The organism is Aquabacterium sp. (assembly GCF_016234775.1).
GTDB lineage: Bacteria > Pseudomonadota > Gammaproteobacteria > Burkholderiales > Burkholderiaceae_C > Aquabacterium.
In genome coordinates this window covers 115344-156760 of record NZ_JACRAH010000003.1, presented here as the reverse complement: position 1 = coordinate 156760, position 41417 = coordinate 115344, and the positions used below count along the sequence as shown (strand labels likewise).

General features: G+C 64.0%; 36 protein-coding genes and 2 pseudogenes (1 of these 38 only partly in view). 23 read left to right on the top strand and 15 right to left on the bottom strand.

Annotation, left to right across the window (positions count from 1 at the left end):
• Both HY836_RS02195 and HY836_RS02190 read left to right on the top strand, forming a co-directional pair.
• Window positions 1–514 (top strand): annotated as a pseudogene (locus HY836_RS02195) (F0F1 ATP synthase subunit beta); the annotation flags it as partial.
• Between the two features lie 146 nt (window positions 515–660).
• Window positions 661–1077, top strand: a complete 417-nt coding sequence (locus tag HY836_RS02190) for a F0F1 ATP synthase subunit epsilon (protein WP_290673131.1) — start codon at window positions 661–663, stop codon at window positions 1075–1077.
• A gap of 85 nt (window positions 1078–1162) precedes the next feature.
• Here the strand turns inward: HY836_RS02190 and HY836_RS02185 are convergent, their stop codons facing one another.
• Entirely contained in the window at window positions 1163–2251 is a 1089-nt protein-coding gene (locus HY836_RS02185; RefSeq protein WP_290673129.1) for an AraC family transcriptional regulator ligand-binding domain-containing protein, read from the bottom strand.
• A gap of 114 nt (window positions 2252–2365) precedes the next feature.
• Between HY836_RS02185 and HY836_RS02180 the strand changes: the two genes are divergently transcribed.
• Window positions 2366–3646, top strand: coding sequence for an oxygenase MpaB family protein (locus tag HY836_RS02180; protein ID WP_290673127.1), 1281 nt, complete (start codon window positions 2366–2368; stop codon window positions 3644–3646).
• Between the two features lie 44 nt (window positions 3647–3690).
• Window positions 3691–5286, top strand: coding sequence for a threonine ammonia-lyase, biosynthetic (gene ilvA, locus HY836_RS02175; RefSeq protein ID WP_290673125.1), 1596 nt, complete (start codon window positions 3691–3693; stop codon window positions 5284–5286).
• Between the two features lie 85 nt (window positions 5287–5371).
• Here the strand turns inward: ilvA and HY836_RS02170 are convergent, their stop codons facing one another.
• Window positions 5372–5986, bottom strand: a complete 615-nt coding sequence (locus HY836_RS02170) for a hypothetical protein (RefSeq protein ID WP_290673123.1) — start codon at window positions 5984–5986, stop codon at window positions 5372–5374.
• Window positions 5987–6165: 179 nt separating this feature from the next.
• Here HY836_RS02170 and gspG point away from each other — a divergent pair, with 179 nt between their 5' ends.
• From gspG to HY836_RS02095, 15 genes are all read left to right on the top strand, one after another.
• Window positions 6166–6624 (top strand): type II secretion system major pseudopilin GspG, encoded by a 459-nt coding sequence (gspG, locus tag HY836_RS02165; RefSeq protein WP_290673121.1) that lies wholly within the window; start codon window positions 6166–6168, stop codon window positions 6622–6624.
• Window positions 6599–7114 (top strand): prepilin-type N-terminal cleavage/methylation domain-containing protein, encoded by a 516-nt coding sequence (locus tag HY836_RS02160; RefSeq protein WP_290673119.1) that lies wholly within the window; start codon window positions 6599–6601, stop codon window positions 7112–7114. Before gspG ends, HY836_RS02160 begins: the two co-directional genes overlap by 26 nt.
• Window positions 7098–7490, top strand: a complete 393-nt coding sequence (gene gspI, locus HY836_RS02155) for a type II secretion system minor pseudopilin GspI (RefSeq protein ID WP_290673117.1) — start codon at window positions 7098–7100, stop codon at window positions 7488–7490. Before HY836_RS02160 ends, gspI begins: the two co-directional genes overlap by 17 nt.
• A gap of 8 nt (window positions 7491–7498) precedes the next feature.
• On the top strand, window positions 7499–8197 hold the full coding sequence (locus tag HY836_RS02150; protein WP_290673115.1) for a type II secretion system protein J: 699 nt from the start codon (window positions 7499–7501) through the stop codon (window positions 8195–8197).
• Window positions 8198–8206: 9 nt separating this feature from the next.
• Window positions 8207–9259, top strand: coding sequence for a type II secretion system minor pseudopilin GspK (gspK, locus tag HY836_RS02145; RefSeq protein WP_290673113.1), 1053 nt, complete (start codon window positions 8207–8209; stop codon window positions 9257–9259).
• A 123-nt stretch (window positions 9260–9382) separates the two neighbouring features.
• Window positions 9383–10645, top strand: coding sequence for a type II secretion system protein GspL (gspL, locus tag HY836_RS02140; protein WP_290673111.1), 1263 nt, complete (start codon window positions 9383–9385; stop codon window positions 10643–10645).
• Window positions 10646–10667: 22 nt separating this feature from the next.
• A complete protein-coding gene (gene gspM, locus HY836_RS02135) occupies window positions 10668–11180 on the top strand; it encodes a type II secretion system protein GspM (protein WP_290673109.1) in 513 nt (170 codons plus the stop codon).
• 16 nt (window positions 11181–11196) lie between these two features.
• Window positions 11197–12129, top strand: coding sequence for a type II secretion system protein N (gene gspN / locus HY836_RS02130; protein WP_290673107.1), 933 nt, complete (start codon window positions 11197–11199; stop codon window positions 12127–12129).
• Between the two features lie 3 nt (window positions 12130–12132).
• Window positions 12133–14379: a type II secretion system secretin GspD gene (gene gspD / locus HY836_RS02125; RefSeq protein WP_290673105.1), complete on the top strand. Its 2247-nt coding sequence runs from the start codon at window positions 12133–12135 to the stop codon at window positions 14377–14379.
• 11 nt (window positions 14380–14390) lie between these two features.
• Window positions 14391–15815: a type II secretion system ATPase GspE gene (gene gspE, locus HY836_RS02120; RefSeq protein WP_290673103.1), complete on the top strand. Its 1425-nt coding sequence runs from the start codon at window positions 14391–14393 to the stop codon at window positions 15813–15815.
• A 15-nt stretch (window positions 15816–15830) separates the two neighbouring features.
• Complete coding sequence (gene gspF / locus HY836_RS02115) at window positions 15831–17057, top strand: type II secretion system inner membrane protein GspF (RefSeq protein ID WP_290673102.1); 1227 nt, start codon at window positions 15831–15833, stop codon at window positions 17055–17057.
• A 185-nt stretch (window positions 17058–17242) separates the two neighbouring features.
• Complete coding sequence (locus HY836_RS02110) at window positions 17243–18250, top strand: AAA family ATPase (RefSeq protein ID WP_290673100.1); 1008 nt, start codon at window positions 17243–17245, stop codon at window positions 18248–18250.
• Between the two features lie 236 nt (window positions 18251–18486).
• A complete protein-coding gene (locus HY836_RS02105) occupies window positions 18487–20544 on the top strand; it encodes a S8 family serine peptidase (RefSeq protein ID WP_290673098.1) in 2058 nt (685 codons plus the stop codon).
• Window positions 20545–20593: 49 nt separating this feature from the next.
• On the top strand, window positions 20594–21514 hold the full coding sequence (locus HY836_RS02100; protein WP_290673097.1) for a 5'-nucleotidase: 921 nt from the start codon (window positions 20594–20596) through the stop codon (window positions 21512–21514).
• Window positions 21511–21837 (top strand): hypothetical protein, encoded by a 327-nt coding sequence (locus HY836_RS02095; RefSeq protein WP_290673096.1) that lies wholly within the window; start codon window positions 21511–21513, stop codon window positions 21835–21837. Before HY836_RS02100 ends, HY836_RS02095 begins: the two co-directional genes overlap by 4 nt.
• On the opposite strand, the gene HY836_RS02090 is transcribed toward HY836_RS02095, so the two are convergent.
• The 6 genes from HY836_RS02090 to HY836_RS02065 are packed head-to-tail and all read right to left on the bottom strand — an operon-like array spanning window position 21838 to window position 26238.
• Window positions 21838–22227: an SRPBCC family protein gene (locus HY836_RS02090; protein WP_290673095.1), complete on the bottom strand. Its 390-nt coding sequence runs from the start codon at window positions 22225–22227 to the stop codon at window positions 21838–21840. It abuts the gene before it with no gap.
• Between the two features lies 1 nt (window position 22228).
• Window positions 22229–22861: a glutathione S-transferase family protein gene (locus HY836_RS02085; protein WP_290673094.1), complete on the bottom strand. Its 633-nt coding sequence runs from the start codon at window positions 22859–22861 to the stop codon at window positions 22229–22231.
• 23 nt (window positions 22862–22884) lie between these two features.
• Window positions 22885–23493, bottom strand: coding sequence for an MOSC domain-containing protein (locus HY836_RS02080; protein ID WP_290673093.1), 609 nt, complete (start codon window positions 23491–23493; stop codon window positions 22885–22887).
• Window positions 23494–23544: 51 nt separating this feature from the next.
• Window positions 23545–24702 (bottom strand): molybdenum ABC transporter ATP-binding protein, encoded by a 1158-nt coding sequence (locus HY836_RS02075; protein WP_290673092.1) that lies wholly within the window; start codon window positions 24700–24702, stop codon window positions 23545–23547.
• Window positions 24699–25430, bottom strand: a complete 732-nt coding sequence (locus tag HY836_RS02070) for a molybdenum ABC transporter permease (protein WP_290673091.1) — start codon at window positions 25428–25430, stop codon at window positions 24699–24701. Before HY836_RS02070 ends, HY836_RS02075 begins: the two co-directional genes overlap by 4 nt.
• A 7-nt stretch (window positions 25431–25437) precedes the next feature.
• Window positions 25438–26238 carry a hypothetical protein gene (locus HY836_RS02065; RefSeq protein ID WP_290673090.1) on the bottom strand — a complete coding sequence of 267 codons (801 nt, stop codon included), beginning with the start codon at window positions 26236–26238 and terminating at the stop codon, window positions 25438–25440.
• Window positions 26239–26602: 364 nt separating this feature from the next.
• Here HY836_RS02065 and HY836_RS02060 point away from each other — a divergent pair, with 364 nt between their 5' ends.
• Window positions 26603–28462 carry a phosphoenolpyruvate carboxykinase (GTP) gene (locus HY836_RS02060; RefSeq protein ID WP_290673088.1) on the top strand — a complete coding sequence of 620 codons (1860 nt, stop codon included), beginning with the start codon at window positions 26603–26605 and terminating at the stop codon, window positions 28460–28462.
• A gap of 254 nt (window positions 28463–28716) precedes the next feature.
• On the opposite strand, the gene HY836_RS02055 is transcribed toward HY836_RS02060, so the two are convergent.
• The 3 genes from HY836_RS02055 to gstA all read right to left on the bottom strand — a co-directional run bounded on the left by HY836_RS02055 (window position 28717) and on the right by gstA (window position 31904).
• Entirely contained in the window at window positions 28717–29994 is a 1278-nt protein-coding gene (locus HY836_RS02055) for a pectin acetylesterase-family hydrolase (protein WP_290673085.1), read from the bottom strand.
• Window positions 29995–30203: 209 nt separating this feature from the next.
• A complete protein-coding gene (locus HY836_RS02050; RefSeq protein WP_290673083.1) occupies window positions 30204–31274 on the bottom strand; it encodes a nitronate monooxygenase in 1071 nt (356 codons plus the stop codon).
• Between the two features lie 21 nt (window positions 31275–31295).
• Complete coding sequence (gene gstA, locus HY836_RS02045; protein WP_290673081.1) at window positions 31296–31904, bottom strand: glutathione transferase GstA; 609 nt, start codon at window positions 31902–31904, stop codon at window positions 31296–31298.
• A gap of 155 nt (window positions 31905–32059) precedes the next feature.
• Between gstA and HY836_RS02040 the strand changes: the two genes are divergently transcribed.
• Together HY836_RS02040 and HY836_RS02035 are read left to right on the top strand one after the other, a co-directional pair.
• Complete coding sequence (locus tag HY836_RS02040) at window positions 32060–32989, top strand: LysR family transcriptional regulator (RefSeq protein WP_290673079.1); 930 nt, start codon at window positions 32060–32062, stop codon at window positions 32987–32989.
• A gap of 101 nt (window positions 32990–33090) precedes the next feature.
• Entirely contained in the window at window positions 33091–33642 is a 552-nt protein-coding gene (locus tag HY836_RS02035) for a PEP-CTERM sorting domain-containing protein (protein ID WP_290673077.1), read from the top strand.
• Between the two features lie 42 nt (window positions 33643–33684).
• Here the strand turns inward: HY836_RS02035 and HY836_RS02030 are convergent, their stop codons facing one another.
• The 3 genes and pseudogenes from HY836_RS02030 to HY836_RS02020 all read right to left on the bottom strand — a co-directional run bounded on the left by HY836_RS02030 (window position 33685) and on the right by HY836_RS02020 (window position 38984).
• On the bottom strand, window positions 33685–36501 hold the full coding sequence (locus HY836_RS02030; RefSeq protein WP_290673075.1) for an ATP-binding protein: 2817 nt from the start codon (window positions 36499–36501) through the stop codon (window positions 33685–33687).
• Window positions 36502–36750: 249 nt separating this feature from the next.
• A pseudogene (locus tag HY836_RS02025) lies at window positions 36751–37383 on the bottom strand (hypothetical protein); the annotation flags it as partial.
• On the bottom strand, window positions 37380–38984 hold the full coding sequence (locus HY836_RS02020; protein WP_290673073.1) for a hypothetical protein: 1605 nt from the start codon (window positions 38982–38984) through the stop codon (window positions 37380–37382). The pseudogene HY836_RS02025 and the gene HY836_RS02020, both read right to left, overlap by 4 nt.
• Before the next feature lie 108 nt (window positions 38985–39092).
• Between HY836_RS02020 and HY836_RS02015 the strand changes: the two genes are divergently transcribed.
• On the top strand, window positions 39093–39461 hold the full coding sequence (locus HY836_RS02015; protein WP_290673071.1) for a hypothetical protein: 369 nt from the start codon (window positions 39093–39095) through the stop codon (window positions 39459–39461).
• A gap of 3 nt (window positions 39462–39464) precedes the next feature.
• On the opposite strand, the gene HY836_RS02010 is transcribed toward HY836_RS02015, so the two are convergent.
• Window positions 39465–41417: the 3' portion of a diguanylate cyclase gene (locus HY836_RS02010; protein ID WP_290673069.1), read on the bottom strand. 621 nt of this gene lie beyond the right edge of the window; only the last 1953 of its 2574 coding nucleotides appear in the window; its start codon lies beyond the right edge, outside the window — the gene reads right to left on this strand; the stop codon is at window positions 39465–39467.

The following is a 41417-nucleotide window of genomic DNA, read 5'->3' as shown; positions in this document are numbered from 1 at the left end:
GATCACCTCCATCCAGGCCGTTTACGTCCCTGCGGATGACTTGACCGACCCGTCGCCTGCCACGACTTTCGCTCACTTGGACTCCACCGTCGTGCTGTCTCGTGACATCGCTTCGCTGGGTATCTACCCCGCCGTGGACCCACTTGACTCGACCTCGCGTCAGCTGGACCCGAACGTGGTGGGCGAAGAGCACTACCAAGTGGCCCGTGGCGTGCAAAACACGCTGCAGCGCTACAAGGAACTGCGCGACATCATCGCGATTCTGGGTATGGACGAGCTGGCTCCTGAGGACAAGCTCCTGGTTGCCCGCGCTCGTAAGATCCAGCGTTTCCTGTCGCAGCCTTTCCACGTGGCCGAAGTGTTCACGGGCTCGCCTGGCAAGTACGTGCCTCTGAAGGAAACCATCCGTGGTTTCAAGATGATTGTGAACGGCGAGTGCGATGCACTGCCTGAGCAAGCGTTCTACATGGTTGGCACAATCGACGAAGCCTTCGAAAAAGCCAAAAAGGCGTGATCACCGGCGTAATCGGGCGGCAGGCGGCGTTGCCGTGCTCTACGTAGCTTCCGCTACGTCTGTGCGCGGCGCCTTGCCTGACACCCGATTACTTGGTGCTCACATCCTTTTTACGCGCTTGAGTAGAGCGTTTAAGGAAACAAAGCATGTCCACCATTCACGTTGATGTTGTCTCCGCCGAAGAGTCGATCTTTTCGGGTGAAGCGACGTTGGTGTCCCTGCCCGGTGAAGTGGGTGAGCTCGGCATTCTGCCGAAGCACGCACCGCTGATCACCCGGATCAAGCCGGGCGCCGTGCGCATCCAGCGCGCCGACAACAAGGAAGAAGAGTTTGTCTTCGTGGCCGGCGGCATTCTGGAAGTGCAACCTGGTTGCGTGACCGTTCTGGCCGACACCGCCATCCGCGGCAAGGATCTGGACGAGGCCAAGGCCAATGAAGCCATTCGCCTGGCTCAGGAAGCCGTTCAGAACGCCAAGGGCGAGCTGGATCTGGCCAAGGCTCAAAGCGAGCTGGCCACCATGGTGGCTCAACTGGCTGCCATCGCCCGTCTGCGCAAGAAGTGATCTGATTCGACGCGCAACTGCTCGGCGTTCGCCGCGGCAGTCTGCAAGTCAACCCGAAGCCCGCTGGCCTTGCCGCGGGCTTTTTTCATGGCTGATCGGTGCCGTGGGTGGCCAGTGCTTGCTGGCGAACCTGCAGTGGCGTCAAGCCGGTCCAACGCCTGACAGCGCGGTGAAAGGGGCTCACTTCTGTGTAACCGCAGTCCTGCGCAACCTCACCAATCGAGCAGGCCGTGTCCCGCAGCAGCCGCAAGGCGCGCTCTCGGCGCACTTCTTCAACCAGCTCCTTGAAGCTCAGGCCTTGTTCCGCCAGGCGCTTTTGCAACTGCCTTGGGGTCACGCTGGCCCATTCGGTGTCGCTGGCCGCTACCGCTTGCGTGACGCCTTCCAGATGCAATTCGATGCCCTGGCGCATGTGTTCGGCCAGCACCAGTCGAGCCCGCATCAACATGGTGTCGCCTGAGGGGCGCTGTGCAAGTTGCTGCGCCGTGCGGGTCGCCATCAGTTGGTGCATGGCGGGGTCGGCATTGGGGTTGAGCCAGGCCAGCCAGTCGGCGGGCATCAGCTCACGGCAGTCGGGCGTGTCATAGCGCACGGCAATGCCCACGAAACGATCGAAGATGTCGGCTTGTGCAGGGCGCGGGCAAGGCAGGTCAATGCGAACGGGCACGAGATCACGCCTGCCGTACACCCAGCGCGCAAAGCTCAGTCGGGCACCGACCAGGAACCACCAGAACGCGACGTGACGAGGCAGGGGAATGTCGATGGGCTCGTGCCGTATCTCGATCAGGCCTTTGACGACCCGGTGCTGCGCCAGGAACTCGTCGCACAACAAGGTCTGAAACCGCTCGAACATCCTCAAGCCATCCTCGCCCACCGCGCTGCTCATCAAGGCGTAGCCCAGGCTGCCCAGGTGCAAGGGGCGCACGGCTTGCGCGGCATGCAGGGCTATTTGCAGCTCGCCTGTCAGCTCGCACGCGATCTCCAGGGCCTGACTCAGCGCTGCCGCAGGTATGCGCGCGCCGTCCGAGATGTGTTCGGGCCGAAGGCCCAGTGCGGCCCAGACCGGGTCAGCGGACAGGCCTCGTGCGCTCACGGTGTCGGGCAGCACGCGCACAAAGCTGGCCTGGAAGCCCCGGGTGGCTTTGTCTGTGGGCTGGCGAATGGCGATGGTCATGGTTACCCAGGGGTTCTGCGGTCAAGCGGCGTGCATGGTCGGTCAATGATCTGGCGGGCCTGGTGCCTCAGCATGGTGAGCATCACCCCTCATCCAGTTCAGTAGCACCACATCATGATGACAGTTCAACAAACCAAGGCCAATGATACGGGCGCTCATCCAGCCGGGCTGAACAAGCCTTTGCCCTCCCGACATGGCGCAGACATGCTTGAGGCCCGCCAGATGGCCAGCCGATTGCGCTTGCTGATCACGGGCAACCCGGAGCCGGATGAGGCAAGCTGGCAAGCCATGGGCGAGGCCTTGTGGCGCGGTGACAAGCTGGCCGACGACCTGGTCGCCTGGATGCACGAACTGGGCATGGCACGCGCCTGGGGCTTGTTCGAACGTGCGATGCAATCCGCATCGGCGCTGCCTCCGGAGACGCCAGCCCCCTTGCGGCGCTTCATCGGGGCCACGCACGGTTGGCCTGATTGGGTGAATGCCGAGGAACTGACGCTGGGCGCGCGCGTGCTCCAGTCAACCGGCTTGCACGGCATGATGGTGTTGCGTGACGCGGGCCTGATGGCCGGTTATCAGGCCTCCGCCATCAACCAGACCCTCATCATGACGGGCTCCTTGCACAAGGGCGCGCAACGCCGTGTGGCCGAAACCACAACCTGGTGGCTGGCATGTACGGAAGATGGCGGCATGGAGCCGGGCGCGCCAGGCTTCACGATGACGCTGCGTGTGCGCGTCATGCACGCCCTGGTGCGCCATCAATTGCAGCATGGCGGCAAGTGGGATGAAAGCAAGCTGGGCTTGCCCGTCAATCAGCTGGACATGCAGGCGACCTATCTGGCCTTCAGCGTGGTGCAACTCCTGGCTTTGAAAACCACGGGTGTGTGGCTGACAGGCAAGGAGTCACAGGCTGTCATGCACTTGTGGCGCTACATCGGCTGGCTGATGGGGGTCGAGCCAGGCCTGTTGAGTGACGAGGAGCAACAAGGCCGTGTGGCGCTTTATCAGAACGTGCTGAGTCAGGCTGGCGCCGATGAGAGCAGCGTGATGCTGGGCCGTGCGCTCATGGACGAGCCCCTGCAGCGCCACTATGCCAATCTGCCAGGCTTGCGCGGGCGGCTGAACAAGGCTCGCCACCTGAGCCTGGTGAGCTGGTTCGTGGGCACGTCGGGCATGCGCGCCCTGGGTTTGCCGGCCACCGTGCCCTGGTACCCCTTGCTGATGATGGTGCCGCTGGCCTTGCGCACGACCTTGATCCACCTGCTCCCGGGTGGCGTGTCAGCCTGGGCGAAACGAGGGCGCGACGTGCAAAGGCGCTATTTGCCCGTGCTGCTGGGTGAACGACCGCCACAACATCTGACCGGCGGCACGTCGCATCATGAGAAGCAGGCACGATAGACTGTAGGGCTCCAACCACAGACTTCGATCACGGAGCCCGATTCATGTCCACCGCGCGCAAGGCTGCCAGCAAGGCCCCGGCCAAAAAGGCTGCCGCCAAACCCAAGACCAGGCCTTTGACCATTCAGGACTATCTGCAAAAGATCCTGACCAGCCGGGTCTACGACGTGGCCATTGAAAGCCCGCTGGACGAAGCCCGCAGCCTGTCGCGTCGCCTGGGCCATCAGGTCTTCCTCAAGCGGGAAGACAAGCAGCCCGTGTTCAGCTTCAAGCTGCGTGGGGCCTACAACAAGATGGCGCAACTCAGCCGGGCGCATCTCGAAAAGGGCGTGATCTGTGCGTCGGCTGGCAACCACGCACAAGGCGTGGCCATGGGGGCGCGCCGCCTGGGCTGCCAGGCCACCATCGTGATGCCCACCACCACGCCCCAGCTCAAGATCGATGCCGTGCGCGCCTTCGGTGGCGACAATGTGCAGATCGTGCTGCACGGTGAAAGCTATTCGGATGCGGCCCTGCACGCCAAGGAGCTGGAGCGCAAGCGGGGCATGACCTTCGTGCACCCCTTTGATGATCCGGACGTGATCGCGGGCCAGGGCACCGTGGCCATGGAAATCCTGCGCCAGCACAGTGGCCCCATTGATGCCGTGTTCGTGGCCATTGGTGGTGGCGGCCTGATCAGCGGTGTGGCCGCCTACATCAAGGCCGTGCGCCCGGAGATCAAGGTGATCGGCGTTCAGATGAGCGATTCCGACGCCATGGTGCGCTCGGTCAAGGCCGGCAAGCGCGTCACCTTGCAGGACGTCGGCCTGTTCTCGGATGGCACGGCCGTGAAGCTGGTGGGCGAAGAAACGATGCGCCTGACCAAGGCGCTGGTTGATGATTTCGTGATCGTCAGCACCGACGAGGTCTGTGCTGCCATCAAGGACATTTACCAGGACACCCGCTCCATCGTGGAGCCGGCCGGTGCGCAGGGCGTGGCCGCCGTCAAGCAGTACGCCGAGCGTCATGGCGGCCAGGGCAAGACCTACATCGCCATCAACTGTGGCGCCAACATGAACTTCGACCGGCTGCGCTTCGTGGCCGAGCGCGCCGAGGTGGGCGAGCAGCGCGAAGCCCTGATGGCGGTGACCATCCCCGAGGAGCGCGGTTCATTCAAGCGTTTTTGCGAAACCATCGGCCCGCGCAGCGTGACCGAGTTCAACTATCGCATCTCCGACGAGAAGCAGGCGCACGTGTTCGTGGGTCTGACGACGAGCGAGAAGGGTGAGTCCAAAAAGGTGGTGCGGCAATTCGAGTCGCAAGGCTTCAAGACCGTGGACCTGACGCACGATGAACTGGCCAAGACCCACATTCGCCACATGGTGGGTGGGCGCTCTTCGCTGGCTGAAGGCGAGCGCCTGTACAGCTTCATCTTCCCGGAGCGCCCCGGCGCCTTGATGACCTTCCTGACCAGCCTGCCCCCGGGCTGGAACATCAGCCTGTTCCATTACCGCAACCAGGGTGCGGACTATGGTCGCATCCTGGTGGGCCTGCAGGTGCCCAAGGCCGAGACGAAAGCCATCACGCCCTTCCTGGACAAGCTGGGCTACATCTACGTGGACGAGACGCGCAACCCGGTTTACCGCCTCTTCTTGCGCTGAACCGAGGCCTGCTGCGCCTACAAAAAAGCCCTGAACATCCATTCAGGGCTTTTGACTTTTTGGGGCAGGCGCAAGGCCTGTCAGATCAGTTTGGGCGACCGGGGCGCCCCATGTGACCAGGCAAGCCCGGCGGGGCCCCGCCTTCTGGTGCGCTCAGTGAGCCGGTGGCGCTAACCATGCCATTTGGTGGCGGCGGTGGGGGCGAGCCTGCGCCCTCATTCGTGCTGAAGCCGCTGACAGGCGGCAGGGCGCCGGTGCTGGGGGCGGGCAACAAGGGCAGGTCCAATGTGGTCGATGTGGCGCCGTCGGCGGTGCCAACGGTGGCGCTGCGCTGCGTCAGTGACTGCAGGATCATGTCGCCATCGATCACGCCGCCTACTTTCACGGCGCGAGGGGGGTTGCCGTCAATTGACAATAAGGCAACACCCGTGCCGTCACCTTCCGTGCGTGGCGCGATGGCGCCGATCAGCTTGAGCCGACTGGCCAGGGCCGATGCGGCGGACGGGTCGGCCGTGGGGACAGCGGCTTTGACAGGCCCGGCCAGCAAGCGATGCAGGTCACCTTGCGCGCCACCATCCAGCGACACCGGGGTCGCATTGGCGGGCACGCCTGTCGGTCGGGCCAACCAGCGCAGGCCCCAGTACGCCAGACTCGCCGCGACGGCGGCCCAAATGATGAGGGCGAAGATGCGTGATGCCATGATCCGGCCATTATGATGGGTGTTCGATGCGTCGTGCGCCCTAAAGTAGCCTTTGAACCTCGGGTTCATCCCGCATCGAACCGGTCCCGTCCTCGTGCATGCTGGCGCCCTTGGTTGTTCAATGGGAACCAAGTGCTCGAATTCGGTGTCCCATGGCCAGATTGTTTTCGGAAATTCACATGAAGATGTTTGCGCGTACCCCTCAGCGTGCCCGGGAGGCCGTCAAAGCCCTGCAACGTGGCTTCACGCTGATCGAACTGATGGTTGTGCTGGTGATCATCGGGCTGCTGGCTGCCCTGATCGTGCCCAACGTGCTGGACCGGGCCGACGACGCCCGCGTGACGGCTGCCCGAACCGACGTCAGCAACCTGATGCAGGCGCTCAAGCTTTACAAGCTGGACAACCAGCGCTTCCCGACCGCCGAACAAGGCTTGCAAGCCCTGGTGACCAAGCCTACGGCGTCGCCGGTGCCCAACAACTGGAAGCCCTATCTGGAAAAGCTGCCCAATGACCCATGGGGCCGCTCCTATCAATACGTCAACCCTGGCGTGAAGGGGGCCGTTGATGTGTTCAGCTTCGGCGCGGACGGCCAGGCCGGTGGCGAAGCCCGCGATGCCGATATCGGTTCCTGGCAGTAAGGCGCGCCGCGCTCGCGGCTTTACCTTGCTCGAATTGATGGTGGTGGTGGCGATGATCGCGATCACCACCGCTGTCGTTTCTTTCGCGATTCCTGATCCGTCAGCGACGCGCCTGGAGCGTGAAGCCGCACGCCTGATTGCCTTGCTGGAATCTGCCCGCACGCAAGCCCGGGCGGGCGCCATGACCGTGCTGTGGGTGCCGCAGCCCAATGGCCCTGAAGCCGACTACCAGTTTCTGGGCATGCCGCCAGCCCTCATGCCGCCGCTCAAATGGCTGGAGCCCGATGTGAAGGCTGAGGTCGCTGGCGCCAAAAGCATCGTGCTGGGGCCCGAGCCGGTCATTGGCGCGCAAAGTGTGATCTTGCGGCTGGAAGACAAGCAGATCATCATCAGCACCGATGGGCTGAGTGCTTTTGATGTGCTCACCGGTGATGCTGACCAGGACAATGCCGAAGGCGAGCAGGAGGTGGCGCATGCGTCCGGTAACTGAGATCCCCATCTCGGCGCGCGCATGGCAGCCAGGCATGACCCTGATCGAGGTGCTGGTGGCCCTGGCGATTGTGGCCATGACCCTGTCTGCCGGCATCAAGGCGGCCGGTGGGCTGACGCTCAACGCCCAGCGCATGCGCGACCTGACCATGGCGCAGTGGTGTGCCGAAAACCAGATCACGGCACTCAAGCTGGGTAAGATCTACCCTCCGGTGGGTGACAGCGATTTTTCCTGCGCGCAATTGGGCCGATCCTTCCCTGGTCACCTGACTGTCAGGCCGACCCCCAATCTGAACTTCCGGCGCGTGGACGCGCAGGTGATGGACGAGCAGCAGCAGCCCATCGTCAAGTTGTCCACGGTGCTGCCGCGTTTCTGATGACCGCCATGTTGCCCCCACGCGCTCGTTTTCCGGTTGGCCAAGGCGGGTTCACGCTGATCGAGGTACTGGTGTCCTTGCTGATCCTGTCGGTGCTGGCCGCCACGGCCTGGAAGGGCATGGACGGCATCAGCACGGCCAGGCAAGTGGCCGACGGCAACCTCAAGCAGACGCTGAGGCTGCAGTCGGTCATGACCCAGATGGAGTCCGACATGGGGCAGGTGATGGACACCATGATCGTCAATGGCATGCAGTTTGATGGCGCGCACCTGCGTCTGACCCGCCGTGTGGCCGAAGGTGTGCAGGTGGTGGTGTGGTACGTGCAGCGTGGCCGCCTGTTGCGCTGGGCCAGCCCGGTGACCTACAAGTTCGGCGAGTTGCAGAAATACTGGATGAGCTCGTATCAATTGCGTGGCAAGGAGCCGGGTACGCTGACCGCCCTCAAGGGGGTCGAGCAGTGGCAGGTCTACTGCTTTCGCAGCGGGGCGATGAGCAATTGCCAGTCCACGGGCAATGTGTTTACCCAGCCGACGCAGGCGCAGGGGGCGGCCTCTGGCGCGACAGGCGGGCAAAGTGGCCTCGGTGCCTTGATGCGCGAGCAGTTGCCCAACGCCATTCGCAGCCAGTTGACGTTGGGTGAGGGCAGCGGTTTTGGCGGCACACTGACCCGCGACATCATGCTGGCGCCTCAGCCCACTCAGAACTGATTGGTGCACATGATCAAGCCCATCCATCCTCCTGTGTCTCAGGCCCGCCAGCGCGGTGCAGCCTTGCTGATGGCCATGGTCATCGTGACCCTGGTGGCCACGCTGGCGGCGTCGATGGTCTGGCAGCAATGGCGCGCCACGCAGGTGGAGGGAGCCGAGCGCATCCGCACGCAGGCCAGCTGGGTGCTCAGCGGCGCACTGGACTGGGCGCGACTGATTCTGCGCGAGGATGGCAAGAACGGTGGCCCGGATCACCTGGGCGAGCCTTGGGCGATTCCGCTGGCCGAGGCCCGGCTGTCCACCTTCCTGGCATCCGACAGCAACAACAACAGTGCAGACATGGATGACGCGCCCGAGGCCTTCCTGTCAGGCAAGGTGGAAGATGCCCAGGCCAAATACAACTTGCGGCGCTTGTTTTCGGAGTCCTCCGGTGACATCGATCCGGAAGAGGTGAAGGTGTTCAAGCGTCTGCTGGAGTCTCTGAGCATGTCGCCCTCGTTGGCTGACGGGATCGCCGACGCCATGCGCAAGGCGGTGCTGGCTGCGGCATCCCTGTCCGATCCGGAGGTCTTGAGCAAGCTGGGCGGGGAGCAGGGGCGGGCTCAGGCTGCGATCGTGCCGCAAACCTTTGATCAGATCTTGTGGCTGGGCCTGGATGCGGGTACGCTGGAGCGCCTTCGCCCCTATGTCACCTTGCTGCCGCAGCGGGACACCAAGGTCAACGTCAACACGGCGCCCAAAGAGGTGATCGCAGCGGTGGTTGACAACCTGGACCTGGCTCGGGCTGCGCGGATCGTGCAGGCGCGTCAGCGTAATCCGGCCAAGGACGGCGTGGCCGAATTTTTCCAGATGCATGTGGGGGCGGCGGTGCCGGCCTGGAATCTGGAGCGGCTGTCCATTGACTCCAAATTCTTTGAAGTTCGGGGGCGACTGCGTTTCGAGGACAACATCATCGAGCAACGCCATCTGGTGGAGCGTGTGAGCGCAAATGACGTTGTCGTGCGACACCAGTCGCGTTTTTCCGGACTCGACAAAGCGGCAGATACCGGCTCGACCCCATGATGGGGGCATTCTTTACCGTCAAAGCAGGTATCAATCCTTAAATGGGCGCTATTCCTGCGCTCCTACAATGCGGTGGCATCTATGCTGGATGCTGAAAAATTTTGAAAACCTGACCGTCTGGGCATGAGCATTCTCATCATTCAATTGCCGGCGCGTGTGCGTCTGAGTGCCGACGCGGCTGCGGCGGAAGCCAGTGCTGCGTCTTCGGCATCCGGGCCGAAGGAGTACAGCTATGTGCTCAGCGTCGACGGCATGTCGGCGGCGCGTCAGGGCCGTTGTGCCGCGCCCATGCTGCCTAGAGCGGACAGCGTCGTGGCGGTCATGGCGCCAACGGACTTGAGCTGGCACCGCGTGACCTTGCCCAAGGCGCCCGCCGCCCGCTTGCGTGCGGCGCTGGCCAGCATGCTGGAAGATGCGCTGCTGGACGATCCCGAGAACCTGCATCTGGCGGTGGCGCCGCTGGCGAAGGTCGGGGCGCCCACCTGGATCGCTGCGTGCGACCACACCTGGCTGACCAGCCAGCTCATGGCGCTGGAAAAAGCCAAGATCCGTGTCGAGCGTGTGGTGCCGAGCATTGCGCCCGATGAGCCGCCCACGGCCTACTTCCACGAGGAAATGTACGGCGCCGGCAACAGCGAAGAGCCAGGTGCCGACATGCTGCTCACCTGGTCGACACCTGATGGCGTGGCCACTTGGCCTGTGGCCGGCAGCCTGTCGCGCAGCCTCCTGCCTGATCCGCTGCCGGTGCAGTCCCGCTTTTTCGCCACGCCGCCCGTGGCTTCTCCGGCCGAGCGCTGGCTGGGCCGCGCCGTGACGGTGCAAAGCCCGACCGAGCACCTGTTGCTGGCTGCGCGCTCGATCTGGAACATCCTGCAGTTCGAGCTGACCCCGCGCAGCAAGGGCCTGTATGCGCTGACTGACCAATGGCGTCGTGTGATGGGGCCGCAATGGCGCCCTGCTCGCATGGGCGTGTTGGCACTGGTTGGGGCGCAGGTACTCGGCTTGAATCTGTGGGCCTGGCAACAATCTCAGCTGGTCAAGTCCAAGAAGGCGGCCATGGTGACGCTGCTCAAGCAGGCGCATCCGCAGGTGCAGGCCGTGCTGGACGCCCCCGCCCAGATGCGTCGCGAGACGGAAGCCTTGCGCGCGCAGGCCGGGCAAGCGGGTGGCAACGATCTGGAAGCCCTGATGGCGGCTGTGGCCAGTGCCTGGCCGCCAGAGCAGCCCACTGCCGGGCTGCAGTACGACGGCAACGCCCTGACCCTGTTGCCCCCGGGTGGCTGGGGGCAGGCCGAGCTGGAGCAGTTCCGCAGCAAGCTGAGCGCAGCGGGTGTGCAGGTCGAGACGACCGACGGCCGCTTGACGGTGCGTCGAACGAACGGTTGAGGCCCTCCTCGAAAGCATTCAGATGGCAAATTCTTCCTTACAGGCACTGAAGCAGGAGTGGCAGACAAAGTGGTCCGCCATGGCCCCGCGCGAGCGTCAGATTGCCGTGGTCGCGGTCTGGCTGGCTGGGTTGACCTTGCTGATCATGGTCGGGATCCGGCCTGCCTGGCGCACTTTGAGCGACACGCCTGCCCAGTTGCGTGAACTCGACAGCCAGCTCGATCAGATGCGGCGTCTCGCCGACGAGGCGCAGTTGCTCAAATTGCGTCCGCCCGTGCCGCCGGCGCAATCCGAAGCAGCCTTGAAGTCCGCCACGGATCGCCTGGGCAGCGGCGCCAAATTGCTCATTCAGGGTGACCGGGCCACGCTCACGCTCAACAAGGTGTCGGGTGATGCGCTGGCATCCTGGCTGGATGAAGCGCGTGGCGCGGCACGGGCCAAGCCCACCGAGGCCGGCCTGATGCAGGTGGAGCAGGGGGTGTACTCCGGCAACATCGTGCTTGCCTTGGGCCCGGGCTCAGGAGGCGGCCGTTGAGGCCGGACTGATCCACATGGCTGGCATCCCCTTTATCAACAAGCGCCCTGCCTGGATGCAGGGGGCCGGTGCGTTGACCACCCGTTGGCTCGAATCGACGATGGAGATCGCGCGCTGGGAAAACATGCGCAAGGCCGGTCGTCGCTGGGGCTGGTGGGGCGCTGGCCTGGGCACCCTGGTGGGCATGGTGATGTATGCACCGGCCAGTTGGTTGGCGCAAGGCGTGGTCGAGCTGACCGGCAAGCGCCTGTTGCTGGCCGAGTCTCAGGGCACGATCTGGAAGGGTGATGCTGTTGCTGTTCTCACCGGTGGGACAGGAAGCCGGGATGCCCGCGCTTTGCCTGGGCGGCTGAACTGGCGCATGCGGTTGCACGGTACCGGCGTGATGCTGACCCTGCAGCAAGATTGCTGCATGCCCACACCCGTGGTGATGGTGGTGTCGCTGGGCCTGGGGCGCATCAAGACCGATGTACGCCTGCAAACCTCACCCACGGACAACGCCGTGGCCAGCCTGTCGTCCCAAGGCGAGATCGGGCATTGGCCCGCCGCCTGGCTGGGTGGCCTGGGCACGCCTTGGAATACCTTGCAACTGGGGGGCGTGCTGCGCCTGTCGGCCCAGGATTTGAGCATTGAGGTTGTGCAAGGTCGCGCTCGCATCCAGGGGCGGGCTGATCTGGCGCTGGACAACGTGGCATCCCGCGTGACCACGCTGGATCGCCTGGGTTCCTATCGCCTGGATCTGGGTGGCGATGCCCAGGGCCAGTTGCAGATGTCTTTGAGCACTGTAGACGGCGCGCTGCAGTTGTCGGGCCAAGGGGGCGTCAGCTCCGGCGGCATGCGTTTCCGTGGGGAAGCGCGCGCCAGTGAGGCCGAAAAGGGCGCACTGGACAATTTGTTGAACATCATCGGGCGCCGTGAAGGCGACCGCTCAGTCATTTCGATCGGATAAGTCATGAAGACCCATCCCCAGCTGACCCGCCCTCGTGCTACCGCGCTGATCGTGGCCATGGCATTGACCTTCGGGCCTGGTGGCTTGCTGCCCATCGGCATGGCCGTCGCTGCCACCGCCGCACCGAAGAAGGCGCCGGCAGGCCCGACCGTCACGCTCAATTTCGTCAATGCCGAGATTGAAGGCGTGGCGCGCGCCATGTCGGCCATCATCAATCGCCAGATCCTGGTTGATCCGCGCGTCAAGGGGGCCATCACCCTGTACAGCGACCAGCCCTTGACCTCGCGTGAGGCCTACCTGAACTTCCTGGCCGCGCTGCGTGGTCAAGGTTTCAGCCTGGTGGAAGTGGCCGGCCTGCTCAAGGTGGTGCCCGAAGCCGAAGCCAAGCTGCAGACCGGTACGGTGGACGTGGGCACGGTCAAGCAGTCGGGCGATCAGGTGCTGACGCAGATCTTCCGTGTGCAGTACGAAAACGCCAACAACCTGGTGACCGTGCTGCGCCCGTTGATCAGCCCCAACAACACGATCAACGCCAACGCGTCCACCAACACGCTGGTCATCACCGATTACGCCGACAACCTCAAGCGCCTTGGCCAGATGATTGCCGCGCTGGATGTGCCCACGGCAACGGACATGGAAGCCATCCCGTTGCAGTACGCGATCGCCGCTGACCTGGCGCCGGTCGTGCAGAAATTGGCCGACGGTGGGGGTGGCCCGGCGGGTGCGCCTGGCGCGGTGGGCGGGCAGACCACGATGGTGCTGTCGGACTCTCGCACCAACACCCTGATGGTGCGTGCCCCTAACGCCGCCCGCATGACCTTGGTGCGCAACCTCATTCAACGCCTGGATCGCCCTGGTACCGCAGGACTGGGCGGCAGTGGCATTCATGTGGTGTACCTGAAGAACGCCGACGCCGTGAAACTGGCGCAGGTGCTGCGCGCAGCCTTCCCGGGTGCCGGTGGTTCGGGCGGTGGCGCTTCTGGTGGCAGCTCGACCGGCGCTGGCGCCAGTGGCATGCCCACATCCAATATGGGTGGCGTGCAGAACACGGCTTCCAGTGGCGGGGCTTCGCAGCAGGCCACGGCGCCTGTTGCAGCGTCTGCGGGGCCATCTACAGGCGGGTTCATTCAGGCTGACCCCAGCACCAACTCGCTGATCATCACAGCCACCGATGCGCTCTACAAGCAATTGCGCGCCGTGGTGGATCAATTGGATGGTCGTCGTGCGCAGATCTACATCGAGTCGATGATCATCAAGGTCGATGCTGACAAGGCCGCGCAGATTGGTGTGCAGTGGGCTGCGGCCATGGGCGGGAAATCGAACCCGGTTGGCTTCGGCACGAATTTGCCGACGAGCAAGGTGACGGGTTTGTTTGACGTCGTCTCCGCAGCAGGGAGCAAGGTGCCCAGTGGCATGAGCCTGGGCGTCGCGCACAAGTTGAGCGATGGCACTTACAGTTTGGGTGCGCTGGCTACCTTCCTTGAAACGCAAAGCGGCGTGAACATTCTGTCGACGCCCAACATGGTGGCGCTGGACAACGAAGAAGCCAAAATTGTGGTGGGCGAGAACGTTCCGTTTGTCACGGGCCAGTACACCAACGGCGCGACCAGCAGTGCGGGTTCAGTGAACCCATTTACCACCGTTGAACGCAAGGATGTGGGCTTGACGCTCCGCGTGCGGCCACAGGTTGGCGAGGGTGGGACGGTGCGTATGACCGTGTTCCAGGAAAATTCGAGCGTCAAGCCTTCCGCTGATACGACGAATGGACCGACCACGTCGAAGAGCTCCATCGAAACGACCGTGGTCGTCGACGACGGTCAGACTTTGATTCTGGGGGGCTTGCTCAAGGACGAGCAGACAAACGGCCAAAGCCAGGTGCCGTTCCTGGGCGACATCCCTGTCATCGGCAACTTGTTCAAGAGCCGGGAGCGCAGCCGGGCCAAGACGAATCTGATGGTTTTCTTGCGCCCGGTCGTGATGCGCACCCAGGACGACAGCAATGCGCTGACCATGGATCGCTACGAGTACATGCGTAACGCGCAGCAGGAGTTGTCTCAAGAAGGGCGCGTCCGGATGAGCAGTAGTGAAGGCCCGGTGCTGGACCCGCTCAAGCTCAGTAACAAGCTGACGATGCCTTCGGTGCGCCAGCCTATGGATGATCCGAACGCCCCCGCCCCGACCGTGGTGATGCCGCGAGACTCCGGCTACGCGCCCAAGCTGGCGCCGCAACCTGCCAGCGGCAACAAGTAAGGATTTCGAGCATGGGCGCACGTCACCCCCTTCCTTACGCGTTTGCCAAGGCCAACGGGCTGCTGCTGGAGTGCGATGAGGAACGCTCCACGCTGTGGGCCAGCACGGCCGTGTCACCGTCGGCGCTGTCCGAGGTGATGCGCCTGTACGTGGTCAATGCCATCGAGCAGGAGCCATCGGAGACGCTGGCCCAGCGCATTGCCTCGGCCTACTCCGCAGGCGAAGGCAGTGCTGCGGCCGTGGTGGGTGAAGTCGAAAGCGCGGTGGACCTGTCCCGCATGATGCAGGACCTGCCCGCCGTGGAAGACCTGCTCGAATCCAGCAACGATGCGCCCATCATCCGGATGCTCAATGCGCTGCTGACGCAAGCTGCCAAAGATGGTGCTTCCGACATCCACATCGAGCCCTACGAGCGTTCATCTGCCGTGCGCTTCCGTGTGGACGGCACCTTGCGTGAAGTCGTGCAACCCAACAAGGCCTTGCACGCGGCCCTGATCTCGCGCCTGAAGATCATGGCCGAGCTGGACATCTCTGAAAAGCGCCTGCCGCAAGACGGGCGCATCAGCCTGCGCATCGGCGGTCGCGCGGTGGACGTGCGGGTCTCGACCCTGCCTTCGGCCCACGGTGAGCGCGCCGTGCTGCGCCTGCTGGACAAGGGCGACGCCAACAAGTTCACCCTCGAATCGATGGGCATGAGCGGCGACTCGCTGGACCGCTTCAAGCGCCTGCTGCGTCAGCCTCACGGCATCGTGCTGGTGACCGGCCCGACCGGCTCCGGCAAGACGACCACGCTGTACGCGGGTTTGAGCACCGTCGATGCCCAGACCACCAATGTGCTGACGGTGGAAGACCCCGTTGAATACGAACTGCCCGGCATCGGCCAGACCCAGGTCAACGCCCGTATCGATCTGACGTTTGCCAAGGCCTTGCGCGCCATCCTGCGTCAGGATCCGGACGTCATCATGATCGGTGAAATCCGTGACCTGGAAACCGCCCAGATCGCCGTGCAGGCTTCGCTGACGGGTCACCTGGTGCTGGCCACGCTGCACACGAATGACGCACCCAGCGCCGTCACCCGTCTGACCGACATGGGCATCGAGCCCTTCCTGCTGTCATCGTCCTTGCTGGGTGTGCTGGCGCAGCGCCTGGTGCGCAAGCTGTGCCCGCATTGCAAGCGCGAGGACGATCATGGCAAGTGGCACCCCGTGGGTTGCAGCGAATGCGGCATGAGTGGCTACAAGGGCCGAACGGGTGTGTACGAGCTCATGGTGGCGGACGACGACATCCGCGCCCTGATCCACGAGCAAGCTTCTGAAGCGAAGCTGTTCGAGCGCGCCCAGCAAGCCGGCATGCGTACCATGCGTGATGACGGCGACCGACTGGTGGCCGAGGGGGTGACGTCGCTCGAAGAAGTCCTGCGGGTCACGCGGGAATAAGGACGAGGTCGCCACATGCCAGCCTTCCGCTTTGAAGCCCTTGACGCCGCCGGCAAGACCATCAATGGTCTGGTCGAGGCCGACAACCCCAAGGCCGCACGGGCGCAGCTGCGTTTGCAGCAACTGGTGCCCCTGAAGGTGGAAACCGTTGTGCAGGGCACTGCGGGTGAAGGTGAGGGCCTCAACAAGCAGCTCTTCGTTCGCAAGGTCTTCAATTCAAGCTCGCTGGCGATCTGGACCCGGCAGCTGTCGGGCCTGGTCGTGGCCGGCCTGCCGTTGGAGCGCGCGCTGACGGCGCTGGCTGATGAAGCTGAAGATCCGCGTCAGCGTGAGCTGGTGTCGCACCTGCGCGCTGAAGTGAATGCGGGTTCGCCTTTTGCCCGTGCACTGCAGGGGTCACCCCGCGAGTTCGACGACGTCTACCGCGGCGTGGTAGCGGCCGGCGAGCAAAGCGGTCAGCTGGGCACGGTGCTGGACAAGCTGGCCAACGATCTGGAAGAGCAGCAGGCGCTCACCTCCAAGCTGATTGGCGCAACGCTGTACCCGGCCATCGTGTCGCTGTTTGCCATCGTCATCGTGATCGCCTTGCTGGTGTTCGTGGTGCCGCAGGTGGCGCAGGTGTTCTCCAGTGGCAAGCGGGCACTGCCTGCGCTCACGCAATTCATGCTGGCACTCAGTGCTTTCATGCGCAACTGGGGCTGGTTGCTGGCCCTGGTATTGATCGGCGGCACCGTGGCCTTGATGCTGGCGCGTCGCAATGAAGACTTTCGCCAGAAGTTCGATGCCTTCTGGCTGGAGTTGCCCCTGATCGGCAAGCTCTCGCGTGGCTACAACGCCGCGCGCTTTGCCGGCACGCTGGCCATGCTGGCGGGCTCGGGTGTGCCCATCCTGAAGGCCTTGCAGGCCGCTGCTGAAACGCTGTCCAACCGCGCGATGCGGGCTGATGCGATGGAGGCCTTGGTGCAGGTGCGCGAAGGGGCGCCGCTGGCCTCAGCCCTGGCGGCCAAAAAGCGATTCCCTGGGTTGCTGTCGATGTTTGCCCGCCTGGGCGAGCAGACGGGTCAGTTGCCCGTGATGCTGCAGCGCGCGGCCAACCAGCTGTCTGGCGAAGTGCAGCGCAAGGCCCTGGCGATTGCGACCATCCTGGAGCCCTTGCTGATCGTGGTCATGGGCCTGGTGGTGATGCTGATCGTGATGTCGGTGATGATGCCGATCATGCAGATGAACACCTGGGTGAAGTAAGCCTTCGGCAATCTGCCACTTAGTTCACTGAATGCGTATGGACGGCGGCCCCTGATCGGGGCCGCTCCTCTTGGTGCGCGTTGGATTCAATGATATGAATGGCTGCATCCCCCTTGTTCACGGGCTTTGACTCGCAGGGCTTTGTTGCATGATGGGGTGAGCGTGTTGAAGCCTGGAGGGCCGATATGAGCAGCTGTACCGATCTTGTTCCCGTCCAACAAGAGGCCTACAGAGGGCGCATTCCGATTGCGCACATGCGGCATGTCTACAAGCTCGACGAGGTCGAAAAGCGCCTGGGCAAGCTGCCTCCACGCGAACACGAATCCTTGCGGGCCACCTACGAGCGCATGCTGGAGATGGGCCCGGAGCGCTTCCAGGTCAAACCATCAGGCCTGCCGGCGATGGACCACCTCTACGACGAGTTGCCCAATTTCCACGAGGTGCTCGACGACCTGCGTCGCCAGCTGGCGCTGTGCGCAGACAGTCGCGATGCGCTGGAGATCACGCCCATGCTGCTGCTGGGCCCGCCTGGTGTCGGCAAGACCCACTTTGCGCGCGAAGTGGCGCAACTGCTGGGCACGGGCATGGGCTTCATCTCCATGAGTTCGATGACGGCGGGCTGGGTGCTCTCAGGCGCATCCAGCCAGTGGAAGGGCGCACGCCCCGGCAAGGTGTTCGAGACCCTGGTGGACGGCCAGTACGCCAACCCGGTGATGGTGGTCGACGAGATCGACAAGAGCGGCGGTGAACACGCGTATGACCCGCTGGGTTCGCTCTACAGCCTGCTGGAGCACGACACGGCCGGCCACTTCACCGACGAGTTCGCCGAGGTGTCCATTGACGCCAGCCAGGTGATCTGGGTGGCCACGGCCAATGACCTGCGCGGCATCCCGGATCCCATCCTCAACCGCATGAATGTGTTTGACATCAACATGCCCGATGAGGAGGCGGCGCGCAAAATTGCCTCGAAGCTGTATCGCAGCATCCGCGCCGATCACGACTGGGGGCAGCGCTTCGAGCCGGAGTTGAGCGATGCCTTGCTCGGCGAGATGAGCCATTACGCACCACGCGAGATGCGGCGTGCGCTGATGACGGCCTTCGGTAATGCCAAGCTTGATGGGCGTTACCAACTGGAGGTGCGAGACCTGCCAGAGCAGGGGGGCAAGCGCCAGCCCATCGGCTTCATGCAATGACGAGCGGTGCAGCCTTCTGGCAACAAGATTCGTAAGAACCTGTTTCGTGTTGCACGCCTCCAGGGGGGGGCGGCGGTCACCCACCTTGGTGCGCATTCGTCGTGAATCGATCATCCTGTAACGCAACTGGGGCTTGCCCTGTTGAAGTGATTTGCATATCACATATCTTTGTCTTGGTTTTTCGGACGCTCGCAGGCATCGCGGGCATGGCTCAACCTGAAATCAAGAGGATCGATATGCGTACCCCACATCCAAAGCCCTTGGCTCATCTGGCACCACTGGCGGCGGCCGTCGCCACGGCCGGCCTGTGTGCCACCATGGCCGCACACGCCGCGACCTTGCAAGTCAAGGAAACCAACGATGGTGCCTTGCCTGTGCAGTGGCATCTGCGTGACAACACCGTCGGTATCGGTGCCTTCACCGCCTGGGCCATGGCGGGCACCCAGCCCCAGACGCAGTCCGTGGTGGCCGTCATGGACACCAACATCGAACTGGCCAACTACGATCTCAAGAATCGCCTGGTGACGGGCTGGGACGCTCGCAACAACACGGCCTACCCCACGGCGTGGTTGCTGGGGGCCAGTTTGCACGGCACCTGGGTCAGCACCGTTGTGGCGGCGGAAGCGAACAACGGCAGTGGCGGCGCTGGTGTGGCTGGTCCCGCGCCAGTCAAGGTCATGCCCCTCAAGTATGTGAACGAAGCGGACATGTGCGGCGCCAGCATCAAGCCCAGCGCAATTTCATCCATTTATACCGCCACGGCGAGAGCCTTGCGTTATGGCATCGACAACAACGCCAAGGTGATCAACATCTCATCCGGTGTCACCATCCATGTAGGCAGCCTGTCGGCCGCTGACCGGGTGCAGTTCGACCAGTTGATGGCGCTGTTCAAGGAGGCGCGAGACCGAGGCATTCTGGTGGTGACGGCAGCGGGCAATCTGCATTACGACGCAGATCGCCACGCCAACGAGCGACTGGTCATGGTCAAGGGCTGGGACACCCTGCCTGATGGCACGAACGAATGCGCCGCGCCGCGCTACAGCCTCATCAAGTGGGAGAGCGATCTCAATGCCCTGGAGGCCGGTGCCTTGCAAAGTGGCCAGGCCTTTTCTGCCTCGGTCACGGCGGTCGGTGCAACAGGCGCGAGCAGCACCTATCCTGTGCAAGTGCAAGTTGCCACGATGGTGCCCAAGGGCTCGGTGATGTTCCCGGCCGGTCTGTCCCAGGCACCCTACAACCTGGACAACATCGTCACGGTGGGCGGCTCAGGTTTGGACGGCAAGATGTGGGTGGAGGCTTGCCCCTCATCGGTGGCTGATTTCGCCAAGGCCTTGGGCGACACCACGCCCAATATCTGCGCAGGATCGACCTATGGCAAGGTCGTGGACCTGGTGGCCCCGGCGAAGGATGTCTATGTGCTGGGCCTCAATGGCGCGGTATCGACGGTGTACAACGGCACCTCGTTTGCGACGCCCATGGTATCGGGCGCAGCAGGTCTGGCGCTCACCGTCCGCCCCAATCTGACGGCGGCACAACTCAAGGCGGCACTGACGGCCGGCGTCAACAAAGATCGCATTCGCCCAGGGGTGATGACCACGGCCGAGATCCTCAACATGCCGCGCATGCTGTCGTCGCCTGGCATCGGCATCGTCAATACGTATCCACCTGGCCGCACGGCCGAGCTGTCGGCGCCGACCTGGAGCAGCACGGCCCGCACCTACACTTTCAACGACACGGTGACCACTGATGACAAATCGCTGGTGCGCTGGAGTTGGGATTTCGGTGACGGCACCACAGCCCAGTCGACCACCCGCACCATCACCCATCCTTTTGCGCTCAATGGTGCTTACAAGGTGGGCGTGACGGTTTATGACAACGAAGGCAACACCCGCGTCAGTGCCCGTGAGTACAAGGTTTATGGCAGTCGGCGCGATCTGGTGACCTTGAGCCTGGCCGGTGCGCAGCCTTACGCGATCTCGGGCGATCTGGTGTCAGGTAACTTGAGCGTGGCGGCAGGCGTCCTGAGTCAACGCAAGGTGACCGGCACAGGTGTGCTGCGTAACGGCAGCGGGCAGAACGTCACCGTGACATTTGATGTGAGCACCAACTGGTTTGGCGGTGGCGCATCGGGCACCATCACCGTCAAGGACCCTGTGAGGGGCACCCTGACGGCGGCCCTCGCCAACGGTACCTTGAGCCGGGACGTGAGCATTGATCAGGCCGTGGGGAGCTTCACCGGCCAGGCTGGTGCGTTCACGGGCGCGTCGTTCACGGTGCGCGATACCGATGATTGATGCGGCATAAACTAGGCCCCTTGTGCACTTACAGCCAAGGGGCTTTTTTATGGCTGCCAGCCTGTCCGGGCGATTGGTCGTCGCGATTTCGTCGCGCGCGTTGTTCGATTTCGAAGAAGAAAACCGCTTGTTTGAAGGTGTGGACGACCGCGCCTACATGAAGCTGCAACTGGACAAGGTTGATGAGCCGGCCAAGCCGGGCGTGGCCTTCTCGCTGGTGCGCAAACTGCTGGCCTTCAATACGCCGGAGAAGGCCCGTGTCGAGGTGGTGATCCTGTCTCGCAACGACCCTGTTTCAGGCATGCGGGTGTTCAGATCAGCCAAGCACTATGGCCTGCCCATCGAGCGTGGCGTGTTCACGCGTGGGCAGAGCCCCTGGCGTTATCTCAAGCCCCTGCAGGCGCATCTCTTCCTGTCGGCCAACGAAAATGATGTGCGCTCGGCTTTGGGGGCGGGCGTGCCGGCGGCGCGGGTGTTGCCGCATGCGGCGCGGGCCGGAGAGGCGCATCCAAACGAAGTGCGCATCGCCTTCGACGGTGACGCGGTGCTCTTCTCGGATGAGGCCGAACGTGTCTTTCAAAAGGGCGGGCTCAACGCTTTTCAGGCGCATGAAGTGGCCATGGCCGATCAGCCGCTGCCCGATGGGCCCTTCAAGCCTTTGTTGATGGCCCTGCATGACTTGCAGCAGCATGACCCGGCACACGGTGAAGATGCCATGCGCATTCGCACAGCCCTGGTCACCGCGCGTGGCGCCCCTGCGCATGAACGCGCCATCCGCACGCTGATGGACTGGGGCATCGAGGTGCATGAAGCCTTGTTCCTGGGGGGGCTGCCCAAAGGCGAGTTCCTGCGCGAGTTCGAGCCCGATTTTTTCTTCGATGACCAGACGGGCCACGTGGAAAACGCCGCGCCACATGTGCCTTCGGGGCATGTGGCTGCCGGCATCGTCAATGCAGGAGACAAGCCATGAGCGAAGAACTGTCCGACTTCTTTGCCTTGCCACCATTCAAGGCCGACGAAGCCTTGGTCAAGCTGCGGCGCGATCTGCGTGAGCTCAAGCCTTTATCTGAAAAGGGTACGGGCGCGCCGATTCGCTTCGAGTGGAAAGGCTTGCCTGTGATCGAGTTGAGCGTGTCGGCGCCCGACGAGAAACCCGCGCTGGCGGTGAGCTTGGCCAAGCGGCCCAGTCAACGGCCTGAATGGCTCAAGCAGACCTTGTCATCGAGCGCCGAAGTGCGCAAGTGGCTTGATGGGCTCAAGCTCAACCTCAAACGCTGGGATGACGAGGACTGATCAGTCGTCCAGCAGGGTCTTGAGCCGCTGCAGGTCGGCTTGCACAAGGGCCGCGTCTTCTGCGAATTGCGCTTCGCTCATGCCGGGGCGTTGATGCAGCAGGAACGACACCTCGCTGCCACAGCCTTTTGACACCACCCGCATGGTGTTCATCACCTCCTCGCCATTGGGCAGGCGCACGACGTGGTCCAGGATGCCGTCGGCGTTGGCGGGCGTGAACCACAGGCGCACCAGGCCCTCGTTCATCTGCACCAGCCACTCGTCGCCATCGGGTGTCACGCTGCGGGCAAAGCCCGGCGCCCACTCGGGCAGGTGGCGAGGGTCGGACGCATAAGCCATGACGGCGTCAGGTTCGACGTTGATGTCCACGGTGAGGGTGAGCGTGCGCATGTCAGGCCGCCTGTCTGGTGATCAGCTCGTCGTCGATGGCCGAGGCGCGAGAGGCCGCGGGCCGTGTGGTGATGCGCTCGATGTAGGCCTGAATCGCAGGCGTCAAGGGCACCAGGCCGAAGTGGGTGGTCCAGGCCAGAGCAGTGCCCCAGAGCACATCGGCAGCGCTGAAGCGCTCACCCAGCAGATAAGGGCCTTTGGCCAGTTGATCGGTGAGCGTGGACAGCATGGTGTCGAAGTCGCCATAAGGGCTGGTGGAGGGCGGCGCAGGTTCGCGCTTCATGGCGCGGTCCACCACGGCAGGTTCGAACGAAGAGCCATAGAACACGAGCCAGCGCAGGTAGGGACCGCGCAAGGGATCACCCATTTGCGGCGCCAGGCCTTTGTCGGCGTACAGATCGGCCAGGTAGATGTAGATGGCGCCTTGTTCTGTGATCAGTGCGCCTTGATGTTGCAGCGCCGGGACCTTGCCCATGGGGTTGATGGCCAGGTAGGCGGGTTGGCGTTGTTCCCCGGCTTTCAGGTTCAGCACGTGCAGCTCGTAGTCCGCTCCCAGTTCCTCCAGCAAGGTCATGACGCCTCGCGAGCGCGTCTGCGGGGCGTGGTGAAGGATCACGTGGCGTTCACTGGTCATGGCGGGCTCCTGTCTGGCTGGATTCAATCGATGTGGCGGTGCATCTTGGCTTTGAACAACTCGGCGATGCTGACTTCGCGGGGGCCGGGGATGAGTTCATATGACTCACCTGCGGCGATCGAGCCGGGCTGCCTGACCGTGAGGTAGAAGCCGCAGTAGCCCGATTGGGCCATCATCTTGACCGATTGCTTGAAGCCCATGACAGCCTGGAACTTGTAGCAGGGCCGGCGTGGCTCGCTGATGGCCAGGCTGCAGTCGGTGAACTGCAGGATGTCGCCCACATACACATCGCCTTCAAGCAGGCCGGTGAGCGTGAGGTTTTCGCCCAGCATGCCGTGCGGCATGGCATCGCCCCACGCCTGCGCATTGGCCTGGGCGCGCACCGTCTGCCAGAAAGCATAGTGCTCGTGCGGGTAGGCGTACACCGCCTTGCTCAGGCCGCCGTGCACGGTCAGGTCGGCCTGGTCATCGCCCTCCAGGCCCAGTGGCTTGACCACAATGCGATGCGGTTCGGCCAGTGAGCTCACTGCGCGTTTGCGAATGGCCGTCATGATCTGGCGGCCTTCGATGGTGATCGGGCTGGCTTGCGCGACGTTGATCGACAGCAATTGACGGGGCAGGAGGCTGGGCATGGCTGAGCGCTTCAAAGAGTGCGCCAGTATGCCCCCAGCCGGATCACCTTGTCAGCGCCAAGCCGACACGGTGGTGGCCATGGCTTTGAAGCCCACCACCACGGGTTGCCCGGGTGCCCAGCCCATCTTCTGAATGGATTTGCGTGTGAGCATGGCCCACAGTGGTGAGCCCGTCTTGACTTGCATGCTGTCAGCAGCGTCGAGTGCGCGATCAAGCTCGATGCCCACAGCGCCATAGGTGCCATGCTCTCCTGCCAGCATGATCTGCGTGATGCGGCCCCGCAGGTGGTTGCTGCAACTGGTGTCGCCGGGCACGGCACGGTGCAGGGTGATGTCTCTGGCTCTGACCTTCAGCCGTACCTTGCTGCCCACGCCGTGCAGCATGGCAGGCACGGTCACGCGTTGCCCCGACACATCGACCTCGCTGAGCAGCCATTCGATATCGTGGCGCTTGACCTCGCCTTCGAGCACGCTGCCCGCATGCACGCCTTCGAGGAAGGTCGACAAGGACACATCCGACAGAATTTGCGCAGCCGGGCCGGCACTGGCCATGCGTCCCTCGTGCAGGATCACCACCTCATCGGCCAGGCGGATGACCTCGTTCATGCGCGGGCTGACCAGCACGATGGGCAGTTGAAAGCGCGAGGGCAACTCGGCCAGCAAATCCAGCAAGGCTTCTTGCTCGTGCGCCGGGACGTCACCCAGCGGGTCATCCAGCAGCAAGGCGTTCGGGCCCGATATCAGTGCCCGCGCCAGTGCGACCTTGACGCGCTGACTGATGGTGAGCCCTTCCGGCTTGCGCGACAGCAGGGAGGCCAGGTCCAGCCAGTTGACGATCTGATCGAACGCGGGCGGCTTGGTGCGGCGCAGGCCCCGTCCTTTGAGACCGTACTCCAGGTTGGCCTTGACGTTGAGGTGCGGAAACAGGTGGGTTCGCCCATCCAGCCAGGTCAATCGACGTTCGTGCGGTGGCTTGTTGATGCGGCTGGCTGAGTCATACAGCGCCTCGTTGCCAATGGCAATGCGGCCCCCGCGCGCAGGCGCCAGGCCAGCAGTGGCTTTCAGCAGCGCGCTTTTGCCCGAACCGCTGCGGCCCACCAGGGCGCACACGCGACCGGGCAGGACACGAAACTGGGCGCGGATATCGAGCCCGGGATGCTGGAGCTTGAGCTCGACACTGAGGGGGCGGGGAAGCGTTTGATCGATCATGTGGATTGGGCAGGCAGGCCAACGGGGCGCAGGCGAGCCTGCCAGCGACGACGCCAGCGTTGACGCCCCCACTCGCTGATCACGACGGCGGCCATGGCGATGCACAGTGAGATCAGGGCCAGACGCCAGGCCGCGTCTTCGCCGTCCTGTTGGTTAAGCAAGGCCTGCACCAGGGCCACGGGTGCCGTGGTGTCGCCCACGTGATGCGGACGCAGTGCGGCGGCCAGTACGAGGGTGGCGCCGGACTCGCCCCAGGCGACAGTCAGCCCCAAGGCCATGGCGGAGGCCACAGCCGGCCAGATCAGCGGCAGGGTGATGGACCACCAGCCCTGCCAGCGCGAGGCGCCCAGCGTGCGGGCGACAGGCAGCAGCATCGGGTCGGTGGCCTCAAAAGCCGGTCGCAGGATGCGCACCATGAGCGGAACCGTCATGAGGCACGCTGCGATGATGGCGCCGGCCGGGTAGAAGCTCAGACTGAATCCGGTCAGGTCATGCAGCCAGTTGCCGATGGAGCCGTCGCCTCCCAGGCTCATGAGCAGGCCAAAGCCGATCACGGCCGGAGGCAGCCCCATGGGCAGCAGGATCAGCGTGTCGAGCACCAGCTTGCCGCGCCAGTGAGTGCGGGCCATCACCGTGGCCAGTACCAGGGCCAGCGGCGTGGAAATCATCAGGGTGATGAGGGCCACCTGCAGGCTCAGCGTCAGGGCTTCCATTTCAAATGCGGACATGGTGCCTTCACTCCTTGATAGGGCGCCACGCGGGGCGCGAGGCTTTGACGGCGCTTTGCGCCAGGGGCCACTGCAACCAACTCACCAGCAGCTTGGCGCCAGCGTGTCGGGCGCGGAACGAGCAGGCGATCTGGGCTTGCAGGCTCAGGCCGGGTTTGTCTGACAGCCACACTTTGAGCTTTTCGCCTCGTGCACCGGCCTTGAGCCATTGCGCGCGGGTCATCAGGCGGTAGGCCGGGGCCTGGGTGGTGGTGGGTTTGGCGCTGATCGGCAGGCCCTTGGAGGCCAGGCCGCGCGTCAGCTGATCAGCCAGCGCGGCGAGGGCCGAGCCCTGCAGGGGCGGCGCCCAGCGGGCCGCGCCTGCGCCGGCCGCGGCCAGAACCTGTGCCAGCGCGCGGCCTGGGTCGGCTTCATGGCTGATGCCGGCCAGGTCATCCTGGGGCCCCAGCAGCAGCACGTCCGTGACAGCGACCGCCTGGCGGTTGTAGATGAGTCCCTGCTTGTCCAGTTCGTCTGCGCGGGGGTGACTGAGGAACAAGCCCGCATCTATCAGGCCTTGTTCGAGTTGAGTCAGGATCTCGCCAGAGTCCAGCGTTGACCAGCGGGCCATCCAGCCCATGTCCTGCTTCATGGCCGCTTGCCAGCGCTTGGTCAGCCCGGAATCTACCAGCACGGGATCTACGCCAACCAGAGGGCTCTCTGCGCGTGCGGCCACGCGTTCGCGCGCCCACGAGGCGGGCATGCCTGATGCGCACAGCGCGCCGCCAAGGCTCAGCAGCAGAAAAGGACGACGGGCCGGCACATGCATGGTGAAAAGTGTGAAAAATGTGGCAAATCGGTCAAGCCGACCAGTGTGCCTGTGGCAATGCCGAACACCCTCAAAGGTGTGTCGGAATATGTATCAGGATACAAAAACATCGGGGCTTCGTGACTCAAGTCTCACCCTGAGACCTCAGGGTGTCTCCGCCCCCCCGGCCGAGGGGGGAACTCAAAGCTTGCCGAGTGGACTAAACTACGCGGTTCCACTGTCACGGATCTGCGGCCTCACAAGGGTCAGGCGTCACAACGATAGCGGGGTGTCGATAGCGTCATAAGTTGTTGATTCTTAAGGTGAATCATGCTTGTGTTGGCGCTGCCGAGACCCTGTTTTTTACTTTCTGGAGCTACTACTCATGACGACTGCAACTGCACAGGTGAATGCACCTGCCTACGTCAAAAACACCAAGCTGATCGCCTGGGTGGCCGAGATGGCCGCGCTGCTTCAGCCCAAGGACATCTACTGGTGCGATGGCAGCACCGAAGAGTACGACCGCCTGTGCGCCCAACTGGTGGCTGCCGGCTCGTTCAAGAAGCTCAACCCTGAGCTGCGCCCCAACAGCTACCTGGCCTGGACCCACCCGTCCGACGTGGCCCGCGTGGAAGACCGCACCTACATCTGCTCTGACCGCAAGGAAGACGCCGGCCCCACCAACAACTGGTGTGACCCCGCTGAAATGCGCGCCAAGCTGCAAACCGGCGAGCAAGCGCTGTTCAAGGGCGCCATGAAGGGCCGCACGATGTATGTCGTGCCGTTCTCGATGGGCCCTCTGGGCTCCAACATCGCCCACATCGGCGTTGAACTCTCTGACAGCGCCTACGTGGCCGTCAACATGAAGCTCATGACCCGCATGGGCAAGGGCGTGATCGACGTGCTGGGCACGGATGGCGAATTCGTGCCTTGCGTGCACACCGTGGGTGCGCCTCTGGCTGAAGGTCAGAAGGACGTGGCATGGCCTTGCAACCCTGACACCAAGTACATCGTTCACTACCCCACGACCCGCGAAATCTGGTCGTATGGTTCGGGCTACGGCGGCAACGCGCTGCTGGGCAAGAAGTGCTTCGCCCTGCGTATCGCTTCCACCATGGGCCGTGCCCAAGGTTGGCTGGCCGAGCACATGCTGCTGCTGGGCGTGACCAATCCTGAAGGCAAGAAGTACCACGTCGCTGCTGCGTTCCCCTCGGCCTGCGGCAAGACCAACTTCTCCATGCTGATCCCGCCAGAAGGCTACAACGGCTGGAAGGTCACCACCATCGGTGACGACATCGCCTGGATCAAGCCTGCTGCCGACGGCAAGCTGTACGCCATCAACCCTGAAGCCGGTTACTTCGGCGTGGCCCCTGGCACCAACACCCTGACCAACTTCAACTGCATGAAGTCGCTGGACCGTGACGTGATCTTCACGAACGTGGCCCTGACAGACGACGGCGACGTGTGGTGGGAATCGATGACGGACGAGCTGCCTGCTCACCTGATCGACTGGCAAGGCAACGACTGGACGCCTCAGATCGCCAAGGAAAAGGGCGCCAAGGCTGCGCACCCCAACGCCCGCTTCACCGTGGCTGCCACCAACAACCCCGCGCTGGACAGCGAGTGGGACAACCCCGCTGGTGTGGCGATCGACGCCTTCATCTTCGGTGGCCGTCGCTCGACCACCGTGCCGCTGGTGACCGAAGCCCGTGACTGGACCGAAGGCGTCTACATGGCCGCCACCATGGGTTCGGAAACCACCGCTGCTGCTTTCGGCCAGCAGGGTGTGGTGCGCCGCGATCCGTTCGCCATGCTGCCCTTCATGGGCTACAACATGAGCGACTACTTCCAGCACTGGCTGGACCTGGGCGCCAAGCTGCAGGCTGCTGGTCACGCACTGCCCAAGGTCTACTGTGTCAACTGGTTCCGCAAGGGCGCTGACGGCAAGTTCGTGTGGCCTGGCTACAGCGAAAACATGCGCGTGCTGGAGTGGATGGTCGGCCGCCTGGAAGGCAAGGCCAATGGCGTGGAAAACGCGTTCGGCACGAGCCCCAACTACGAAGACATCAACTGGAATGGCCTGAACTTCACGAAGGATCAGTTCCAGTCGGTCATCGGCATCGACAAGGCTGCCTGGGCACAAGAACTCAAGCTGCACGACGAACTGTTCGCGCAACTGGCCTACAACCTGCCTGCCGCCATGCCCGCCACCAAGGCGAAGCTGGAACAGCGTCTGGCTGCCTGATACAGGGCCTCTTGGCTCTCGTGAGAACAGCGCCTTCGGGCGCTGTTTTTGTTTGGGGCGAGTGAGGGTCGGCGCTAACGTTCAGGCGGATCGCCTCCCCGATGACCTAGACTTTTGTCTACCCAGCTCATGGCTGAAATCTTGTTCCGGTCACGCTCGATAGGTGCAAGCAAGCCATCAACCATCCAAAGCGGCATAAAAAAAGCGGACCCGAAGGCCCGCTTTGAAGGGGACGAATCCCGAGGAGGAATGAATCAGAACAGGCCGGCCTTGCCGATCAGTTGCGCCACCAGATCGGTCAGCGAGGTGGCTGGTGCCTTCTCGCGGCTGAGTTCCAGCGAACGGATCACAGGCTTCTTGCCCGAGAAGTCCAGCAGGTTGTCCAGGAAGGTGCCCACGCCAGCCAGCTTGGCTTCCTTGATGCCGGTGTCGCCAAAGGTCACGATGGTCAGGCAGTGCGCACCATTGATCTCGCGGTAGTTCGGCAGGTAGTAGCCCAGGTTGGGGCCGGCCGGCAGGTGGGCCACCATGGTGTTGATGTCCTGGCGCCAGCGGCTGTTCAGGGCGGCCAGGCGTGCTTCTGGTGTGGCTGCGCCCGAGATCTCGGTGTAGAACTTCTCATACGAGAAGGCCGAGTAGTTCGTGTCTTCCTGGAACATCGCGTAGCCGATGCGGTCATTCGGGAAGATCTTGCTCAGGCCGGCGGTCATCGAGCCCAGGTTGTTGGTGTCGCCAGCGGTGGGGTACTTGGTGATCAGCTCGGTGGCCAGGCCATTGGGCTCGTCCAGGCCCCAGACTTCGCGGATCTTGTTGTGCAGCGGCAGCGAGGGCGATTGCTCTGGCGTGCTGTTGCGTGGCGCCCAGAACAGCGGGCCCGAATCGGCCAGCAGCGCGGCCTTGTTGGCCTTGGTCACGGTGCGCATGTAGGGGAAGTTCACCGTCGAGCCGGTGCCGCCTGCCGAGAAGCCGGTGAGCAGCAGCACATCGGGCTTGGGCAGGTTGGCGGCCATCCAGTTGGACACAGCCTTGGCGTTCACCGCGCCGCGGTGGTACCAGGCGACCGAGCCGGCGTCATCCGTGTAGGTGGTGACCTTGTTGCCGGCGTGCACGTCCCCGGTGCAGTAGGTCAGGTAGACAATGTTCCAGCTTTGTGTCTGGGTGGACGTCAGCGGGTTGACGCGCGTGGTGAAGGGTGTGACCAGGCCCAGATGCGCCTGGCGGTTCCAGTCACTCATGTAGTTGGTGGGAATGCCATCCGGGTTGACGGCACCCAGCAGCGTGCCGGCCTTGTTTTCGCAGGTGCCCTTTTCCCAGCAGGCGCCGCCGCCCTCGTACATCACCACGGTCTTGCTGGTGAAGGGGGTGCGGTTGACGAAGAAGCGGTAGGGGGTGCCATTGCCGCACGATGCGCCGCTGGAGGCGGGCAGCTCGACCATTTCCCACTTCAGGTAAGCGGCTTGCGCAGCGATGCTGCACAGCAGGCTGATGCCAACGGCTTTGCTGGCGGCCTTGATCAGTGAATTCAGTGTCATGTTGACTCCATCAACGGTTGGTGTGGACCTTGTGATGCAGTCTGAAACACGGTGTTTTTTTTCAGGGGCGGGTAAGCCTGCGTGTCCCCGCCATTACCCCTAAGACAAGGGGGGCGCAAGTGTCAGCGCCATGACGCTTGGCGTGTAATGTCAGCCGGGTAATCCCGAGTCGTCGCTTGGCCGACAAAGTTAATGTCTGGCCAATTCGGTCACTCGCTGGTCAGGCTTTGCATGAGCTCGGCCACCCGCCGATGGCGAACCAGGCCCACAGCCTGACCCGACCACAAGGACATCAAGTCGGCTCTGCCTTGCGCGATCGCTGCGCGCTTGAGCACACCCGTCAACCAGTTCTGCCAGGGGTAGGGCAGGATGTCCTCGGGCGCCTGGGCCAGCTCGATGGTGAGCCGGTTGCGCAGGCCACGTGAGAGCCGGCCGCTGAAGCTTCTGGTGAGGGTGGTGCCTTGCCTGTCCATGTCTGGCGCGTGCAGTGCCGCCTGATGGGGGCGCCCGGCGTTGGACTCGTCGCAGGCCAGGAAGGCCGTGCCGATCTGGACGGCATCGGCACCCAGCGCTATGGCGGCGTTCACACCGCGCGCATCGGCGATGCCACCCGCAGCGATGACGGGGATGCGCACGGCATCACGCACCTGCGGGATCAGCGAGAAGGTGCCCGTCAGCAGGTTTTCTGGTGCATCGGTGAAAGACACCCGATGGCCGCCCGCATCGCTGCCAGTGGCCACCACCATGTCCACGCCAGCTTGTTCCAGCAGGCGGGCCTCATGCGGCGTGGTGGCCGCGCCGATCGTCACGATGCCGAGTTGCTGACAGCGAGACAGGATCGCTGGCGAGGGGATGCCAAACACGAAGCTGAACACGGCGGGCCGGGCTTCCAGCAAGGCCTCGATTTGCTGATCGTAGGCCGGCCAGACGGCAGACGGCGTGGGCCGTGAGGGCGCATCCAGCCCGAGTTCGTCGAAGAAGGGCTGCAGGCGGCGCACGGCCCGATCCCATTGCGCATCGGACACGACGGGGTGCTCCGGCTCATCGTGCAAGGGGATCCACAGATTGAGTGCAAAGGGCCTGTTCGTCGCCACTCGCAAATCACGGGCGACCTGCATGATCTGATCCGCATGCAGGTGATGCACACCGAACGAGCCCAGCCCGCCCGCCTCGTTGACGGCCGACACGAGCGAGACGGACGACAGCCCGCCGCCAAAAGGGCCTTGGACAAGGGGCCAAGGCAGCCCCAGCCTGCGGGTGAAAGCGGTATCGGTGTGCATGATCGTGCGGCCTTCTTGCGTTTACTGCAGCAGCCCTTCCGCCTTCATGGCGGCGAGCATGGCGGGGCGAGCCTTCACTCGGCCCAGGAAGGCCTGCAAATGCGTGTGCGCCGACAGATCCAGCTGCACATACGCCGCCCAGGACGCGACCACGAACAGATAGGCATCGGCGGCGGTGTAGGTCTCGCCCGTCAGGTAGAGGCGGTCGGCCAGTTGCGATGACACCCAGGCGAACTTGCGCTGCAGTTGCTCGGTGAACAAGGCCTTGGTGTCCTTGGAGGCCTGCGCGTTGAACAAGGGCGCAAACGACTTGTGCAGTTCGGAGGTGATGTAGTTCTGCCACTCCATCACCCGGTAGCGCGCCATGGTGCCTGCTGCGGGCATGAGGTCGGTGCGGCCGGCCTGGTCGCACAAGTACTGGCAGATCACCACGCCTTCACTGAGGCGCTCGCCGTTGTCGAGTTCGGGCAGGGGCACGGCGCCCTTGGGTGTGATGTCGCTGAAGCGCAGGCCATGTTCGGTCAGACCTTTGCCGGTGTCGACCTTGACCAGTTCGAACGGCAGGGCGATGTCGATCAGCAGGGCATGTGGGGCGAGCGAGCAGGCGCCGGGGCTGTAGTAGAGCTTCATGATGCGTGGAGGGGCCGTGGGCCCTTGTGTTGATCAGGGCTTTCAGCTTATTGATGCTTGCAGTGCATGTGAATGGGCTATGGTTCACATGACTGATGCGTATGGCGCAAAAATAGGCGTGGGAAGATGAACCTGATCAAAGCGGAGGGCCTCGCATGAGCCGACAGTTTGAAGACGCGCAACTGGGCGACATGGAGCTGTTCGTGCTGGCAGCCGATGCCGCCAGCTTCACCGCCGCAGCCGAACGCACCGGCATGACGCCCAGCGCGGTGAGCCGCAGCGTAGCCCGGCTGGAGGCGCGGTTGGGCGTGCGCCTGTTCATGCGCACCACGCGCCAGATCCGCCTGAGCGATCCGGGGCGGCTGTACCTGGCGCAATGCCGCCTGACCTTGTCGCAGCTCACCGAGGTGGAGCGCCAGTTGAGTCGCCAGCAATCGCAGCCATCGGGTGTGGTGAGGCTGAGCCTGGCGACAGGTTATGGGCGCCATCGGGTGCTGCCGCTCTTGCCCCGCTTTCGGCAACGGCACCCCGAGATCAGCCTGGAGATCCAGCTCAGCAACCGCAACGTGGACTTCGCCAAGGACCGCTTCGATCTGGCGGTGCGTGCGCGCCATCAGGCCGACTCCAGCCTGGTGGCGCGCAAGATCGAAGACTCGGAACTGGTGGTGGTGGCCTCACCCGGGTATCTGGCGCGCGCCGGCGAGCCCAAGACCATCGACGACCTGCGTGGCCACGAGTGCATCCAGTTCGTGTTGCCGCGCACAGGGCGTTGTGTGGACTGGTCCTTCATCGTCGACGGGCAGGATGTCGAGGTGAGCACACGCGGCAGCATCACCTGCTCGGAGGAGCTCGATGGCGGCGTGCACCTGGCGCGCCATGGCGGGGGGCTGTATCAGACCAGCCGCTTCCTGGTTGAGCGCGAGTTGCTCAGTGGTGAGCTGGTCGAGGTGCTGGCGCCGTTCGGCGGGCGCTCGCGGCCGTTTTCCATCGTGTACCCCAGCGCACGCCACTTGCACAAGCGTGCGCGCCTGCTCGCTGACTTCTTGCTGGACAACCTGGGCCCGAACGCCCGCGCAAGAGGCTGATTGGCTGCCCTTGTCCACCGGACTGTTTTGTTGCTACATTGGTGCCGTGCGGCCGTTTAAATCGGTCGCACCACAATCAACTGTAATCTACAGGGAACGACATGAAACGCATCACTTCAGTGATGCTGGCCGCCATGGTGGCCAGCGCATCCTTTTCGACTTCGGCGCAGGCCGCCGATTCGACAGTTCCGTATTGGGGTAGCTTTGACTTTGGCGATCAGGTGGTGTCGATCCCAGCGCTGAGTGCTTCAAGCGGGGCCTTCGTCTTCGACACGCGGTTCCATCTGGAACATGACAGCGTGTTGACGGGCGTGTTGACCGGCATCAGTTCGGGCGCGGTCACCTTGACGGAAACCTGGTTCAGCGAGCTGCGTGGGCAGATCGAGTCGCGCACCTTGGCCCGGTCCATCGTGTTCGATGGGCAGCCGTTTGACCTGGGTACGCAGCCAGGCACGGCAGGTGTGATCAGTATTTCGCCCAGCATGTACAGGATCAGTTTGAGTGGCACGCTCTCGGATGCCGCCAGGCTGACTGGCGCTGGCTTCACGCTGTCTGTTAGTCCGGCCGTGCCTGAGCCCACCAGCCTGGCGCTGATGGGCCTGGGCCTGGCGGGTGTGGCGGCTGTTCGTCGCCAGCGCGCCCAGCAGGCGTGATGCGCCCATGACAAGAGGCCCTTTGCAGGGCCTCTTGCTGACTCAGTACACCTCAGGCGCCACACGGCGCTGCAGCACGCCAATCGGCGGTGCCCAGCGCGCGCCCTTGGGCTTCTTTGACGTGACCAGCGTGACGTCCGCCGGTTCGAACACCTCGACGTTGTGCGTGATCGGTGTGGTCAGCACGTACTGCGCACGCGTGGAGCGCAGGAAGTGGCCGACCAGCTGGATGTTGCGCACGTCCAGGTGGGCGAAGGGTTCGTCGATGAACACGAAGCCGCCCGGGGTTTCGTCGTCCTTCATCAGGCCCACCAGCAGGATGAGCGACTTGATCACCTGCTGGCCGCCCGAGGCTTCGCCGTCGTTCAGGCCAATGCTGCCCTTGCCATCGAAGTTGAAGTGCACGCGCAGTTCGGCCTGGCGCAGCAAGGCATCGTCACCATCGAGGTGAGGCAACTCGGCGTTGACTTCCACGCCGGCCAGTTGGCCCAGTTCGATGATGTTCTTGCGGTAGCGGCGCACCGTGACCTTGAGCACGTCGGTGTAGCGCTCGCGGGCGTTGTCCACCGCGATGGCGGCGGCTGCATTGCTGGATTTGCGCTGGTTGAGCTCGTCTTCCTGGCGCAGCACGTTGGCGTTCATCAGCGTGAGCTGTTCGAGCACGGTGGGATCGGTTTCCCACTTGCCTTCGTTGAGTTCGCGCTCCACGGCTTCGGCACGCAGGCGAGCCTGTGTCGCGTTGCCGTAATGGCCCTGCATGTCCTTGACGCGCTCGGGCGTGCGCCAGTGGCGTGGCATCTGCAGCTTCACCTCGCGTGACATCACGGCCTGCGCCATCACGTCATCAAAGCGTTGCTGCCATTCGCGTTCGTGCTGGGCACTGCGTTGTTCGATGTGGGCCAGGCGTTCCTGTGCCTGCTTGTAGGCGTGCTGGGCATTGGTCTGTTCGACCACGGCGCGCTTGAGTTGCGCCTCGGTTTGTTGCCAGCGCTCGCCGGCTTCGGCGCGCGCCTGCTTGAGCATGGGCAGTTGCCGACGGGCCTCGCTGAACTCGGCTTCGCGCTCGGCCAGTTCGGCGGCAGCGGTGAAGCCTTGCGCGGCCTTGCGGGCGTCCTGCAACTGGCGATCGAAGAAGGCCTGATCGCGCACGATGCGGGTCATCTCTTCATCGAGCTGGGCCAGGCGGTTGTCGATCGAGGTGCGGCGTGAGGCCACGGCGCTGGCGCCGAACTGGTACTGGCTCGGGTCCACCCACACCGAGCGGCCGCCACGGCCATCGCGGTGATAGGCGTCGGGCGTGATCCACTCTCCTCGGATCTTGACGCCGGCTTCCGTGTTGGCCACGCGCTGGATGTTTTCCAACTGGCGCAGCAACCAGTGCGGGGCAGGGGCGCTGATCTTGAGCACGGCCAGCAGGCTGTCGGCATCGGGCTTGGCGGGCGCGTCTTCGGCCTCGGCCACGATGTAGTGGCGAAAGCGCTCCTTCTCGGCCAGGGCCATGGCCTGGGCCTCTTGCGAGGGGCGATCCAGCACCACCACCCAGCGGCTGCCGCGCAGTACGCCTTCTGCGGCGGCACGCCACTTCTCGTCGGTGATCTCGATGATGTCGCTCACCACATGGTGAGCAATGCCAGCCTCATCCAGCGTGCGTCGGAAGCGTTGCACTTCAGGTGGCGGCGGGGCCAGGCGCTGGCCTTGCAGGCCGTTCAGGGCGCGCTGGGCCTCGTCGCGCTGGTCTTTGAGGCGCTGCCATTGGGTGGACAGCTGCTGCTTGTGGTCGCTGAGTTCCTGGATGCGTTGGGTGAGCTGTTGCGCGTCACCTTCCACGCTGGCCAGGCCTTGCAGCTCGTCGGCACGCTTGACCAGCAGCTCGATCGGGCGCTCGGCGTCGCGGGCTTCTTCCTGCACCCGGCGGGCGCTGCGCACTTGCGCTTCCAGCTCTTCCACGCGGGTGGCGGTGTCGGTCTGGTCCTGCAGGCGTTGCAGCAAGTCAGCCTTGACCTGGCCATGCTGACGGCGGTCGTCCGATGATTGCAGGCGTTGCTTGTGCAGATCGCGCAGTTTGCCGGCCAGGCTCTTGCGGGTCTCGAAGTTGCTCAGCACAGGCACGACTTCGGTGGCCAGGGTTTCGCGCTCCTGGCACTTGAGTTCCCACTGGCGGTAGTTGTTGACGCGCGATTCAAGCTCGGCGCGCTGGGCCTTGCCGTGCGACAGCTCGCGCTCGGCGGCTTCCACTTCCTGCAGCAGTTGGCGCTGGTGGTTGCGGGCTTCGTCGTAGCGGTCGAGCACGTCCTGGTCGCCGAACACGTCGAACACCAGGCGCAGCAGTTCCTTGGGGCTGTATTCGCACAGGCGGTCGGTCTGGCCTTGCTCCAGCGCCAGCACCTTGGCAATGGCGCGGCTCAGGCCCGCACCTTCCAGGCGGCGGCGCCAGTTGTCGATGCCCAGCCAGTCGCGGTCGCCACGCTCGATCAGCTCTTCCACGCTGATGTCGCCTTCGACCATGATGTAGCGGCGCGTCCAGTCGCCGCCATTGCGGTCGATGCGGCAGGCCAGCGTCACCACATCGCTGTACAACAGGCAGCGGGCAAAGGGCCGGTTCGATGACTGGCGGTTGCGGGGGCGGTTGTCCACCGTGGCGCGCAGCCAGGCGCTGTCGGCATTGGCGTGGCGGGCGTAGGTCTTGTAGTTGCGGCCGCCCGAGCAATCCAGGCCCAGCAGGGTGCGCATGGCGTCCAGCAGGGTGGTCTTGCCCGAGCCATTGGGGCCGGCCACCGTGATGATGGCGCCGTCCAGCGGCAGGGTCAGGCGCTGGCAATAGTCCCAGTGCAGCAGTTCGAGGCTTTGCAGGTGAAACATCGGGGATCAGGCCTGGTCGGGGGTGTCTGGAGAGGCAGGGGCAACTGGCGTGTCGGCGCCGGTATCAGCAAGCGCTGGCTCGGCCGCGACATGAGCTTCGGTCGATGCATTTGCGTCAACGGATGCTGAGGCCGCGTCATCCACAGCGGTATTCGCCTCCATCTCGATGTCGTCTTCCGGGATCTCTTCAAACTCTTCGAGCGGCGGCTGCGTGATCGCCAGGGGCAGGTTGCCCACCAGTTCCTTGGCTTGCGCCAGCACATCACCCAGTGCGCCTTGCAGGATGCGCGGCGCCAGGGCGTCGTAGTCGAGCAGCAGGTCCAGCAGCGGGCCTTCGGCCACGTCTTCGCCCTTGCGGATGATGAAGCCGTGGTTTTCGAGGCGCTTGAGGTTGGTGTCCAGGCGCGTCTTTTTGCCCAACTGGATGCCGAAGTCGGCCAGCAAGGCCTTGTACGACACCAGGGGGCTCACGCTGGCCGCCGTGGGGATGGGCTTGTCCTTGCCGAACATGTCGTTCTGATCGTCACCTTCGGCCTGGTTGGCGCGGGCGGCCTGGCGTTCGCGCTTGGGCAGGATGATCAACGCCCACAGGATCACCAGCAGCGAGACGGCGTCACGCGGCAGGTCGATGTTGTTGTGGCTGTTCAGGCCCGTCTCGCCAAACACGGCGGTTTCGGCCGGGCGCAGCAGGGCCACGCTGACATGGTCGGCGTAGATGTTGTCGATCAGGCGCAGGCCAACCTGGGCCAGGCGATCCTGTGTCGCTTGCCACAGGTCGGCGTCAATCAGGGCGCGCTTGACCTTGGTGTGTTGGCGCGGCAGCCAGCGGCGCGCGAGCAGTTCGGCGGCCAGCAGGGCCGCGTCGTCGAGATGGGAACTCATGCTTGGGCTTCGTTGGAATCTTGTGGGGCGCTGGATGCGTCAGGGGCTGCGGGTTCGCTGGATGGGGCTGACGAGGACGGGTCTGAAGCACCGGCTGGTCCAGATTCGGGGGTGCCAGGCGCTTTGCCACCTTTGGCTCGGCCGGGCGGGCGACCTTTGGGCTTGGCTTCGGGCGCAGGCCTGGGGCTCAGCACAATGGGCTCGCGGTCATCCACCGGCAGCGCGATGGGCTGGCCTTGCGCATCAAACTGGATCGGCTGGACGAAGCCGTCGCTGACCAGGGACACGGCTTCATCGGTGGTGCCCACGTGGTTCGGCTTGAACTGCCATTGCCAGGGCGCCCGGGCCAGGTCGCCCGTGAGGCCCTTGAGGGTCTGGGCCTGCGCATCGCCCACCAGAGGCATCAGCTGCATCCGGTAGGCAGCTTGGGCAAAGCGGCCACCCAGGATGGCGTCCGACAAGGGGCGCGTGCCAGGGGCGGGGGCATCGGGGCTCAACGCTTCGCCGGCTGCCTCCGCCGCCACGCGCTGTGCGGCCTCTTCCGTGGCCATTTCAGACCAGCGGTCCAGCAGGCTGATCAGGTTGCCCAGTTCGGGCGGCAGGCTGAGCGTGTCGAGCGTGCCGCTGGCGGCCTCTGCTGGCGGCGGCAAACCGGCCAGACCTTGTGCCACGGGGCGATCACGCTCGAACTCGCCTTCGGCCACGTCGATCAGGTCATGCTGGCTGACCATCACAGGCCGCACGGGCACCGACAAGGCCTCGCCCATGATCTCCCACAGGGCCGGGTGGCGTTGCAGCCAGGCGCGCACATCGGAGGTGGTCAGGCCGGTGGAGCCCAGCGTCACGCGCTGGCGGTCGGCCTGTTGCAGGGCGCGGGTGAACTGGCTGGCCATGGACAGCAGGCGGGCCTGTTCCTGGCCGATGGCGCGGGCTTCGCGCTCCAGGCGCGGGTCTTCGTGCTCGGCGCGGATCAGCGCGGTCAGGGCCTGGCCGGCGCGGTCGACCAGCTCCAGCGCCCGGTCAAAGCGCGGCTGGGCCACGCGCAGGCGCGATTCCGAGCCGCTGGCAATCGCGTCCGAGAACTCATCGTGCAGGCGAGCCAGTTGCGCATGCAGGTGCTTGAGCTGGTTGGTGCTGACCAGGCCCAGTTGCTGGGCGCCCGCCACTTGCGACAGCAACGCGGCCATGTCGTCGTATTCAGCCGCCGGGGGCGTGGTCATCGGGGCCAGCAGGCCATGCACCTGTTGCGCCAGGGGTGACAGGTGGTAGTCCTGCGGGGTGGCATCCCACACGAGCAGGTTGATGTCGCGCAGGCGCTTGAGCACGGTGTCCAGCGCATCGGGCAGCACGGCGTGGAACAAACGGTTTACGTCCTCGCGTGACAGGCGGGCCTGGGGCTGGGCCGCCAGCTCCATGAAGCACCACAGGCGCAGTTGCACCATGGCTTGCGGGCCATTGAACAGGCCGCGTAGTGCTTCCAGCAAGGCCTGGCGCTGGCTCAGGGCCCAGGCCAGGGGCTGGGCAGGGGCAAAGTCCGCATCTCGGAAGTAGCCCTCGAAGCTGGTGCTCTCGTGTTGTTCTATCTGGGGCGCCTCGGTCATGGGGGGAGATTGTGCCGGAAGCCCGGGGCCGGGTTTTTACCGGTTTCACCCTGTTGCAGCACCGGGGGCATGCCAGAATCGAGCCCTTTGCCAGAAGGGATGCCTGCCGTGGATTTGAAAGTACCGATCAAGATTGCCGATGAACTGTCCGACGAGGTGATCAACGGGACCGGCTTGCTGGACTTGGCCAGTGGCGAAATCCACCGCGTGACCTACCAGGACTACGACGTGGACGTCGAAGGCCTGCCGGTGGACAGCGAAGACTACGAGTTCACCAGCGGCATCTTGTCCAACAACGGCAAGGACGTCGAGTTCGGCATCAAGGTCAACAAGACCACCGGCCAATACTCGGTGACCGCCGATGAACTGCTGGAGATCAAGACGCGCGCTGCGGCGCTGTTTGCCGGTCTGTCGGCACAGGACATGCTGGCCAGCGCCGAAGCCAAGGCCGGCAAGGGCGGCAAGAGCGCCAAGTAAGCCTCAGGCCACGTCTGCCGAGCGGTTGACCCGCCGGTGGTGGCCTGCTTCAGACAGGCTGGGGCCCAGCACCTTGTTGCGGCCCGTGCGCTTGGCCTCATACAAGGCCTTGTCCGCCGTGGCGAACAGCGAGATGCGGTCCATCCCGTCTTGCGGGATCAGGCTGGCCACGCCGATGCTCACCGTCACATGGCGTGAGGGGGCGTAGTCATGGGCGATGCAGGCCTGGCTGATCGTCAGGCGAATGCGCTCGGCCAGTTTCAGCGCTTCGTTCAATGAGCCGCCTGGCAGCAACACTCCGAACTCTTCGCCACCCAGGCGCGCAGCGATGCCTTTGTCTGCCTGCGCCGTCTTGCTGATGAGCGCGGCCACCAGTTTGAGGCATTCATCACCGGCCAGGTGGCCCAGCTTGTCGTTGTAGAGCTTGAAGTGGTCCACATCAATGATGAGCATGCCCAGCGGGCGTTGGTCATCCAGGCACTCACCCCAGATGCGGTCCAGATCGTCTTCGAACTGACGGCGGTTGCAGATGCCAGTGAGCGGGTCCACCACCGACAGGGCCTTCAGGCGCTGGCTGGCTGCCAGCAGGGCGTCGCGCTGGATGCCATCGATGCGCGCCAGCAGCCACTCCTTGCGCAGACCGTGCTCCAGCGTATAGGCCAGGATCAGCGTGTAGACCATGTTGTTGACGATCATGAACAGGTTGTCGCCGTACACGATTTCCTGCACCGGCCCGACTGGTTTGAGCATCAGTGCCACCGCCAGGGAGGTGATCACGGAGGGCACACAGGTGAACCAGAACGGCTGACGGGCCGCCACCCCGGAGAACATCGGGATCAGCATCAGGCACACGGAGTAGCTCAGCGTGGAGGTGAGCTGGCTCTTGGAGAAGACCCAGGTCGATACCAGTGCCACGGTGGCGGTGCTCAGGCTGTAGAGCGCCTCGCGCCACAAGGGCCGTGGCGTGAACCAGATGAAGGTTGTCAGCAGCAGGATCCAGGCACTCACCCAGACCTGGAAGTCCAGCACCGAATCCTGAATGTCGCCGAACATGGCGCGGTTGAGGATGGCCGAGATATTGAAGATCAAGAGGCCTAGCAGTGCGGTCAGAGCCAGTTGCTTGCGCCTGGGCTCGGCGTTGTGTTCGATGTAGGCTGATTCAAGCGGCTCGGGAAAGCGCAGGCTCAGGAAGTGCCCCTCCAGCGTTTCCTGGCAGCGCTCTTCGTCGGCCTCGGCCTGGTCATCGACGGGGCCCGCCAGGCGCTCGGTGGGCATGGGGCTGGCCAGGTGAACTGGCGCGTTGTCTGCCTGATTGCAGGCTTGCTCTGCGCAAACTTTGTTGCGTCCCTCGGCCTTGGCTCGATACAGCGCGCGGTCGGCCCGATCTTGCAAGCACTGTGGTGTGTCGCGCGGTTCCGCCTGCCAGTTTGCCAGCCCGGCACTGATCGTCACGTGATCGGCCACCGTGGAGTCACGGTGAGGCATGCGCAAGGCCGCGACCGCGTTGCAAACGCTTTCACCAGCATGCTGAGCCTGATCAGGGGCGTGATCCGGCAGGATGATGGCGAATTCTTCTCCACCTAGCCGGGCGGCGCTGCCGCCGTGGATCTTGGCCTGTATTGCCAGCACGCGGGCGATCTCGATCAGGCAGGTGTCTCCGGCCGGATGACCATGGCTGTCGTTGTAGCGCTTGAAAAAGTCCACATCAATGGCCAGCAGCGCCAGAGGTGTTTGTTCCCAGGTGGCCTGGTCGATGGCCTCCTGCAAGGTGACGTCGAACTGCCTGCGGTTGTTCAGTCCGGTCAGGGGGTCCTGAATCGACAGCAATTGCAACTGGGCCGAGGTCTGCAGCAAGGCATCGCGTTGATGTTGTTCAACACGGCGCAGCAACCAGTTGCGGCGCTCGCGGTGTTCGAACGCATAGTTGGCCAGCAAACCAAAGGCGAAGCTCATGGC

Bases quoted from the DNA above. Each gene is read 5' to 3' on its own strand.
- HY836_RS02190 (WP_290673131.1), top strand. From the start codon at position 661: ATGTCCACCATTCACGTTGATGTTGTCTCCGCCGAAGAGTCGATCTTT.
- HY836_RS02185 (WP_290673129.1), bottom strand. From the start codon at position 2,251: ATGACCATCGCCATTCGCCAGCCCACAGACAAAGCCACCCGGGGCTTC.
- HY836_RS02180 (WP_290673127.1), top strand. From the start codon at position 2,366: ATGATGACAGTTCAACAAACCAAGGCCAATGATACGGGCGCTCATCCA.
- ilvA (WP_290673125.1), top strand. From the start codon at position 3,691: ATGTCCACCGCGCGCAAGGCTGCCAGCAAGGCCCCGGCCAAAAAGGCT.
- HY836_RS02170 (WP_290673123.1), bottom strand. From the start codon at position 5,986: ATGGCATCACGCATCTTCGCCCTCATCATTTGGGCCGCCGTCGCGGCG.
- gspG (WP_290673121.1), top strand. From the start codon at position 6,166: ATGAAGATGTTTGCGCGTACCCCTCAGCGTGCCCGGGAGGCCGTCAAA.
- HY836_RS02160 (WP_290673119.1), top strand. From the start codon at position 6,599: ATGCCGATATCGGTTCCTGGCAGTAAGGCGCGCCGCGCTCGCGGCTTT.
- gspI (WP_290673117.1), top strand. From the start codon at position 7,098: ATGCGTCCGGTAACTGAGATCCCCATCTCGGCGCGCGCATGGCAGCCA.
- HY836_RS02150 (WP_290673115.1), top strand. From the start codon at position 7,499: ATGTTGCCCCCACGCGCTCGTTTTCCGGTTGGCCAAGGCGGGTTCACG.
- gspK (WP_290673113.1), top strand. From the start codon at position 8,207: ATGATCAAGCCCATCCATCCTCCTGTGTCTCAGGCCCGCCAGCGCGGT.
- gspL (WP_290673111.1), top strand. From the start codon at position 9,383: ATGAGCATTCTCATCATTCAATTGCCGGCGCGTGTGCGTCTGAGTGCC.
- gspM (WP_290673109.1), top strand. From the start codon at position 10,668: ATGGCAAATTCTTCCTTACAGGCACTGAAGCAGGAGTGGCAGACAAAG.
- gspN (WP_290673107.1), top strand. From the start codon at position 11,197: ATGGCTGGCATCCCCTTTATCAACAAGCGCCCTGCCTGGATGCAGGGG.
- gspD (WP_290673105.1), top strand. From the start codon at position 12,133: ATGAAGACCCATCCCCAGCTGACCCGCCCTCGTGCTACCGCGCTGATC.
- gspE (WP_290673103.1), top strand. From the start codon at position 14,391: ATGGGCGCACGTCACCCCCTTCCTTACGCGTTTGCCAAGGCCAACGGG.
- gspF (WP_290673102.1), top strand. From the start codon at position 15,831: ATGCCAGCCTTCCGCTTTGAAGCCCTTGACGCCGCCGGCAAGACCATC.
- HY836_RS02110 (WP_290673100.1), top strand. From the start codon at position 17,243: ATGAGCAGCTGTACCGATCTTGTTCCCGTCCAACAAGAGGCCTACAGA.
- HY836_RS02105 (WP_290673098.1), top strand. From the start codon at position 18,487: ATGCGTACCCCACATCCAAAGCCCTTGGCTCATCTGGCACCACTGGCG.
- HY836_RS02100 (WP_290673097.1), top strand. From the start codon at position 20,594: ATGGCTGCCAGCCTGTCCGGGCGATTGGTCGTCGCGATTTCGTCGCGC.
- HY836_RS02095 (WP_290673096.1), top strand. From the start codon at position 21,511: ATGAGCGAAGAACTGTCCGACTTCTTTGCCTTGCCACCATTCAAGGCC.
- HY836_RS02090 (WP_290673095.1), bottom strand. From the start codon at position 22,227: ATGCGCACGCTCACCCTCACCGTGGACATCAACGTCGAACCTGACGCC.
- HY836_RS02085 (WP_290673094.1), bottom strand. From the start codon at position 22,861: ATGACCAGTGAACGCCACGTGATCCTTCACCACGCCCCGCAGACGCGC.
- HY836_RS02080 (WP_290673093.1), bottom strand. From the start codon at position 23,493: ATGCCCAGCCTCCTGCCCCGTCAATTGCTGTCGATCAACGTCGCGCAA.
- HY836_RS02075 (WP_290673092.1), bottom strand. From the start codon at position 24,702: ATGATCGATCAAACGCTTCCCCGCCCCCTCAGTGTCGAGCTCAAGCTC.
- HY836_RS02070 (WP_290673091.1), bottom strand. From the start codon at position 25,430: ATGTCCGCATTTGAAATGGAAGCCCTGACGCTGAGCCTGCAGGTGGCC.
- HY836_RS02065 (WP_290673090.1), bottom strand. From the start codon at position 26,238: ATGCATGTGCCGGCCCGTCGTCCTTTTCTGCTGCTGAGCCTTGGCGGC.
- HY836_RS02060 (WP_290673088.1), top strand. From the start codon at position 26,603: ATGACGACTGCAACTGCACAGGTGAATGCACCTGCCTACGTCAAAAAC.
- HY836_RS02055 (WP_290673085.1), bottom strand. From the start codon at position 29,994: ATGACACTGAATTCACTGATCAAGGCCGCCAGCAAAGCCGTTGGCATC.
- HY836_RS02050 (WP_290673083.1), bottom strand. From the start codon at position 31,274: ATGCACACCGATACCGCTTTCACCCGCAGGCTGGGGCTGCCTTGGCCC.
- gstA (WP_290673081.1), bottom strand. From the start codon at position 31,904: ATGAAGCTCTACTACAGCCCCGGCGCCTGCTCGCTCGCCCCACATGCC.
- HY836_RS02040 (WP_290673079.1), top strand. From the start codon at position 32,060: ATGAGCCGACAGTTTGAAGACGCGCAACTGGGCGACATGGAGCTGTTC.
- HY836_RS02035 (WP_290673077.1), top strand. From the start codon at position 33,091: ATGAAACGCATCACTTCAGTGATGCTGGCCGCCATGGTGGCCAGCGCA.
- HY836_RS02030 (WP_290673075.1), bottom strand. From the start codon at position 36,501: ATGTTTCACCTGCAAAGCCTCGAACTGCTGCACTGGGACTATTGCCAG.
- HY836_RS02020 (WP_290673073.1), bottom strand. From the start codon at position 38,984: ATGACCGAGGCGCCCCAGATAGAACAACACGAGAGCACCAGCTTCGAG.